The sequence below is a fragment of the Niallia sp. HCP3S3_B10 genome, from assembly GCF_052064465.1.
GTDB classification, from domain to species: Bacteria; Bacillota; Bacilli; order Bacillales; family Cytobacillaceae; genus Niallia; species Niallia hominis.
This window is the reverse complement of the sequence record NZ_JBQHVO010000046.1, coordinates 1-43,544: the sequence shown is the minus strand read 5'-3', so window position 1 is coordinate 43,544 and position 43,544 is coordinate 1. Positions and strand designations below refer to the sequence as shown.

General features: G+C 31.3%; 27 protein-coding genes and 2 pseudogenes. 26 read left to right on the top strand and 3 right to left on the bottom strand.

The genetic code is table 11. From position 1 onward, the window contains the following. Nucleotides 1–836 precede the first annotated feature (836 nt). The 3 genes from ACTNDN_RS17765 to ACTNDN_RS17755 all read left to right on the top strand — a co-directional run bounded on the left by ACTNDN_RS17765 (nt 837) and on the right by ACTNDN_RS17755 (nt 4,396). A complete protein-coding gene (locus ACTNDN_RS17765; protein WP_251629660.1) occupies nt 837–1,106 on the top strand; it encodes a hypothetical protein in 270 nt (89 codons plus the stop codon). 1,026 nt (nt 1,107–2,132) lie between these two features. Further along, nucleotides 2,133–3,470 carry an AAA family ATPase gene (locus ACTNDN_RS17760; RefSeq protein WP_251629662.1) on the top strand — a complete coding sequence of 446 codons (1,338 nt, stop codon included), beginning with the start codon at nt 2,133–2,135 and terminating at the stop codon, nt 3,468–3,470. Then, a complete protein-coding gene (locus tag ACTNDN_RS17755; RefSeq protein WP_251629664.1) occupies nt 3,470–4,396 on the top strand; it encodes a DUF4435 domain-containing protein in 927 nt (308 codons plus the stop codon). The genes ACTNDN_RS17760 and ACTNDN_RS17755 overlap by 1 nt, the downstream gene beginning before the upstream one ends. A 531-nt stretch (nt 4,397–4,927) precedes the next feature. Here the strand turns inward: ACTNDN_RS17755 and ACTNDN_RS17750 are convergent. After that, nucleotides 4,928–6,047: pseudogene (locus ACTNDN_RS17750) on the bottom strand (IS3 family transposase). 1,017 nt (nt 6,048–7,064) lie between these two features. Then, complete coding sequence (locus tag ACTNDN_RS17745) at nt 7,065–7,244, bottom strand: hypothetical protein (RefSeq protein WP_251629668.1); 180 nt, start codon at nt 7,242–7,244, stop codon at nt 7,065–7,067. Nucleotides 7,245–7,517: 273 nt separating this feature from the next. On the opposite strand from ACTNDN_RS17745, the gene ACTNDN_RS17740 reads away from it, so the two are divergent. The 12 genes and pseudogenes from ACTNDN_RS17740 to ACTNDN_RS17685 all read left to right on the top strand — a co-directional run bounded on the left by ACTNDN_RS17740 (nt 7,518) and on the right by ACTNDN_RS17685 (nt 24,282). Beyond that, entirely contained in the window at nt 7,518–7,904 is a 387-nt protein-coding gene (locus tag ACTNDN_RS17740; protein WP_251629669.1) for a hypothetical protein, read from the top strand. 87 nt (nt 7,905–7,991) lie between these two features. Then, a pseudogene (gene terS, locus ACTNDN_RS17735) lies at nt 7,992–8,741 on the top strand (phage terminase small subunit). Then, a complete protein-coding gene (locus ACTNDN_RS17730) occupies nt 8,728–9,015 on the top strand; it encodes a phage terminase large subunit (RefSeq protein WP_251629670.1) in 288 nt (95 codons plus the stop codon). Before terS ends, ACTNDN_RS17730 begins: the two are co-directional and overlap by 14 nt. After that, nucleotides 8,972–9,388 (top strand): phage terminase large subunit, encoded by a 417-nt coding sequence (locus tag ACTNDN_RS17725; RefSeq protein WP_251629671.1) that lies wholly within the window; start codon nt 8,972–8,974, stop codon nt 9,386–9,388. The genes ACTNDN_RS17730 and ACTNDN_RS17725 overlap by 44 nt, the downstream gene beginning before the upstream one ends. Continuing rightward, entirely contained in the window at nt 9,363–9,740 is a 378-nt protein-coding gene (locus tag ACTNDN_RS17720; protein WP_251629672.1) for a terminase large subunit, read from the top strand. Before ACTNDN_RS17725 ends, ACTNDN_RS17720 begins: the two co-directional genes overlap by 26 nt. Further along, nucleotides 9,731–9,925, top strand: coding sequence for a terminase large subunit (locus ACTNDN_RS17715; protein WP_441131644.1), 195 nt, complete (start codon nt 9,731–9,733; stop codon nt 9,923–9,925). The genes ACTNDN_RS17720 and ACTNDN_RS17715 overlap by 10 nt, the downstream gene beginning before the upstream one ends. A 235-nt stretch (nt 9,926–10,160) precedes the next feature. Next, nucleotides 10,161–10,766, top strand: coding sequence for a hypothetical protein (locus ACTNDN_RS17710; protein ID WP_251629673.1), 606 nt, complete (start codon nt 10,161–10,163; stop codon nt 10,764–10,766). A 628-nt stretch (nt 10,767–11,394) separates the two neighbouring features. Beyond that, entirely contained in the window at nt 11,395–13,140 is a 1,746-nt protein-coding gene (locus ACTNDN_RS17705) for a hypothetical protein (protein WP_441131643.1), read from the top strand. Continuing rightward, the gene (locus tag ACTNDN_RS17700; RefSeq protein ID WP_251629675.1) at nt 13,124–14,812 is read left to right on the top strand and encodes a hypothetical protein; all 1,689 of its coding nucleotides are present in this window, start codon (nt 13,124–13,126) and stop codon (nt 14,810–14,812) included. Before ACTNDN_RS17705 ends, ACTNDN_RS17700 begins: the two co-directional genes overlap by 17 nt. Then, the gene (locus ACTNDN_RS17695; protein WP_251629676.1) at nt 14,813–20,011 is read left to right on the top strand and encodes an FtsK/SpoIIIE domain-containing protein; all 5,199 of its coding nucleotides are present in this window, start codon (nt 14,813–14,815) and stop codon (nt 20,009–20,011) included. It abuts the gene before it with no gap. Nucleotides 20,012–20,076: 65 nt separating this feature from the next. Beyond that, nucleotides 20,077–20,940: a DUF4007 family protein gene (locus ACTNDN_RS17690; protein WP_251629677.1), complete on the top strand. Its 864-nt coding sequence runs from the start codon at nt 20,077–20,079 to the stop codon at nt 20,938–20,940. Then, nucleotides 20,941–24,282, top strand: a complete 3,342-nt coding sequence (locus tag ACTNDN_RS17685; protein WP_251629680.1) for a hypothetical protein — start codon at nt 20,941–20,943, stop codon at nt 24,280–24,282. Between the two features lie 30 nt (nt 24,283–24,312). Here ACTNDN_RS17685 and ACTNDN_RS17680 read toward each other — a convergent pair whose 3' ends face one another. Then, nucleotides 24,313–25,191: a phosphoadenosine phosphosulfate reductase domain-containing protein gene (locus ACTNDN_RS17680; protein WP_251629700.1), complete on the bottom strand. Its 879-nt coding sequence runs from the start codon at nt 25,189–25,191 to the stop codon at nt 24,313–24,315. 696 nt (nt 25,192–25,887) lie between these two features. Here ACTNDN_RS17680 and ACTNDN_RS17675 point away from each other — a divergent pair. From ACTNDN_RS17675 to ACTNDN_RS17625, 11 genes are all read left to right on the top strand, one after another. Next, nucleotides 25,888–26,091: a transposase gene (locus ACTNDN_RS17675; protein WP_251629682.1), complete on the top strand. Its 204-nt coding sequence runs from the start codon at nt 25,888–25,890 to the stop codon at nt 26,089–26,091. Between the two features lie 108 nt (nt 26,092–26,199). After that, entirely contained in the window at nt 26,200–26,460 is a 261-nt protein-coding gene (locus tag ACTNDN_RS17670) for an IS3 family transposase (RefSeq protein ID WP_311298483.1), read from the top strand. A 583-nt stretch (nt 26,461–27,043) separates the two neighbouring features. Beyond that, nucleotides 27,044–27,997 (top strand): winged helix-turn-helix domain-containing protein, encoded by a 954-nt coding sequence (locus tag ACTNDN_RS17665; protein ID WP_441131642.1) that lies wholly within the window; start codon nt 27,044–27,046, stop codon nt 27,995–27,997. Between the two features lie 69 nt (nt 27,998–28,066). Further along, on the top strand, nt 28,067–28,852 hold the full coding sequence (locus ACTNDN_RS17660; protein WP_441131641.1) for a hypothetical protein: 786 nt from the start codon (nt 28,067–28,069) through the stop codon (nt 28,850–28,852). A gap of 241 nt (nt 28,853–29,093) precedes the next feature. Next, nucleotides 29,094–29,318: a hypothetical protein gene (locus ACTNDN_RS17655; RefSeq protein ID WP_251629687.1), complete on the top strand. Its 225-nt coding sequence runs from the start codon at nt 29,094–29,096 to the stop codon at nt 29,316–29,318. Between the two features lie 50 nt (nt 29,319–29,368). Next, nucleotides 29,369–31,123, top strand: coding sequence for a hypothetical protein (locus tag ACTNDN_RS17650; RefSeq protein WP_441131640.1), 1,755 nt, complete (start codon nt 29,369–29,371; stop codon nt 31,121–31,123). A 14-nt stretch (nt 31,124–31,137) separates the two neighbouring features. Continuing rightward, nucleotides 31,138–32,646: a hypothetical protein gene (locus tag ACTNDN_RS17645; protein WP_441131639.1), complete on the top strand. Its 1,509-nt coding sequence runs from the start codon at nt 31,138–31,140 to the stop codon at nt 32,644–32,646. A 5-nt stretch (nt 32,647–32,651) separates the two neighbouring features. Next, complete coding sequence (locus tag ACTNDN_RS17640) at nt 32,652–37,925, top strand: ATP-binding protein (RefSeq protein ID WP_251629693.1); 5,274 nt, start codon at nt 32,652–32,654, stop codon at nt 37,923–37,925. 4 nt (nt 37,926–37,929) lie between these two features. Beyond that, nucleotides 37,930–38,760, top strand: a complete 831-nt coding sequence (locus tag ACTNDN_RS17635; protein WP_285846668.1) for a DUF4007 family protein — start codon at nt 37,930–37,932, stop codon at nt 38,758–38,760. Between the two features lie 14 nt (nt 38,761–38,774). Further along, a complete protein-coding gene (locus ACTNDN_RS17630; RefSeq protein ID WP_251629696.1) occupies nt 38,775–43,034 on the top strand; it encodes a hypothetical protein in 4,260 nt (1,419 codons plus the stop codon). A 58-nt stretch (nt 43,035–43,092) separates the two neighbouring features. Then, a complete protein-coding gene (locus tag ACTNDN_RS17625) occupies nt 43,093–43,458 on the top strand; it encodes a hypothetical protein (RefSeq protein WP_396953899.1) in 366 nt (121 codons plus the stop codon). The last annotated feature ends 86 nt before the right edge of the window (nt 43,459–43,544 follow it).

Genomic DNA, 43,544 nt, shown 5'->3' with positions numbered 1-43,544 from the left:
CTACCAGTGTCTTGTATTTCATTTAAAAAACTTAACTAAATAATAACCCAGGCCCCATCTAAAACATAGGTGGGGTCTATTTGACGCTTACGTATCAAAGGGCAATCCAAGCTTTTACCTTTTAGCCAAGCATATAAAGATATAAATAAAAAAGAACAAGATAAAAAAATATATCATTTCAATTGTAATTACAAGGAATCTCTAAGACCAGAGATATTTAGAGCTTTATTAACGAATTCCTGTAATGAGTTCTATACAACATTTTCAGTCGGAAGATATTCCAAAAGGCAATGGAATACTTTAATTGAAAAATTTGTTAATGATACAATAGAAAGTGAACGCTACATAAATGTTCCAAAACACAAGATTAAAGGAATTGCATACAAATGTCTGGAAAGAATTATTGATCATAATGATTATAAACATTCTAAGGCATTTGCCGATTATCAAGAAGTGATGAAAGAGATGTATAGTAGTGATAATACTAGAGTTTCAAATCCTCATATATATAATTGGTTAGAATAAGTCAATAGAAGTCCATAGTTAACCCAAACTAAACAAAAAGATGGTAAACCTAGAAATAAATGTATTTATGAGGATTATCTTTTAAATTATGATGAACTAACAAGTAATATTCGTTTTTATATTAAGCAAAAAACAGAGTGCAATAAAGTGTATTATCGAGATGTATAAATAATAATCGTTGATCGGCTGCTAAAAATGGAAGAAAGATAACCTAATAACACATTGGAGATAGCATAACCGACCAAGATATCGGTTTCTATACTAAACAAAAGCTGTTTTCATGGGGCGTGACCGCAAATCTAGTAGGAACGATGATAAATGGAAATTCTCAAAGAGGAGAGGGAAAAGAAGGATGGGAATTTGCTAATTTTATAGGTCTTGATAACACATATATGGGCGGCAATATTATTACGCGTTCAGAAACTGGAGAAAATACTACTCTTTATCAAAATCCATCTTTAAAATTAGCAACAGAAGAAGAAAAAGTAGCTCACCCAACATGGTATTTTAGAAATACGGGTGCTAATGTAGAAAAAAGTTATGCTGAAGACAATGATAAAACAGGAGACTTTTATATATGACTGTGCATTGTGTTTATCTGCGCATAATATTGCTAGTCCTGACATGTTAACTATAGCACTAAGCGTAAATGACTTTTTTCAAGAGACGCAGGAAATAATATTAGCTAATAGCCGTTTAGGATTAGAACTAATGGTTAAGTAAATTAAAGTAACTTTACCTGACGTTAAAATAGGTGTTAATCCTACTACTGTTTGATGGGTATGTATAATGGCGGAATTGGCAGACTAGCACGACTTAAAATCGTATTCCTTCTGGAGTGTCGGTTCGACCCTGATCACCGGTATTACCTAGTGAATATAAGTTAAGATGAAAAACTCACAAATGTTGTTATATCAGCATTTGTGAGTTTTTTTGTTATGTAAGAAAACGATAGAAAGCGATACGTTTTTAAAAAATAATGCAACAAAAAATGCAAATAGATCCTCATTAAATAATCACCTTTAGTTCTGTGCATAATGTATTATTAGGACGTAAATTTACTCTTTTGGGAACCCATTTTTCGTTGCGACACCATCACGTTTACGAACATCTCCGTGAGATATAAACTTCATTACTTTATCTGAATACAGCCATTGAAATGTACCACCTATGACATAATGCCTGCCACCAAATGACAATAAGTGTACCTAAAAGACAGACTGTTTACCACTGCAATGCTTTTGGTGATAAAAGATATAAAACCATAGTTTTAGAGGTTAAAAAAATTTAATTGATTTTAAATAAAATGAGGTTTTCTGCAAACGGGAAAGATTAACCTTTTGTAACACGTAGTAGACTCTTACTGTGCAGTAAATAATTTCGTTTATGAAAGAATGTACTTCATTTAAGAGGTTATATTTATCGGAGTAGGTATTCAATAAGCGTCCAGTTAATTCGATAAGCTATGTTTGAAAATATAAGATAGAAAGATTGAGGGGCATAAAACTAAGAATAAATAGTGATATATACTTATCTTTAAGTTATAATGTATATATTTGGATTAAGGCATAACATTACAATTTTTGCTAATGTTGAGGGGGATTATCTTGAAATTAAAAGAAATATCTATCAAAAAGTTATTTGGTATATTTGATCATGATATCAAATTAAATGTCGATAGAGGAATAACAATTGTAATTGGTGAGAATGGATTAGGAAAAACAAAAATTTTAGAAGTGGTAGAGGCATTTTTTAAAGGCGAGTTTTATAAACTTTTAAATGTTGAATATAAAAGTCTTATTCTAAAATTTGAAGATAATGTTTCTTGGGAAGTTTTCAAAAATGAGTCTGAAGAAAAAGAAATTGTACTTTCTATTAATCAAAAAGGAAAAGGTACTGAAGAAAAAGAGACGTTTCTAATAGATTTGGATGTATATTCACCAGAACGAATTAGAAGAGAAGCATTAAATATAGTAAGGATGAGTAATAATTTAAGAAGATTTAACTCTGACACATGGCAGCATAAAATAACTGGGGAACTTTATAATTCATTAGAAATTATTGAAAAATTTGGTGTAAACCAGTCAAAGCTTTTTCATAATTTCTTTATTAAAGATTTAGATTTACCTCAGTGGTTTGTTGATAGATTTGAGAAAGTACAGGTCTCTTTAATAGAAACACAACGAGTTTACAATTTTGAAAACCCTGATAGAGCGCCCGTTGAAACTGTTAAAAAATATTCTAAAGAGTTAACAGAACTGATAAAACAAAAATTAACAGAGTCTACAGAGTTATCCTCCAAACTAGATAGAACATACCCTAATAGACTAGTTAACGAATTAAAAAAAGGTAATCGTAATTTATCTGAGGAAGATTTGAATTATGAACTTAATGCTCTAGAAGATAAGCGTAGTTTACTTGATGAAGTTGGGTTAGTGGAAACTGATAAAAATTCGGATCTTCTTTTAATAGATAAACCAGAAGATACTGTGAAAAATGTTCTTATGTTATATGTTAGGGATAGTTTTGATAAGTTAAGCATATTTGATGAAATTGCAGAAAAAATCAGATTGTTATTAAACATTATTAATGAAAGATTTAAACATAAAAAGTTATATGTAAATAAAGATAAGGGATTTGTTTTTAAATCTACCGTGCTAAAAGAAGAAGATATTTATAAAGAAATTCCTTTAGAACAACTTTCTTCTGGAGAAAAAAATGAGTTAATCTTATTTTATAACTTGATATTTAATACTACTCCTAATTCTTTAATTTTAATCGATGAACCGGAAATATCCTTACATATTTCATGGCAAAATAAATTTATTTCAGATTTGAAAGAAATACACAATTTAAATAAACTAGATATTCTTATAGCTACACATTCCCCAGATATTATATCAAATAATTGGGATTTAAAAGTTGAATTACTAGGGGTGGAGTAATGTTTGAGCATATGACACCCGAGAGAACAGCAAATGCAATAATGCAAGATACCACATTTAATGGGACATATTTAATTGTTGAGGGTATGAAAGATTTTAATCTATATAATAAATTCATAAATGTTGGTGATACAGTAGAAATTAAACAAGTTGGGGGTAAGGAAAAAGTTATAGAAGTTATAAAAATTTTAGAGGAACGACAGTTCGAAGAAAAAATAGGAATAGTAGATACGGATTTCTCCAAAATTTCGGAGAGAGACCTGTTAATAGCAAGTGTTTTTTCAACAGATTATCATGATAGCGAAGTAATGATGTTTAAATCACCAGCATTAGAGACGCTATTATATATCTATGTTAAAAAGGATAAGTTAGAAGAGTTTTTGAATGGAAGAGATCTAAGGGCGACTTTGTTAAATATCGCTAAAGAAATAGGTTTATTAAAACTAGCGAATTACCTACATAGTTTTGGATTGGCATTTAAGCCAAAAAATATAGATGGTAATACACTGAAATACAAAAATTTTATAGATGAGAGAACATTACAGTTTAAAGGTAAAGAAGAATTAATTAATACTGTTTATAACTATTCATTAAGTAGATCTAGTCAAGTAGCTGATAAAGAGTTAGTGCATGAGAAGTTTGACGAGTTATCAAACAAAGAATACGATTTTCTGCAACTAGTAAATGGGCATGATTTATCAAATATTATATTCTTATTATTAAAAAAAGCTCTTAGAAGCACTAAAAAGTCATTGTCTGATTATAATACTATTGAAGATTCATTTATTATGTCTTATGAAGCAAGATATTTTATAGAGACCGAGTTATTTCAGAATCTTTATAAATGGTCAAATTTGAATGATGTAAACCTTTTTAAGGAAGATATTAAAGAACTTTATCAAAAAATGAATCTTATTGAGGTTTAATCAATCTTTTCACCAAACCTTATTTTAAACCAACAATTAAGAATATTACTAGTATTACTTTTAATGAAGTTGAAAAAATCGAGATACGGATAGAAGTATAGAAATTTTAAGAAGCTTTAAGGCTCTTCTCAAATAGTAAATAGTGATACAGGGGCTATAAATTACAATTTTTTTGCTGCGAAGTACAACGATACTATTCTATAGATAATGAATCTCCACAATCGGTGTGATTGCGGAAGACAATCTTCTCGTCACAATCATATGATTAAAGAAATAAAAACCAGCCACTTACAAAATACTGTAAGTGGCTGGTTACTATTAATATTACAATAATCCAAAGAATAACTAATAATTTTGTTATCAAGAGAGTTATATTGCCATCTTATCGAATATATAAACTGTTTCTTGTTCATCTATAATAAGTCGTTCATTTAGTAAGTGAGCATATTTTTTCATAGTTGTATCAATATTACTATGTCCTAACCTTTCACTTACATAATGTATTGATACATTTGGTATGTCAACACAAAACTAGACAACTTTTTTAAGGTGTTTCCATTTATATTCGATTGGGCTTAAATAATCCAAGGTTCCATGAATTCGATGTAATTAAACCAATTGACATAGCCTTATAATCCCTTTGATAATTCTTCTAAACTAGTAAAATGTCTTTTTCTGATAAACTCTGTTTTGATGATTTTAAAGGTTGCTTCTGCTACGGCATTATCATATGGGCAGCCTTTCCTGCTTAATGATCGCGTAATATGAAATGTCTCTAGGGCTTCATCTATCAGCTTATGTTTACATTCATTTCCACGATCTGTATGGAAATATGGAATGTTTCGCAAGTCCTTCTTAATGGAGGAAAAGGCACGGTATACAAGTGCTGCATCTTTGTGCGGGCCCGTACTATATCCAATAATTTCTCGATTAAAGAGATCAACAAATACACATACGTATTGTCATTTTTTATCGACCCTTACGTATGTTAAATCACTTACGACTACTGTTAACTCTTCTTTTTGGTGGAATTCCCGATCCAATTCATTTTGCTGATTCGATTCATTACACTTGGCAGAATGCGGTTTAAAGTGGACTACTGTGTAAGCTGAAACTAAACCTTGTTCTCGCATAATCCGGCCAATTCGGCGTCTAGAAACGATGAATCCTTGTTTTTTAAATTCTACCTTTATCTTACGAGTTCCATAGTTTTCTCGGCTTAAGTGAAAGATTTCGATGATTTTTGTTGTCATCTCATCCTCTGACGGTCTTTCCTTTGTCTCATAATAATAAGTGCTTCTTGAAAGTTGTAGGACTTTGCACATTGCTGATATCGAGTACTTGTGCTGATTGTTCTTTACCACATTTACTTTCGTCCTAGTATCAGCGCTGCTTGCTTTAAAATATCATTCTCCATCTGTAGCTGTTTTAGCTCTTTACGTAATTGATTTAGTTCTTTTTATTCAGGAGTTAAATTGTCTTTCTCCTGAAAGGACCCGGACATTTGATGTTGATTAATCCACTTGTCTAGTGAAGAAGGCGTTAACTCATACTCACGAATAATATCTCTTCTTGGTTTTCCGTTCAGATATAGTTGCACCATTTGTTGTTTAAATTCGGCGGTGAAAGTTCGGCGTGTTTTTTTGGTCATGGTAGATTCTCCTCTGATTGTCTTATTCGCATTCTACTTGACCTTAAAATATCTGTCCAACTAAGTATAGACTATCCAACAGTCTTGCTAATTTGCATGGGGTTATTCATACGGAATTGCATAGTGTAGTTCATAAGATTTTACATTCGAATAAAGAATATTTAAAAGTAATTAAATTAATAATAACGGACAAAATTTCTTGCTCATCGTCAGCTTTCCAAATGCTATCAGAAATAAAATCTCCTTTATGTGGAATAATATTTGATTCAAAGCTTTTTCGGATAGTTGACCAACCTTTGTTGAATGTTTTCAAATGAATTAATGAGATAAAGTAATTTCCATAATATCACCGCCTTTTTTGTTTGTTCTAGATAGAGAGATATTAAGAATTGTTTATGATTGCATGCTAAGTGGAGTGACAAGGCAGCAGATAGCGGTTCATTTAGAAATTTCAAGAGATTCTGTGGACAAGCTTCGTTCCGACATAAAGGCGCAAATCGGCACAAATACGACTTTTTCCAAAGTTTTGCACGGAGAAAAAGTGGCAGTGTAAAACGGAAGGCAGGACGGGTAGGCAGTTAACAAGCTGTTTCCTCTATTTTTGTTCGAGAACTTCACCTTTCTCGGTATTATAATTTATTTTTATATTCTGCCAGAGGCCTTTTAAACCTACACCACACGGTAAATAAGATAAGCTGGAGCATAAACGTGGTCGACCCTTTTATCATGTAAGATGCAAATCCTTACCTGCATTTTATAATTTATTTTTATTGAAAATTGCTATCCAAAGCTGTAAAGGTGAAGTATATAGTTATGTATGGCCATGCACCACGAGGGGGGTGTGGTTATCTCAGATGAAGTAAAAAAGACACCGATTCAAATAGGAAGATGTCTTTTTCGTTGCGGTTTAATTTATTTTTATAAAAATCTAAAACCACATTTATAATTTATTTTTATTTAAGGTCTCAACCCCCTCATTGAGGGAGAGAGACCATATTTTGTCGTTTTAATTGGTAATTATTCAAGCAATTTATTCAATGTTTCAAGCATTTCTATAGTATTTGAATCGCCCTTTGTATATAGCAGAATCAATAGTATGATAAACAAAATGATTAAATAGATATCAATAATTAAAATAGGTTTGTCGTTAATCCATATCTTTATTCTTAGTTTTTTAAAAAATAGCTCTTTTAGCATTGTAAACCTCCTAAATAGAGGCCTCTCTCTTTAATAAAAAGTTTAATGGATTCCAGTAAGAAAATCAATGGGGATATCATGGGTAAATCCAGTTGTATCAAGGGTTTATAGACGATTATAATTTACTCTTATAATTCAAAGGAATTTTTATATAATTTATTTTTATGAAAAGTTAATTGCAGGAAAATATCTCCTTTTGTCGAATAGTATATCTAATAAATTTAAGGGGGAATTTACATAGATACTTTTTTACTCAGAGAGAAGCTAATTCAGGTGATTCAAGATAATATTCCTAGTATTAGATTTGATTTTTCTTTGAAAGAAGAACGATTTAAGCAAGAAAGAGTCAATGCATTTATTCCTAATGAACAGAGTAAACGATGGATGATGTTAGATGCTACTAAAAACTTTCTGCATGTAGCAATGGATCATAATAAAGGTGATATTGATGAGCAAGAGTTAAGAGAACTTAATATTCCATATAAGATAGATGGTACAAGAGGGTTAACAAGGATATATTTACATAGTGATAATGCAGTTGAGCTTTATGTGTTTGATGAAAAATTAGTTGATTTTGAGGATAATAAGTTCTTGGAATTCTTACATAAGCATTTTTCTTCCTATGTTAAAAGAGTAAGTACTGCAAGGATAAGAAACTAAATAGATTGAATGATAAGCATCCGAATTGGGATGCTTTTTCTTTTGTCCAAAACAAACATAAATATCGGAGGTGGCAGGTGATGTAGCATGGCTGAAAAATATGTTCAAGCTGAGAAAGGTTATGTCAAGGGCATGGAATATAAGGATATTGCAGAGAAATATGGTGTCTCCATTAATACTGTAAAGTCATGGAAAAAACGATATGGTTGGAATTGAGATAGGGATGCACCCAAAGAAAAAAGTGTGCACACAAAAAAACGAGGTGCACCAAAAGGAAATATTAATGCTAAAGGCAATAGTGGTGGTGCCGCTCTTAAAGGTAATTCCAATGCTGTTACTCATGGACTCTTTGCTAAATTTCTTCCTGATGAAACATTAGAAATAATGGAGCATATAAATGAGTGTTCTCCAAAAGAGTTAATATGGGACCAAATACAGTATGCCACTATTATTCGAGCGCAAAAGATTATGCTGGTGCAGGATAAGCATGAAATGATTAAAGAGTTGAAAAAAACTAAATATGAATATTATCCACGCCCTGAAGAAGAGGGTGGCGGTGTTGAACAGACAGTTATAGAAGAAGAGTTTCAGTTTGCATGGGATCGCCACGCTACTTTCTTAAATGCACAATCAAGAGCAATGGGAGAGTTAAGATCCTTAATAAAACAGTTTGTGACAATTGCAGGTGAAGCGGATGAAAGACGTATGAGATTAGAAATGATGAATCTGCAAATGGATAAGATTCGAGCTGATACTGAAAAAGTTAAGGCCTCTTCTAACAATGGTGATACTGGTATGAGTGTGATGATTGTGAACGATCTTAATGATGATGACTAATCCAATCAAAATAAGTTTGAAAAAAGTTGTTGGTAAGGGATACGGGAAGTACTGGAACTATAAAGGGCGTTACCGAGTAGTTAAAGGCGGTCGTGGTTCAAAAAAATCTACAACAACAGCATTAAATATGATTTATAGGATAATTGAGTATCTGCTATATAATCTATTGGTTGTTCGTAAAGTGTTCAAGGATCATAAGGATTCTACTTACGCTCATATTGAAATGGGCAATGCGACAGCTGGGAGTGGAGCATTTATTTCACTGTACAACTAGTCCATTAGAAATAAGGTATAAACCTACTGGCCAGAAGATACTTTTTCGTGGTTTAGATGACCCGATGAGTATCACCTCTATTACGGTTGAAGTGGGTTATTTGTGTTTTGCTTGGTTTGAAGAAGCCTACCAAATATTAAATGAGGATGACTTTGACAAAGTGGATATGTCTATCCGCGGTGAATTGCCTCCTGGTTACTTCAAGCAGATCAGCATCAGCTTTAATTCCTGGAATGAAAAGCACTGGCTTAAACGGAGATTCTTTGACGTTCAAGTAGATAATACTCTAGCCATGACAACCAATTACATGTGTAATGAGTTTCTTGGTGAGGATGATAGAGTATTATTTGGAGAACAACCCAAGACGTTATAAAATAGAAGGCTTAGGAGAATGGGGAATTGCCGAAGGTGCTATATTCACCAATTGGCATGAAAAACTATTCGATAAAAATGAAATTATTAAGCGATCTGGCATTAAATCTGCTTTTGGTATGGACTTTGGATTTACAGTGGACCCAAGTACATTATCATGTGCTCTCGTCGATGTTAAAGCAAGAGAGATTTATCTATTTGATGAAATGTATGAGAAGGGCTTAATAAATAATGAAATAGCTGAACAGGTTATAAGAATGGGTTATAGCAAGGAAATGATTATTGCTGATGCAGCAGAAAAGAAAAGTATTGAAGAGATTAGGCGTTATGGTGTACGTAAGAGATTAAGCTAGCTGAAAAAGGACCGGACAGTGTAAAAGCAGGTATTCAGTTCCTGCAGCAATTTACCATTTACGTTCACCCAAATTGTACAAACTTTGCTATGGAATTAGCTAATTATGTATGGGATAAAAATAAAGAAGGTAAGTTTATCAATAAACCAATTGATGAATACAACTATTTAATTGATGCGTTATGAAAATTAATCTAATTAATAGAAAAAACGTAATCATGTTATGAGAAATATTAATAATTTTTCAAAAAATATGATGTTAAGGTGTATGAGAGTGAATCAAAATGGGATGGTTGAAATGATTAGAAAATTTAAAATTCAGACTATTATACTATTATACTATTATTTTAGTGTATAATTTTCTTGTGAAATTTTATCCAATTGACTAATGTGTAAATAGTAAGGGGAGGAAGATTAATTAATGCACAATAATACAAAAGAGAATTCACCTTTAAGTATTAATTGGAACCAGGTTAAGAATAGTTTACAAGTTGCTTTGAAATATGAGGAATTGGATTTTTTGTCAAGTAAAGATCATTCAGGACTTTTAATTTCTACATTAAATTTTAAAGTTAATAATAAAGGGTTTATTAAGTTAGCAGAAGACTTGTATATAAAATTCTCCTTTGGTTATGTTCCGGATAGGTTAGTGATTAAGGAGTTACCTCATAATGTATTAAAAATAGGTTTTAGTCCTAAAAATAAATTGGTAAGTTGGACAGTATTTTTAGATTTACCATTTACAAAAATTTTAAGCGGTGATATTTTCATTGAATCAACGTCTACTTTTATAAGCAAAGAGTTAGAAGGGATGTACTATAGCATTATTGTGACAAGTCGTAATCCTCTATCTTCATCAAGCCAAGATAGAAACATAATTCATAAAATTATTGAGAAAGCAAAAAAGAATGATTTTATAGCAGCAGATAAATTTAAATATTTCCATAGTCCAAATATAGATGGACTGAGAAATAAAAATGAGTATTTTGCAGGTACAGGAAGTAATATAACAAGAAAATCGTATTAAAATAAATGCAATATTGGTTTGAAATTTGAAAAGTTAATAGGAATGTACAAATAATGATGTAATTAATTAAATAACACCGTGTTCTCTATTTGTGATAGCGGTAAAAAGGTCAACTTTATAAAGAAAAGAATAACATTATCCAAAAAGATGCTATAGAACAAAAAGCAGGTTGAAAAATAATTTAGAGGAAATGGGACTAGACAGAAAAATTGAATTATTTTCAATATTAAAAAATATTTAGAATAAGTACATAAATCAATAAATTCAGTAACTATTAATTTTTAATATCATTCTAGGTATCTAAAATATAGCAAGTAAAAGAAAAAAATAATATATCAAGTTTTCAGACTGTAGACAAGGTTGGCATAGCTAACCTTGTTTTTTAAAGAAAAGAAATTAGAGAATTTAAAACAATTGGTTTTCTGCCATCTTTGTTAGGTGAAAATAACTATTATTCACGGTTCCACTAGGGAACTTAGAATAATACCTGTTTCAGTCTTTTTTGGAAATAATCACACAAAAGAGCAGGAAAATTACGGGATTATATGGTAAGATAGTAATATAAAAATAGTAAATGTAATTATTTGGTATGTACATCGTGGATATGCCAACTAGAGGTGAAAGTAAAATGGAACAAGTTGAAAAACTAGAAAAAAAGATAAATCCTTTTGTGAACTTCATGCAACAGTATGACTTAACGACTGCAGATTATTCAAAAATTTTTGATGAACATACTACTACTATTCAATACAATATTGATACAAATATAAATCAACAAATTATCAATATATTTCAAGAAGCACCTCGTTCTGTCATCATTACTGGTAATGCAGGTGATGGAAAAACACGTATATGCCGTAATGTATATGAAGCAATTTCTAAAAAAACTTTCCAAGGGTGGCCAGAAAGTGGAATTGACGAGTTTGTTGTTAATAATTATACAATTAGGATTATTAAAGATTTATCAGAATTACAGGATCATATAATCCTTGAAGAGTTAAAAAGATTGCAAGAATCATTACTTAGTTTGACGAAAATTTATTATTTAATTGCTGCTAATGAAGGAAAGCTTACATATTTTTTAACAAAATACCCGGAATTGACAAATCTTAAAGAAGTTATCATTCCACAATTTTCACCAATACATAAGCAGCAGTTTGATCAATTACAAGTGTTTAATTTACTTCATGTTTCTTCATCTGTTTATGCACAACGAATTATAAGTGAATGGAATCAGGAAGAGAATTGGCAAGTGTGTTCAGGATGTAATAAACAAAAACAGTGCATTATTAATCATAATCATCGGGCGCTTTCAACTAAAAAAACAGCTGGTCGCCTGTTAGGTGTGTATCGTTCTTTAGATGGTAAACATGGACATATGACAATGCGAGAATTGCTTATTCATCTAGCTTATACACATACAGGCGGTTTATATTGCAGAGATATTCATAATTCGGATTCAAAAGAACTGCAACAACAAGCAAAAAAAGTATACTATGAAAACTTTTTTGGGCACAACATTGCAAAAGAAGTTTTTGAAGAAATTGCTGGAATTCAAGAAATGAGAGCATTTGACCCAGGGTATTTATCAGATTCTATGATTGATGACTTTATTATGAATGGCGATTTATCTAATCAAGAAACTAGCCTTTCACATCAGGAACTGTTTGGAGAAAGTATTGATACGGAATATGGATATTTTTATGAAGAGTTAAGAAAATACCGTTTGAATTACCGCTCTGATGAAGATGAAGGAAAAAAAATAGCGGAAAAATGGTTGCCTCGTCTTCGTAGAAAGTATTATTTTGAGTATAAAAGTAGCAAGTCGATTGAAAAGTTAGTTCCTTATCGCTATCGCAAAATATTCCTTGATATTTTAAAATCACCGGAAAAAATGTCGTTAGATATAAAAAGAGATTTAGTATCAGGAGTAAACACATACTTTTCTAAGAGGTTGGTTTATTCTCCTTCTCATGCTCTATATGTTACTTCTGAAAATTTATTTGTCCATGATGTTATTAATTCGGGAGATATAAGGTTTGAAGTTTCACCAAGCGATTTAAATTTAGATCGTAAGGCATCTTACTTCACGATGAAAATTAAAGGTGTCACATTAAACATTAACCTCTTAACATTTGAATACTTACTTCGTTTAGCAAATGGAGGAATGTTTAATGTCTTAAAAGAAGACATTGAAATATTGTTAAATAATTTCAGAAATAAGTTAATTTCTTTAAGTCAGACTGAAGGTTCTGTGTTGAAAATTTTAAAATTTGATACGTCTCACGGAGCATTTGTTTTAAAAGAAATACAAATTCAAACTGATGATGAGACAGAACAAGAGGAAGAAGAGGAAGATGAATATGAATGGTGAAGTGAATGAGATGGAAGCCGCAAAAGAAAATATTCAATTTTCTAGTCAAATTTCTGAAAAAATTTGGGGACATCGTTTTAAAGATGGTCAGCGCGGTCCTGAATATACGCTTGAGTTTTTAAATATTATGGCTGGTACTGAATATGAGTTTGGCAACAAATACTATGCTCGAAAAAAAATGGAGGAATTCAGAAAATTTGTTTTTGAAGGATCAAAAGAAGGCGCTAAGACAAAAGATGATTCTTCTAATTATGTCGAATTTGATGAAAAAAGAAAAAAAGATATTATTGATGACTTAGGGATAGATTCTTCAGAACTTGAGGATTTACAGTCGTTTTTTAAAAATTTAACCGTTCAAATGACCACTTCTAGTGGGAAAATGCTAAATCGATCCTGGTATGCGACAATGTTATTTCCATTGCACGAGTCTCTTCTTTACTTCGAATTACGAACAAATAAACAAAGTAAAAAAACGGCTTTTGAACGTAACTTTTTTGCGCGAGGTGGAGAACTATATTATTTAATGATTACATATGGAACAGAAAATGATATAGAATTACGAAAAAAAATTGAATCCAGATTAAAATCAATTATGCGTCAAAATAAAAGTATTACAGGCGTAGTAGATCGTATTTGTGAGAATTTAGGAGACGATTATAAAATTGATTTAAAGCATCCTCAAAATCCAGCAACGCTTATTAAGGATCCCTCTTTAGAAGGAATTATTCCTAACTATAAAACAAGAGAATATCCTAAGCTTCCAGATAATAACTTAGAAATCTATCATCATTTTGCTGTAGAACTCAATGCGCTGTTACAACTAGATATTGATTTATATGAGTTATTCGGGCTTCTTACATCGCTTATTTGTTTTCAATTGCATCGGTATATGCTTTATCAAGCGGAAAAGGAAAGTGAACAACAAAACATTTACTTTATTGATTGTTTAGATGGTCAGGATTCCCATGTAAAGCGTCTAGCTCAAGATTCACATAGTAAGCATGAAACATCTATTCAAAAACGGTTTGACGCTTATACAGAGGTTCGTTTAAGCAAGTTGCTTCCTGAGGAAACGGCAGTAGAAAAACTGCGTGAATGGAAAGAAAAAGCTGGGCAAAGTCAAGCTAAAAAAGAAGAAGATAGATACGAAGAATTTTTAAAGCAAATAGAGTACAAGTCGGTTCATGGAACAAAGAAAAAAGCATTGATTCAAGCGATTCAAAATCCTGATGAACAACAAGCAATAAAAATGCTAAAATTAAAAATTATTGAATTTTCACGTGATGAGTTAGCAAAAAAGCAGCTTCCGATCACAAGAACTCTAGCAAGAGATGGAGGATTTATTACAACAGGACCTGGAGTAAGAGCAAGATATGTGCTGTCTGATCAGTTTTTATGTAGCCTTGTATATGCAACATTAGAACAAGCAGAAAAAATGGATTTTCATGACTTTATGGTTGAGCTATATGAGAGATACAATATTGTTATTGGGACGGAAGAAGCAAAACGTTCTGGTTTGTATGAACGAGAAGGTGTGAATTTGCGATCTTTTGAAAATAATGAAAAAAAATTAAGGCAAAAATTGAAACAAAATGGCTTATTACAGGAATATTCTGATGCAACAGCCCTTATTAGAAACCCGTACATGGCAAAAGAAGGAGGAGTATATTAGATGGATGCAACACAATCAATTAATAAACAGCTCCTTCTAGGTTACTGGATAGCAGAGTATATTAAATCGTATCTAGTAGAAAACAAAACAAAAAACGCAGAAAAAGTTTTATTAAAAATAAATAATATTAGTAATGAATATAGCCCAGCAATTTTGAATGCCATAAACGAATTGCAATCTGAAATTGCTTTATCCTATGATCCGGTTATTAAAACAGTTGCTCCTATTGATGGATTTGAACGGTTTGCATGTCAAAGTCATGAAACAAGTGTGTGGCTTCGTAACTTTATTCGATCTGGACAAGCACTTATCCTGCTAATGAATAAAAAAACACCAGAAGCTCAAAGTTTAAAAGATATTGTTTCCGTGGATGAATCACAACTTTTATCACAGCAAGGCTTTAGAGCTCTTTCTGACATGCTGACGAATAAGGATCTTTTATCCGTGTCTGAAGTCAATGAACTGCTCCAATTTTTATCTGTCTATCAAACTGTAACGGACTCTCAGTTGTCGTTGATGCTAAACTTCTTAGAAAAAGTTATTCTACAAGCAAACCATTTGTTGATGTCAGAAAGAATCGGTCTGTCTTTAGATCAGTTAAGATTGTTTAAAGATGATTTAATTCGCACAGATAACAAAGCGATTTTAAAAAAATCAATTCAAAAAAATTACTTACTTAGTCATTTACGTAAAAGCAATGTTCATTATTTAGATCCTGAGAAAATGTTAATAAGTGTAGATTTGTTTATTCAAAATGAACAAGAAAATGGTTATATAAGTGACGTATGGGATTTGTTTGAAGGGAAAGAGGCACAGCTTTTAGAAAAAGCTTCTGAATTTGTGTACCAGCAAAATAAAGACTTTTTAGAAGTTCCTTATTCTGCTGCTGAAAAAATATTTAATTTTAAATTTCCTACTGGTATCAAGAATCGACTTATAAATGTTCGTGATCGTATGTTAACAAGTTACAGTGAAAAAATTGAACAAGCTAGCACGCGAGAAGAAGTTGAACATTTAGAAAAAGAAAAGCGGAAAAAAGAACAAGAGTTTGATGCGGGTGTAGAAGCAGTTTTAGAAAAAAAAGACCTTGAAGCAGTTCGGAGTTTTCGCGAAGAGTTTGCCGATCATATTGAACGTGAAGGAATCATTAAATCTATTGTCAATGTGGAAAACAAGCTTGAAAATCCTTCCGAGTATGTAGGATTATTAGAAGGTTTATTCTCGGAAATGCTAGTTATGATAGAAAAAGTTGAGGAAGAAGATTTTTATGGGAAACTTTCTTTTCAAATTTCAAAAACATCAAAAGAAGTAGTACCGAAAGCATACTTGGATTTTTTAAATTATCATCTTCAAGCAATTTCGTTATTATCGAATAACATTATAATAGAGAAAATTAATGAAGAAGATTCAGAAGCTACTCAATTACCAGAACTCATATCATTTGATATTAACTTAATGAGGAATGAAGAAAAGCTTGATTCTACTAATTTTAAAATTGAAACTACAGCTTTTCAAATAGAGAACAATAGCTTTTTTGATTTTTATGATGAGATTGCTCATAATGGAAAACTTGGGTATGTGGTAATAGATTCATTGCAAAAAAACACGAAATTTTTTGAACAAGAATTGGAAGAAATAAAAGCAGCAAGTGAGTTAAGTGATCGAAAATTAATTCCTCATATTGAGGCTTTTTCAACTTTTAATAAACAGTATTTAACTATGGTTCAACGTTCTATTGAACAAGGCTGGACAAGACAATTACTTGAAGAGACAGCTTCCTTAATAGAGGAATATTTAAAAAACACGTATTCAGATGTTCAAGCTGTTCGAAAAGTGCATGGTCTTCTTAATAAAATGGGTGTTGTAGAATTCACAGAAAGCACTAACTTATCGAGCGTTAAGAAAATTACAAAACAAATTATTTCGATTTTTAATCCAGTACGTTTTATTGCATATGGATACAAGCTTGTGCATTTTGGCAAGTTAATTGAAAACCTTTCTGATACTTCTCATGGTCTTAATCCTGCCCGGACGATTGAAGACATTCAGCAATACAAAGCATATGAACAAAATAAGCTTTCTCAGTTAGCACCAGCTTATTTGTCTACCGGTGATCAAAATGTATTTTTCTTTGAACAAGAAGAAGCTTATGGACAAGGTATGTATGTCATAGAGGAATTGAAAGAAAGTGATTCAAATCAAGCAGCAAACTTTGCTAATGAAATGTCAAAGATTGCACAAGATTATGTCCGAATTTATCCATATGCTGCAGACAGTTTAGATATTTTATTCCTCTATGTAACAAACTTGGATTATGTTAAAAAAGCAATTGAAATGCTTTTGAAAAAAGGGGACATCAAAAAATTAAATGTCACTCTGCATAGTCCATCAAAAGCAGCTGTTTTATATGATGAGTTAAATCAATGGCTTAGTGCGAAAGAAGAGTATATTACGCCTCTTCCATTATTAGGAGGACTGCCTCAGCTTGAAATTAATGTGATGCCTCATCATTCTGAGAGAAATCTTGAAAAAACACTAACAAAATCAATGGTTGATTTTGATATTGCCATTTTTGTGGATTATTTTGGTCAAAAACATAATTTAAATGTGCCAAAAAGTTTTCATCAGCGTCCGTTAAAAACTTGCCGTTTAGAAGATACAGCTTGGAAATTTGTTGATGAAACAGGTTACCGGTCTTCAGAAGAAGGAACAAGATTAATCAATTATATTTCTGATAGTCAGCCTTTGTTATTGCAGCGCTTTTATGATTTACAATATGTTTTGCAAAGTGGTATTACTGTTAGCGAAAGCAATGTTACTCAAGTATTGAGAGGACATATTCAAATTACTCATACGGAAAAAAATGCTTTATACAATTTAGTTCATGAAAAATTCAATTGGGTTGTTACATATGATAAATATATGGATCCAATGCTTGTTAGCCAAGTGACAAATAAAGCAAATATTATCAGATATCATATTGATCGTAAAGGAAAAGAAGAAGTAAAAGTGCTTGTTTCTTCATCTGAATCAATTAAGCGTTTTATGGATCAAACGGAGAATTATTATTATCATGAACGGTTATCAAATCGATTAAAAGATCTTTTATCAATTAAAGCTATTGATGAAAGTGTCGTTCGGGATGTAATTCATCAGGTAAAGCAATTATCCGGTGGTTCTGTTTTAAGATCGCTAGGACCTGGGAAATTTATTCATGAGCTTTTATCTGTTTACCTAACCGTTTTGCGTGAAAAAAATGTAAAAGATAATGAAGTAGTTCTTTGGTGTATGTGTGATGAACTTGATTGGTTCCGCAGAAACCAGAAACGCCCTGATTTACTTAAGGTATCTATACAATATAATCCAGAAGAAGAAAAATATTTGATTTCTTTTAAGTTAGTTGAACTAAAATTAGTTCACTTCAATTCCTATGAAATAGAAGTAGCTGATGCAGCCCAACAGCTACTAAGCGGCGAAAAAGTGTTGAAAACTTTTTTTGATTTTGAAATGGTGGCCGTTGATAAAGAAATGAGGCTTGGTACGATTATCAAGCTGTTGATAGAAACAAGAGCATACAATAAAAAAGAATTAGCAATATTAGAAAACTTAAAAAATAATTCAAATACAAATGTGCAATTTTTATTTGAAAAAGAGATTAATGCGTATATCTATTCACAAGATGTTCCATTTGAAACTAAGGAACAAATTGAATTGGGTCATTATGTAGATGTATTAGAAAATAATGATATTGTAACTAAAACATTTACACGCTCTTATATATTAGAAGCGTTAAAAGCTGAAAATGAAGAACCGGAGCAATCCAATCGTCAGTTGGTTGAAGAGTCTGTTTCATTTGAGGCATTTCTTGATGAAAAAGATATTATCGTGAAACATGATGAAGAAATAAAAGATAGTGACAAAGATGACGAGATCGAGGATAAAAATCCTACAGAAGACGAAGAGGATTCTAGAAATGACCTTAGAATGCCAGTAAATCCACCAGCTGTTATTATTCCTTCAACTGATGGTGACCAAGAACACTGTTATCCTGAACGGATAGCTTTAAAAAGTGTGAGAACGATTGAAAATGATAGGGAGAAAACAAAAGCCGATGAAGAGCTAGGCAGGCAATATGGACAAATTCTTCGGACGAAATTCAATTTGAATAACATTAAATTAACAGTAGATCGTACGCTTGTTGGTGCTAACGTTATTCGGGTGATTGGTAATATTCCTCCTAACCAAAGTATTACTTCTGTTGAGAAAAAAGCAAAAGACATGGCTTTATGGTTGAAAATTGATTCTGCACCTACTGTATTTAATGATAAGAATGGAATCAATATTGATATTAACCGTCCAGAACCTGAAACTGTTTATTTTGATCGGTTTATGCACCTTGTCAGAGAACAAGTTTCAGAAGAAAAGTTAACAGAAGGATTTATTGTTCCAGTTGGACTTGACCCGTTAAATAATGTTATGACTGTTGATTTCAATGGTACAGAACCACATATGCTTGTGGCTGGATCAACAGGAAGCGGTAAAAGTGTTAGTTTGAATTCAATTGTTTTTGCTTTGATGTGTTTGTATGATTTCTCAGAACTTCAATTTGTTTTTATTGATCCAAAACAAGTAGAATTTATTCCATTTCAAGGTACTAAGCATACACGTCATGTATTAACAAATATTGAAGAAGCAGTTATTTATTTAAATACTCTTGTTGAAGAAATGGAAGCTCGGTATACTTTATTTAGTAAGCAGTACATTCGTAATTTGAAAGAATATAACGATATGACAGAACAACAAGGAAACAGTGAAGAAAAGCTTCCGCGTATTGTAATCGTTTTTGATGAATTTGCTGATTTTATGCTTCAAGATAAAGAGCTGGCGAAAAAAATTGAAACGATGATTTCTAGAATTGGTCAAAAAGGACGTGCAGCTGGGTTGCATATGATTGTTTGCACACAGTCCCCTAAAGCAGAAGTTATTAATACAACAATTAAAAACAATTTACTGGCTCGACTTGCTTTAAAAGTAACAGATGGAGTAGCCTCGAATGTTGTTTTAGATACAAGTGGTGCTGAGAATTTAGCGGGAAAAGGAGACTTCTTGTTAAAGAAAAACAGCGATCCATTGCGAGGAAAAAGTCCGTTTCTTCATCATGAAGCGTTTGTTTCTTTAATGAATTATTTTAAAAATTAGAAAGACCAAACGAATTAGTCTCTTTTGAGATTAATTCGTTTTATCATGAAGGTGGTAGACATAATATGGGATTTGGACAACATCAGAGCTTTTATTTACGCCCTCAGTGGCTTCATAAAGGAATGTTCGAGGTAAAACAAAATCCTCGTTTTTTTTATGAAGATGATCATTTTGAGCGTCTCGGAATTGGGAAAAACATGGCGAAATCTGTTCGCCATTGGATGAATGCTACAAATGTAATGAAGGATATAAAAAGTTCTATAACTGAACAACATTTAACAGATTTTGGATTAATAGTAGAAAATTATGATCCTCACTTGCAAAAAAAATTTACAATAGGACTGTTACATTACTTTTTAACTACTAATGAAAAAATAGCAACAACATGGTATTGGTTTTTCAACTATTTTAAAGAAGATGTTTTCGACCGAAATTCAGTTTTAGAAGCGCTAGAAGCTTGGGTTAAAAATACGCAAGACAAACTAGTGTCTACTAACTCTTTAAAAAGAGATATTGATTGTTTATTTTTAACTTATCTAATGAAAAACTTTGAAAATGCTACACCGGAAGATGTAATAAAAAGCCCATTTGAAGAATTAGGGTTAATTGTTCAAACACTTCGGACTAGTTATACAAAAATGCCATTAGTTGATGCAAAGAACTATCAGTTGTTATTTGCTAGTTTGTTGATCTACACTCAAAAACATGATGTATATGAAATAAGCATTGATGATTTAGTAAATGCACCGGAATTATGGGGAAAAGTTTACAACTTGAATAGAAGTTCGATTGTGGAAACAATTGAAGAAATGCAAAAACAGTTTCCAATTATTTTTACTCGAACTAATCGTTTGGATATTGTACGAATCAAGGAGCAAATTGATCCTATCACCTATATTCAAGCTTTTTATGAAGAAGAGGTGAGATAAGTGACAAAGTTTAAATCAAGTATTAACGTTATGTATGATATAGGACAAGCAGAGCTTTTTGAGCAATTTGTTCCTAACGTAAACCAAATCGATATTTTAGCTTTTATTTTAAAAGGAATTTTGAATGACGAGCAAAAAGCACATTTAATGGTCGGTCCGTATGGAGCCGGAAAATCAATGGTGGGGGCATTAACCGCTTCTTTAATTTCGGCTCGGAAAAACAGTAAAGAAGTAAAGGATTTTCTACAAAATGTAAAAATGGTTAGCCCAGAGTCCTATGAAATGTTAACTGAAGTTTTTAATAAGAAAGAGTTAAAATGGATTCCAGTTGCAATCACTGGAAAGTCTGGTGATTTTGATCAAATTGTTTTAGAAGCAGTTATCAATCAAATAAAAGAGCAGGATGTATCTATATCTCTAAAGGGCGACAGTGAACAAATTTTAAAAATGGTTTCTTTGTGGCAAAGAGAGTATCCAGAAACTTACAAACGCTTAGAAGAATACTGTAATCGTCTTAATATCCTTTTGCCTGAAATGCTTTCTCAAATTAAAACAGGGGACGAGGAATACATTGTTGAATTTAAAAAAATGTATCCGCATCTAACGTCAGGTGCTGTGTTTTTAAGTGAAAGTAATGTGTCTTTTTTAGAGCAATTAGAATACATTTTAAAGCAGCTTAAAGCCAAAAAGATTGGTATATTTCTTGTATATGATGAGTTCGGTCGTTTTTTACAAACGGTTAATCAATCAAACATTTATCAAACAATGCAAGGACTTCAAGATTTAGCCGAAATTTCGAATAGAATACAAAATTTAGGCTTACTTTTTATAACGCATACTGGTTTGAGGCAGTATGCTTCATCTAATAATAACTTATCAAAATCTGAACTCGAGAGAGTAGAAAAACGATTTGTTGACCATCGTTTAGAAAGCGATCCCGCTTTGTTTTACCGGTCAGCCTTTAAAATCTTAGAAAGCGTAAGAACAGCAGAAGGTGGCAATTTATTTTTAGTAGAGGATTTCGATTACCTAAGAAATGAAATATTGAAACACAATTTGTTTCCAGATATGACATCTTCAGAAGTTGATGGAGCAATCATAGAAGGATGCCAGCCAATTCATCCACTAACCATCCGTTTATTGCCTACGTTGTCTAATATCTTAGGACAAAATGAACGAACTTTATACACTTTTTTAGCAGACAATGAAAGGACTTCCGAAATTTCGAGTTGGTACTATGCTGATCAATTATTTGATTATTTTTATCCGGATGAGTCAACCTTTTACTTAATAGAAGAACTTCGATTTTATCGTATGGCAATGAGTTATCGTCTTATAATAGAGGCAAAACGAATTGTGAAACTTGTGACATTAATTAATATTGTGAATCGACCGTTTCCGATTACAAAATCATTCTTACAGTTTGCTTTAGGATTATCTCTAGAAGAAATCGAACGAGCAGTAAACGAGTTAACGAATACTAAATTAATTCGCTTTAATCGATTTGCTAATTCATATGAGCTTTATAGTGGCTCTCTTGTAGAATTTGAAGCTCTTTTAAATGAGTACAAGCAATCAACTATTATTAACGATTTAAGAAGAATTGAGTATATTGATCGTATTTTTTTGAATAAATATTACTTGCCCCTTGCTTATAATAGCGATAAAAGTATGACTCGTTATATTGAAGCAAAGTTTAGCTGGAAAGAACAACTTTCTACTGTACATTCTATCGGTGATGGCTTACTGGTCTACGTACTATATCGCGACAATGAAGAATTTAACCAAGTAGTGCAGACAATAAAAGAAGAGAAAAAAGAAAATATTCTTTTTTGTATTCCATCGCTTGATGTAGAGATACTTCAAGAAAAAATTGACCATTTCATCGTGCTACATGCGTTGTTAGACAATAAGGAACTTTTGCAACAAGATGAAAATTTAAAATCAGAGATAGAAATTAGAATTGAAAATGCACAATATGATATTGAACAGCTTTTACAACCATTGCAAAAATTTGATCAAAAGGCACTTAAATGGATTTTTAATGGCAAAGAATTATCGCCTTTCACTTCAAAAGAGGATTTAGAATCGTTTATAAGTAAATGGATGTATACAAGATTTCCGCATACGCTAGAAGTAAGGAATGAAGGTTTTAACAAAAGTAGTGTAACTAGCATGCAGAAAAAAGCAGCCATTTCGATTTTAAGTGAATTAATCAATCCTGCATTTGATGGAAAATTCTCTATCACAGGTTTTGGTCCAGACTATTTAATTTATGCTACGCTGTTAAAAAATCAAAATTATAACTTTTACGCTCTAGATCACTTAGAAAATAAAGAGTTAGTTTTGATGAGAAAACGGCTAAAAGAGTTTGTTCAGCAACATCCTCGTGGGAAAATAACAGATTTATATAATATTTTGCTTCGTGAACCATTTGGTATGCGTGGTCCACTTGTCCCAATTTTAGTAACAGCTTTATTGAAGGATTATTGGGATCAAATGGCTTTTTATGCAAATGATTTTTATGTCAGTCAAATGAATGCTGAACTAATGTACCAAGTATTAGATCAGGGAGTAGATTTTTATGAATATGAAATTTATCAACTTTCATCACAAACATTAAATACTTTAAAGTTATTAAATGAAGTTTTTTTTGAAGGGCAATTAGCTGTTCAACCTGTTGTTTTATTTGATTCTCTAACGTCCTGGCTTAGAAAATTGCCTCGATTTACACAAATTACAGGTATGCAACCGGAAGATATTCTTCTTTTTAAAGAAGCAATTCGTCATAGTGAAACAGATCCACTAGAAGCTGCGTACCGCATTGAAAAAGTATTAAAAGACAGCGGAAGACAAGAACTCATTGTCATTAAACAAGTTTTAGAAAATCATTTAATAAACGTAAGAAAAGAAATTGAAGAAACAGTACTTGATACTTGGTTTGTTGAAAAATGGAATGAATGGGAAAAGCAGAACACGTCTCTAATAAAAGAAAATCCTGTTCTAGCAGAAACAATTAAGAAAGTAAATAAAGCAGAAGATTGGTTAACTTACTTGATTGAGAAAACTGTTGGCGTTAATTTGAAGGACTGGTCTGATATTACCTACGATTCATTTATTTCTGCTATTAAACAATTAACAGTACTTCATGAAGACGATAAAGTGGTGAAAATTGTAACGGGTGATCAAACAGTTATGAAGATTAAAGAAGTAGAGATGTCTATAAAAGGAAAAACAATTTACAGCAACGTAAGCCGAATTATTCAAAATGGTGGAAGAACAATTTCTCCTGATGAAGTGAAATTTATTATTTATAAACTACTAACTGAATTAGAAAGCTAAAAAGCTCATCCCTTAGTGGATGAGCTTTTTTTACGAATAAGAGCATACACAAGGAATGGTATCGTCTTTTTCGTTTAGATATTTTTCAACACCGTCACGTTCCATTAATTCACGGTATTCTCTTAATGTAAAAGCACGACTGTCTCGTTTCAAAATTGATACATTTTTATCAAATTTTTCGCGGAATCGTTCTTCCATAGCCTCTTGTTCAGCGTATTGGTCCGGCCATACCTTATAAAGTAAAGCGTAATGACCAAGACCACCTCGAACACAGCGTCCCGCGCAGTTAGCATGAGAAAAACCAAGACCATACATGCGAGGAAGAGCAATTTTCCACTCGTCTCGTATTATTTCTTTTGTATCTAAATCTTCTTTATATGTTTCAATCATTGGAAAACGTGTTTCAATTGGCTCAATTGGATTATGTTCATAAAAGTTTTGTAAATTAATTGCACGATGCTGTTCATGAGGACCAATACCAAAATAAAGGATAGGCTCGAAATTATGCTCATCACGAAGTTCCTCAAGATAAATCAATGTTTGTCTTACCTTCAGTTCTTCTGAACATTTTGCCATACGAGAATTCCCCAAAAAACGAACATCATGAAAAACTTCTTCAGGTGTCCGGCCATCAATACGTGTGGTAATCTCCATACCAATATATTCTGCAACTTCTTCCATAAAGCGATAGTTATCAACATCTTCCCAAAGTGTATCAGTAAAAAATAACACACAGTTTTCTTTACCGTACTTTTGAACAATATGATAGGCAACGTATGCAGAAGATGCACCGCCGCTAAACATAGCCACGTGAATTGCTTTCCGACTAGTTTCTGCTGAATTAGTACCAGCTTTTAAAACACCTAAGGCAGAGCGATCAGATGTTTTTTGTGTTTTAACGTTATTCATATTCAACTTTCTTGCACCTCACTGAATGGCTGTTAAACAATTCTTAATTTGTTTTTTAGTATACAATTAATTATAACATTTATATTAGTAGAATTTGAAAAAAATTGTTTTTATTTGTAGAATGATTTAACAAAAAAAGAGATTAATAAATTGAAATAAAGTGGTAGAAAATTAAATTAAAGCCATTACCGAGCATAAAGGGCAGTGAGATAAAGTAATTTAATGTTTTTGTATATTGTTTATATATATATCCAACTTATAAAATCGACATAAAGGATCGGTCTTCGTGAACAATCCCCTATTAAGCAGTAATAATCAGCGCAAGGAAAAGAGGTTGACCATTTTTGTGCTTATGTTGAAAAAATAAAAGGGATTTATATAGAAAAATCTATAGGTATTTCATTAGTAATAACATGGAAGGATTGTTAATCTTGTAAAAAATTAACTTAATATGTCGATAAAAACAATAAAGATAGTATATATACTGATTAAACATGATATAGAAATTTCACCTTAGGATTTGATGCAAAAAATATTGTGATGCTAGACTAAAAAATAGACACAGATTGTTATAATAGAAATACAAACTATAATGAGGTGTGTCTAAATGGCTAGAGGAAATGGAAAATGTTATGATGAAACATTAAAAAAGAAACGGTAAAGTATATCGTAGAAAACAATAAATCAGTAGCACAAGTGGCAAGAGAAACAGGCGTAAATACGAATACTTTGCATGGTTGGATCAAGAAGTTTGGTCAGCAGCTAGAAGTAAAAGCAGCACAAATATTTTCTAATCCTGATGCGGAAATGAGAGCTTTACAAAAACAGTTACGTGATCTAAAAGAGGAAAATGAAATCTTAAAAAAGGCGATGCACTACTTCGCGAAAAGCCCTCGGTAAAGTTTGAATTCATCTATGAAAATCGCTCCCTATACCGAGTGGAGAAGATGTGCATGATTCTGGGAGTCTCGAAAAGCGGCTACTTTAAGTGGCTAAACCGGCCAAAAAGTGATCAACGAAAAAAGCAGGAAAAGTTATCCCCAACTAGAATTTAAGCAACGATATGGTAGTGTTAAAATTGCCAAAACCTTGAATAAACGTGGCATGAAGGTAAGTGAACGAACCGTTTCTCGTATCATGACAAAGAATAATTGGAAGTCTTATACCATCAAAAAATACAAGGCTACTACAAACTCTAGACATAAGCATCCAGTCAGTGAAAATATATTAGACCGACAATTTAAAGTAAGTAAACCCAATCAGTCATAGGTAACGGATATCACGTACAGTGCGCCCATAAGGGATTATTGATGAATCTGGACTTTGCAATGCAGCAGAATAATACCAAAACTTCTGTTATCAACTGGTTTATCCAGAGACAAAAGTCAAAGGAGAAAATAGCATGCCAGTAAAGCCATAAGTTGATCAGCTGACCAAATCACGACTGAATGGCGAGATAAAACAGTGTGAACAAGGATAAAAGCTATACTGCCTGAACGATAATCTGAAGGGGCATAGATGTGCCTGTAACGAAAGTTAGTTGAAATGATATTTCTTCAAAAAAGGAATTAAATTAGCTATAGATTTTCCAACAGAAAGGCTAAAAAAGGAGACTGTCCATACCATTATTAACCCTACTAATCAGATATTATATATTCCAATGAATAAAAGGGCTTCTTTCACAGGCTTATGGTGGCGTTTTCGTAATTCAGAATACTTTGATTATATTCACTTAACATTACGTGAACCTCATTTTGAAAGAATTGATTATGCTAATTAAATTTAAAATGGATGTTTTTGATAAATTTTCTTAGGTGGGTTTCTCTAAGTTCTATAAAAGGGTGTGACTAGGATGAGAATAAATACGATTGAGGAATTACTAGATTGGGAGGATAACTGGCTTGAACGTGATGGATTGGATGAAGGTGTAGAGCGCAATGCTTGGCTAGAAGAAGGTGTGGAACTGTACAAACAGTTTATTCAAATGGATAAGAGGGAACCTCGTTATTCCATAACACTTTCTGAACTTTATTTAGAAGTAGGACGTGACGAAAAAATAAAAAAAGGAAACCAACTTAGGGCCTATGAAACATTGCGATTAGCCACTATTCATGCACCGAATAAACCAGATGCATTTTACCATTTGTCTTTCGTATTAGCTAAGGAAAAAAGAAGATGGGAAGCGGTTTTATTTTATGGCAATGAAGCTTTAGAAAAAGGAATAACCAGCAGCAAACAGATTAAACTACTTTGTAATTTGGCACTTGGTTATGCAAGACTTGGGTATATTTCAAAATCACTAAAATTGTTCGAAGAAGCAAGGAAATTAGATGTACATACGGATCATGACTGGTTTATTGAATTATATTCTGATCGAATCAAAGAAAATCGCAGAGAACCTATTTTATTAAAAGAGATAAATGAAAAAAGAAAGTTTGTTTCAAGAGAAGATTATACGGCTGTTATAGACGATGCGATGGATGGGAAATGTGTGGTATTAGATTTAACAAAGGAAAATAAATTTTTTCGTGCTATAAAAGATGATATTCGTTTGGAGCGAAAAGAAGCAGAAATTCTCGGTTATTTAATGGATCATTCGATGACATCTTGCCCGAAAAAGCGAATTGAAGAATCTGTATGGGATGATCGTAAAGTAAGTGCTTCAGCGGTAAAGAGGTACATAGCAAGTATCCGAAAAAAGGTATCACAAGCAATGGGACGTGAAGATATAGCAGAGTCCGTGTTAGTCACAACAAATGATGGTTACGTATGGAGATCTGACATTCAATCCGTTGTCCTCCGTTAGACTGGTTACGAAATAGTAACTGGTCTTTATTTATACTTAGGGTACAAAGAAAACAGGAGGATGATAAGTATGAACTTAATGAAATTAGAATTAATGAATGGAACAGAGCGTGTAGCAGAGGCATTACAAATGAGAGGATTGTTTATTGTAATGAAAAACGACAATATCGTACTAACCAAAGAAAATACTAAAGAGGATATCGAAATGGTGTGTCAGTTACTAAGCAACTTGAACATTCCAACATTTTGGGTTGATAGTAACAAATTTCAAGTTTTGTTGAACCGTCTACCTATTTCAATGATGAAAAAAATTATGAATGTTCGTGGTCAGGAGTTTCCAGTTAGGATGGAAGGTTACCATTACCGTTGGAGAGCATTTGCACAAAGACGATTTGGCATTAAAGTAAATGCATTAGACTTAGATCCACAAGTTTCAATGATGGTAAAAATGTTAAACTTAGCAGGCGTCACAACATTAGCCGGCTGCAACGGTCATCACCGTTATTCACCAAATTTTCAATTATCCGGTGTATTCCAGGGTGCTTGGTTTAAAGTCATTCAAGATAAATATTTTACTAAATGTGTTCTTCATTACAAATGGAATGTACACTTTGGCAACCAATCTGGCTCAAGTATCATTGCAGAAAAAATACCAAACGAATGCTGGGACATGAATAAAATTTACCAAGATACTGTACAAATGGCAGTTGTCATAGAGAAACACGCAGACGAAATTCGCCAACTAAAGAACCAAACATTCAAAAGAGATGGTGAAATGAAAAAAATAGGGAAACGGTTTGTATTAGAGGAGGACTATGCAGGGCTTATAGATTGGATGAGAGAGCTTGTTAGGTAAAAGAACTGGGTAGCCACTATAAACTTTTATTTCCTTTTAATCTAATGTCTCAATTATAGGGGGCATTTCTTTACTCAGATAAATAGCTTAATGAAATATTTAAAATAAAAGTTTTTTTATAAGTGGAGCGTATTTTTCTATAAAAATGGGCTAATGATTTATTGAAAGACTATGGACTATTAATGTTAAGTTTATCTATGGTAAAATATAACTATCAACTGGAATTTTTATGGAGGAAATAATGAAAATCCAAGAAATTAGCAAAAATCTTGAAGCTATATATCTAGACTATTACGATGGTCTTTATAATGATATTCAATTAAAACAATTGTTGTTAAAACTATATAATAAAACAAATTTACCGCTAGATATATGGTCTGATATGATTTTAGAAGCTCAATGGAAACATGCAGCCGAAGAAGACTTCGAAAGAAAAAGGCAGGAACTCAAAGCCAATGAAGAATAAATTTAATATCTATAAATGTAAGGATAAACGATCAGATTGAGGTGGATTAAATGGACAATGAATACATTTCATATTTAAATTCATTGAATAATGCAAATAGTTCGAATGAAAACGCGTTAGCAGAAGCTCAAGTTACAAATCCGTTCTATGAAAAAATAAGGGTTGAAAGAAATCTAGGGGGCTATTTAGCAAAAAAATTAAAAGAAAAACCTATTTCAATTATTCTGACTGGTCATGCAGGAGACGGAAAAACAAGTTTAGTTTATCAAATTTTAAGACAATTTGAATTAATTAAAGTCAATGAAGACCTTAAAATACATGATGAAATATATTCTGAAGAGTTATCCAAATCTCTTTTTTATGTAAAAGATATGAGTGAACTATCGGAGGATGAACAAAATAAACTTTTAAAGAAATCTCTAAATATGAAAGGAGAGGGGAATTCGTCGATTCTTGTATCTAACACAGGTCCATTACTGAATACTTTTAAGAGAATTTATAATAGTGATAAAGTAGAAATGAAATTATTAGAACTTATGGATAACAATGATGGAACTGAAACAGAAGTTGCAGGAAACGAGATACTTCTTATTAATATGGCCCGTATTGATAATGTCATTTTAGCACCAAAAATATTTAACAATCTACTTGAAGAAGATCTGTGGGAGCCTTGTCAAGAATGTCAAAATAGTACCAAATGCCCTGTCTATAGTAACTATAAAACATTAAGTGGTAATATCGAAAATGTAAATCATGTCATTAGTGCTTTTTATAGATGGATGTTTGAAAATGATAGAAGGCTTACAGTAAGGCAAATTCTTTCCCACCTTTCATTTTCCATTACCGGGAATTTATCTTGTAGTGATATAGATGGAAATGGTTTACCTGATTATACCTTTGAAGACAAATTTCGATATAACTCTTCAAACTTATTTTTTGGTTATATTGGAATAAATAACAACGATGATGCAAATCAAATAAAGGCAATTAGAGAGTTACAAGAATTAAAATTGGACTCAAAAGAATTAGAAAACGATTATTCCTTTTTCGTAAAACATGATTTTTCATTCTTAACAGATGAAGCACGTGAAATTGCTCAACCTATTTGGGAAAAGTATAACAGACATTATACATATAGTTCATTAAACTTACTAACGGAAAAAGATCCATATGAGCTTCGAAAGGCTTTAAGGAGAATGCAAATCCTTTTTGGTAAATATGATGAAGAGTCTATATCTAGCTTATTTAGTAGTCTTTTCTCACCTGTTTTTAGTGATTTCCTACATTTTAGAAATAAAAAAATTGGGATGCGTGAAACTCGAGTATTACGTAATAAAATAACTAAAACACTTTATTTTCTATTTGTTGGATCATTTAATGGCTACAATGTAAGTGATGTTATTTACCTTCCGCTAGTTAGATTAGGAAGCGGATTTCAAAATGTACAATTGCTTCAGGGGAAAATTGAAAAAAGAGAGATTAAATTAAGTCAAGAACCAAAATACTCAAATTTTGATATGGATGAGAATCATTTTACTTTAGAAATAAAATTTGCAAAAATCAATGAAACTTTTTCTATTTCACTTATGTTATTGGATTACTTGGATAAAATTTCGAAAGGTGCTGTGTCTACGAAAATAAATCCTTCTTTAAGTCACGGTATTGATACAATGAAATCTAGAATTTATGAGACATATAGGTATGATGATACAGATATCATTACGACAGAGGTTTTAGTACATACAAATGTTGGCCCGAAGGTTATTTCTATTGAAGTCGATAATAATGAAATGTATGTTGAATAGTTGAGGTGAAGATAATGGAGCAAAGTAGTGTCTTTCCTTCGGGAAACCATAAAAATGTAAAAAAACAAAATATCCAAATACAAACTTATGGACAGAGATTATTTAGAGATCAGACTTTCTATGAGTATTTGTTAGAATTCTTATTGGTATTTATTTCGAACAAAGGTGCAGAGGGTAAAACAAAAGATGAAGGATTTTCCTTTCCGGTTCATCTTAAAGAAGAAAAACTTGTATATTATCCCTTTCCAAGAATGGGATTAAAAAGATTTGTATTTTTAAGTAGAAGTGAACCTGATAAAAGGTTTGATGTTGATATAGATGCACTTGATGATCATAGAGATTATTTAAAAAATAAAATTACTATTTCAGACACTAGTCTAGATAAAGACTTTATTTTAGATATACTTCAGGATCTTCTCTATGGATTTAATGCAATTATAGGGAAACGGTCCTGGTTTGCGCAATCATTATTACCTGTTGCACCAGAGCTGATTTTTAGTGAAGCAATAGGGAGTAAAGAACAACGGGAAAGTTTAGTATATGGAAATGAATTAGACGAAGTTGATTATGGCTTTGAATTTAACAGAAGAAGTTTTATGGCTCGAGGTGGAGAAGTTTATTATTTACATGTTCTACAAGGATTAGTTGAGAATAATGAATCAAAAGAAGAACTGGAGAAACTTTTAAGCGAATTAATTAAAGGTATCCCCCAATTAAGTATAATTTCTAACTTTTTACAAGGCTCTTGGGAAGATTATCACTACCCAAATCACACAGAAGTAAGTCCACCTATTACTAAGACAATGGAGTGGATTCCTGCCAATTACAAGAAACGAGCAGTATATACAGTAAAGGAGCTGGGAAATTTATTAAATTCTCTTATAAATCCGTTAGAAAAGATAGATCTTCTAGGAACATTAATTATATTTCAGATAATGAGAATGATGTGTCTTCAGGCATCAGAAAAGTTAGAAAATGAAGATAATCTGGAGTGGATAATAGATCTAACTAATAATCCAAATGGCCAAATAAGAAAAAGAGCTACTTCATCTTATTTAAGAATAGAAGAAAATGTATTTAGAGCTGTTCATACAGCTGATATTGCTACGTATATAGAAAACGCAAAAAGAAAAAGATCTGAGCCAGATATTTATGAAGATGCATCGAAAGATACCAATCGATTAATAAGAAAACTAGGAAAAGATATCGAATTTATTGTTCCCCCAAAGGGAGCAAATATGAGGTTTAGTTTTAATGAGGACCTTATTAAGTTAATAGTAATTGTCTTGATAGAACCTGGGGAAAGAATGCTTCTAAATACTTTTTTAGAGAAGTGTTATGAACATTATAAAATAATTATTGGACCAAAAGAGGCTAAGATACATTGGAATGAAGAGCCAAATTTAGATTTTTCTCCTTTTGATGAAAACTTAGAAAAATTTCAACAAGCCTTGAAAGACAGTGGATTCTTAAGGGATTTATCAGATGCAACATCAATTGTAGAAAATCCTTTTAAGGGGTGATTTTAATGAACGTTTACATAAACGAAATAAGTAAAATAATAGACAGTAAAATAGAAAGTAATGGATCAAATAGGCATCTCTTTAGATTAGATTATTTTGTTCATCCATCTATTTATCTTAATCTTTGTTCTATTTTCAAAAATAAGGCTGAAAGAAAAGATGTTAAATTTACTGCAAAGCTTTCAGTTGAACAGTTTAAAGAATACGAAGAAAATCCATTATATGATAAATTCATTTCCGATTTTTATGAAAATAACTACGTCGATAAAGAAAATTCAATGACTAAATGGAGAAATGAGTGGACTCAAGGACTATCAGGAATTGTTTTCCTAATGGGAACTGAAAATGTTGAGGATAAAGGTGGACTAAATGATTTCTTCACTATTTCACCAAAAGCTGTTGAAAACAGTTTAGGTGACAATTACTCTAATTGGTTCTCAGATTTAATTGACTTAGATGATAAAGATGAAGTAAATATGATAAATAATTTTCTTAATCTTTTATTTAGAATAGTTCCAAAGGATATTTTTAAGTTAAGTCAAATAGTTGAAGAATTAAAAAGTAAATCAATATTCGAAGCTAAAGATATAGTAAATGTTTTGGCTAAGAGGTTATGGATTGATTGGGGTTTACCATCAATATATTCCATTGATGATAAAGAGTTAACTAAGTTAAAAAAAGGCAGGAAATTTGAATTGCTTTCCAAGGTAACTAAGTTTATCAATAGATCAGAATATAAAGATAGTTTAAGCAAAAGTAAATTTGTTAAGCTAGAGAAAAAGTTTGAAGAATTTGTTCAAAATAACAGTGATTTGATATTAGAAAATGAGGAACAAATAAAAAAGGAGTTCGATTCATTTGAAGACTTTAAAAAAGCGATTTTTGATTATTTTCAAGGTAAAGAAGTAGATATTCTTAGGCCTAAACTTTCAAGAATGGATTTTAATTTTATTAATAAAATTCTTGATATAAAAATAAGTAAAGAAAAGACGAAAAAGGATAAAGTTACATCTATTTACGGAGCACCTCTTCAAGCCTTTTCTAAGATGATTATAAATACATTAATGGAAGAACACAGTAATCTTGAAAAATTTTCAATTGGTCAAGAGCTAGGTTTAGAGTTTTTAGTTAAGAATGTTACTTTTGCTAATACACTTAACAATGATGAAGATAAATATGAAAAATGGTCTAATTTGTGTTTGTTTACCAATGGAATTTTAGAATATCTAAATGAGGAAATAGAAGATAAATTGTTCATTAAATACTCTGAAGATGTTGAGTTCTTTGATATAAATAGATTTGCTGATACAGATATAAATGTTGCATCATCGAATCAAAAACTTTCAAATATAATTTTTGAAATACGTATCGGTGAAGATATAAAGTATGAATACAAGTGGATATTTAATACAAATGACTATTGGTTTCAAACATTTATACACCTTAAAGAAATCAATACTAAGCTAGGACAAGATTCACCTTTACTTCCTATATTCTATATTAAAGGTCTCGGTGGCTTACTTGAATGTACAGACAAAGAATCATTTCATTTTCAACTAAACGGAATGAATATTAGCTTGATAAATGTACTAATTACTTTACCTGAAGATATAAGGAACGGGATCATATACTCTAAAATGATTCACCTAGTTAAGCCGTTTGAAAGTTTTATAAATTCACTATTTGAAAATGGCTTATATAATTTGATTAATCCGGCTAAAAATGACCATGCGTTTAAATTTATTAATGTCTATAAAAAGATTGCAAAAGAAATATCAAAATCTATTAACGATCTAAATTCTGTTGAAAAAGATCATTTAAACTTAATTTCAAATTTATTTTATATAGTATCTAATAAGGATATAGCTTTATCTTCTTTAAGGCTTGAAGGGGCTATAATACCACCTTATCACCCTGCATTATTAGAGAAAATAATTGAGCAGCAATCTTTTCAAAGACGTGGATTAGGGATAGTAATAAATGAAGTATTTGATAATGAAAATGTATCAACTTCAACAATTTATAAAAAAATAGTGGAAGTTGAAAAACAGTCAACAATTATTTCTGCTGTCGATACTATTATTTCAGATAAAGATGATTCACGTATTCCAAAAAAGGTTTTCGGATATTTTGCATTACATGGTGAAATAACATCAGACATCGCGTTAAATACCCAATCTATGTTGGATGAGGATTTAGTTTTTGATGAAGATTTTGATACGAAAGAAATGATTTCTGATACAGCTCTATCGAAGTTAATAACTGAACAAATAAATGAGTACGTTAAAACATATCCAGCGCATACCGATTCAATAAAAATTACATTTTTAAATTTTACAAACCTACAGCCAGTAATTGCAGGACTACATAACTTTGTAAACGAATTAGCCGGTATTAATCACAAAATACATTTGAGGCTTCAAATAATTGCAAAAAGTGGCTATAACCAAGGAAGGAACTATGTAAACTTCTGGCTGGATAACTTTTTTACTGAACATGATCCAGTTTATATCGAAACATATTTTAATGATATTAATCTTGATGAAATTCTAATTGACGAGATTGAGACTCAACTCTTTGAAAGTGATATTACATTTTTAGATAATATTCTAAAGACTAGCGGTATTATTTATGAAAGAACAGGTGAAAAATCTATAGAACCTTCTGAAACAAGGTTTCCTATGGTGTTTCATCCAATTCCTGTTTTAAAAAAGAATTTAACAAAAAACATCTCTATAAGCCAAAAGCAGTTCGAAGCATCATACTATCATACACAATTATTACATTGGATAGAAAGACCTTATAGTGTTAAAGATACCTATAGAATCGAGAAAGGGTTAGTACTTCCGGAAAAAATAAATGAAATAATTGAATTGCTTCACTTAAAGTCTAGATGGCTTGTTACACTAGATTCTGGGTTAGATAAAGCTTTTATAAATGAAAAAAATGTAATTAGCTTCTCAACAGGTGAAGGTACCTTCGGTGAGTTAAATATGACCATTTCATCTAGACCGGAAGTAAGATTGGATTTGAAGGAAAAATTAACACGAAGACTTAAAGCACTTTTTCCATCTTGGACATATGAACAGTGCAATTTATCTGCAAAGTATTGTATTGAGAAATCAAATGTACTTGACGGATTAAAAATATTGAAAGCTCTAAATCCTTATGATTATGAAATCCATAGCTTTTTATCAAGCTTATTGTCATATGAAAGTTTAGATATGAGTATAAGTAACGAAAATGAAATAATTAAAAATTATATTTCGTTAGATACTTACAAACATTGGTTTTATGGAGAACCTAACAGGCCTGATTTCCTGAAAATAGAAATTAATAAACATTCTCAAGAAGAAATGGTAATTATAGATGCAACATTGATTGAGTGTAAAATGGCTAAATACAACGATGCTCATATTAATAAAGGAATCCAGCAGTTAAGTAATGGGATAGTCCATTTAATGGATAAATTTAATCCTTCTTCTAAAGAATATAACAGAAGGTATTGGTTTTCACAGCTTTATCGGATGCTAGCTTTCTCAAGAATGAATATTTCTGAAAGTGAAAAAGAAAATACAAATTTAAATTTAAATTTAAATCAACACTTATTAAAAATCTTAGATGGTAAATTCAAAATTAACTGGAGTACCAATTTAATTACTTACTGGTTAGATTATAACAGTAATGTTATAGAGGAAAGAAATTTCAATCTTGAAGGTACTGGTGTTAATTGTCAACATTTATCTTTTGGACAATTATATGTACAATCTCAACTATTACCTCCAAATTTAAGAACCGAGATTTCTTTTGAGAATCCTTCAAGCCTAGAGTTATCATTAGTTGCTGATGATAAAGAGGGCAACGATGTTGTCATGAAAGAAAATATAGATAAATTAAAAGAGATTAATTTAGATGATTTAAATGGAAATACATCTGTAATAACAGTAAAAAAAGAGTTTAGAAAAGACCATACTTTAACAAAAAAAACAGATAAACCATATAACACAGGAGTAGTAGGAAAACATAAAGAAAAAGCTATCCCAGTTGAGAATGAAAATTCTACTGATGATTCAAAAGGAATAAATAATGAAACTGATAGAGTAAAAGATAATGGAGAAATAAAAGTAGAAAGAAGAAATGAATCAATAACTAGTTTAGAAAACATCAGAATTCTTTTAGGTGAAGAACAAAGGACAAAACGTAAAATTTATTGGGAATACGGTCATCCTCAACTAGAAAATAGACATATATTAATTTCTGGGAAATCAGGTGTAGGAAAAACGTATTTTATGCAATGTATGCTACTTGAGTTAGCGCAAAATAACATTTCTAGTATTATTTTTGATTATACAGATGGCTTTAAGAAATCTAAGCTAGAACCTGAGTTTAAAAAAAGTTTAGGAGACAGAATTGAACAATTTCATATTCAATTAAAACAGTTTCCAATAAATCCATTCAAGAAAAATCAGAAGGAAATAGATGAAGATTTGTTTAAGGAGGAAGATAATACAGACGTTGCAGAAAGAATGAAAAGTGTTTTTTCTGCAGTTTACAAAGGAATGGGTGATCAACAAGCAAACGCAATTTATAGAGCAACAATGAGAGGTTTGGAAAAATATGGAGACGAAATGAGTCTCAAATACCTGAAAGATGAGTTAGAAGCTGATGGTTCAACAAATGCAAAAACAGTTTTAGCAAAAATAGAACCTTTAATTGATAGGAATCCTTTTGATGCTGAATCAGAGTATAATTGGGAAAAGCATAGGGAGAAAGAGGGTATTGTTTTCATTGTTCAATTATCTGGTTTTACTCGCGAAGTACAATTAATAGTTACTGAATTCATTTTATGGGATTTATGGAATTTTAACTTATCACATGGAGATAAGTCTAAACCTTTCCCTGTAATACTAGATGAGGCTCAAAATCTCGATCACAGTGAAAACTCTCCAAGTGCAAAAATTCTGACTGAAGGAAGAAAATTTGGTTGGTCAGGTTGGTATGCAACCCAGTTTATGCAAGGGCAATTAAATAAAGATGAAATTCAAAGGCTACAAAATGCAAGCCAGAAGGTGTATTTTTCTCCTCCAGAAACAGAAATAAATGATATAGCTTCTTTCCTAAGTACCGATACGCAAAAGAAAAAGGAATGGGCAAAACGTTTATCAAACCTTCCTAAAGGTCAATGTATTGTTTCTGGACCTGAATTAAGACAAAGTGGTAATCTCGAAAGGATATCACCTATGGTAGTAAATGTAACTCCTCTAAGTGAAAGGATATGATAACATGAGTTTACCTTTAAATTTTCATCAGACTTTTGCTCCAGAAAAAGAAGCGATTGCACAACTAGTGCAATTCGCTTCTATTCATAATAATAATAATAATTATTTTACTAAAGAAGAAATTTCTCAAAATACTTCAATACCGACTGGTAAAAGATCAGGGAAAGTAGTTCCACATATAAATTATGCAGAAGCAATGGGCCTAATAGCTGTTGAAAAAGATGGTTCTAAATATAGGATTAAACTAACTCCACTTGGGAAAATAGTTTGTGAGGAAGACCCTTATTTAATTGAAGAATTATCTAATGTTTTGTGTCATTATAACTTATCTCGCCTTAACTCAAGGGCTAAAATGTGGTCATTTATTTTCAACCAAGTAGTTAAAAATCAGGGTATGGAAATCACTAATAATTCTCTTAAATCAGCATTAAATAAATTTTTTAAAGTAAAAGATGTTAATATAACTCCTTTTCGTACATGTTATACAGAAGATAGATGTTTTGGAGATTTGAATTTATTGGAAATTGTTGAAGGGAAATACATATTTAAGTCCCATCATGTAGACAGATCCTATAAATATCTTTATGGATATCTTTTACTAAGTAACTGGGAAATTGTATTACCTAATCAAACTGAGGTTACTTATGATACGCTAGTTAATGAATTAGGTTTCGGTAACCCTTTTATATGGGATGATACAAGCTTAGATGAATCATTAGAAATTCTTCAAGAAGAAAGGTTAATAATAATAAACCTTCAGTTAACTCCAGTGACATACATCCGACAAGTTTCATCAAAATCTTTGTTATCAAAAATATATAGTCTTCTAATATAAGGAGTGGTTTTTTTATGCAACTACAATTAAAAGATATAATTCGCTTTAAAAAAGAATTATATTTTAATGGTGCAGTACAGGTTGATTGGTTTTATAATTATGAAAAGCAAGAAGAAGTATCTAAAAGCTTTGTCTTTCATGGCCCTGAATATTTTGGGGTTGGGGAAGATGACATTACATTTAAAAGTCATAGATTAGTTGATACAGCATCATTTACAAATATTCTTGCAAATAAACTTTATGGCGATAGTACAGATTCAAATTTTTTTATGACTATTGCTCCTTACGGGACTGGTAAATCCCATCTAGCAGTGACTATTGCAAGTTTATTTAGTAGAGAAGATAAGCTTCAAAAGATTATTCTAAATAATATAACAAAAGTAGACAAAAATGTAGCTTCTGAATTAAATTCACATTCATTAAAACCAAATATAGTGTTAGTCCTTAATGGTATGAAAGATTTTAACTTAAATTACGAAGTATTGAATGCTACACAAAAAGTATTAAAACTCCATAATGTTAATGATGATTTTCTAAAGACTTTAACAAAATCATATGATATTGCAAAGAATTTTGTTAATAATACATTTGATAATTATGACGATTTATATAATAAGTATGCAAATGAATTATTTAATGATAAAAAATACGAGGACTTAAAAACTTATTTGATTGAAAATATTATTCAAGATGCTGATGCATTTGAAGTAATTAATACCGTATATTATCATATTAATGGAATTTACATTCGATGGGATGAAGGAGTTTCTGCGGGGGATGTTTTAACAAAGATTGCAGAAACTCTTTGTGGAGATCGAGGGAAATTTAATAAAGTAATAGTATTATTTGATGAATTTGGTAGATACATTGAATTTGCTTCTTCTTATCCTACAAGAGCAGGAGACTCTGCTTTACAACAAATTTATGAATCAATACAAGATAGCGGGGATAAAATTGTATTTGTAGGTTTTATTCAATCGGACTTAAAATCTTATTTAACTCGTGTAGATAGAACTGCAAATATAAATCGATATATTGGTCGATATGAAGCAAGTGAGAAAATTCACCTTTCTTCAAACCTTGAAACTATTTTTGCTAATTTAATTGAGAGAAAAGATTCAAGCAACTTTAAAAATTTAGTTGCAGATAAATTCGAAAAGCAAAATAAGGAATGGAAACAATTTCATGAAGATTTTATTGAGTGGCAACCACAGGCTACAACATCAAGTGTTTGGGGATCGTATATCCATTTTAAAAAGGTTGTATTAGAAGGTATATTTCCATTACATCCATTGACTTCCTGGATGCTTTCAAATTTATCTTCATGGCTCCAACAAAGGTCTTCATTAACATTCTTAGAGAGACAAATTGAGCAATATGGAAATACGTTCATAAACGAGTTTGGAGATTTACCTCTTATACCAGCGACTAGAATTATAAGGTCAGAATTTTTCAAGGAATTATTAGCTGCCGAACAAGAGGGTAGAAAACAAAGTGAATATTGTATTCTATACAATCAAATTCTCACTAAATATGGTGATAAGTTTGATGAAAGACATAAAGAAGTACTTGCTGCCAATTTAATAGTTAGAATTGGCAGGTTGAAAACTAAATCTATTGAAGAAACAAAACAAGCTTTAAAATATAGTACTTATCTCAGTGAAGCTGAAATTGATAAAGTGGTTAGCGAACTTGAACATGAATTTGGTGTGCTCAGTTATGACGATTCCGCAAATGTTTTTGATTTCATAGCGGATGCAACAGGTATAAATGATTTTAAACGATTGTTATCTTCGAAGCGGAGAAAATTAGATATTAATATTGGCCTTGTATTGGATAGTATATCTAATGATATTCTTCCATTAGATACAATGGAAACATCATTTGGGAGAAAAAATCAAATTAGTACACGTGAGTGGCAATTTGAACAACAAATTGTTCATATAAATGATGTTAACAAATCATTTCTCTTAAACTTAAAAAACGATTTTGAATACTCAACTGCTCCGGATAAACCTAAAGGAAAGTTGGTGTGGTTATATATACCTTCTTTAGTTGAGAGTGAAAAATTATCTTCTATTTCATCATTATTAGAGAGATTTGAATTTGATAAGATGCCTATTGGCTTTTTTGCTTTAGATGATCAAGAAAACAAATTTTCAGAAGCACTAACTGACTACCAAATTTCAAACTTATTTACAGAACAAGAAAAAGTTAAATACAGTAAGTTTATTCCTGATTTTAAATATAAAGCCAAGGGAATTGTTAAAGATAGGTTTAATGAACTAGTTTCAAAACGAATAATATTAACAAAAACAGGGTTAGAAAAAGCAAGTAAAAGACCAAAACTCTATTTTGATGCTTTATTTGATGAATTATATCATGCTGTTATCCCATTTCCTTTTACTGAGTTCTCAAATAAATCATTAGGTAAAGCTAAAAAGAACTTATCAAGAATAGGAAGACTTATATTATCCGGTGCAGCATTTCAATTAATACATTCAGAAACAACAGAAATAAAAAATAGAATCGAAACAGTACTTTTTGAAGGACGAATGGGTTCATGGGGGATATTCAATAATGATTACCAGTTTGTTTCACCGACGAATCTTAAAGTAAGAAAAATTTATGAAGATATTGACAAACTGATAGAAGAGAATGATAGACTCGCTATTGATAAAGTGTTTGAGAAGTACCAAAAACCTCCTTATGGAATAAATGATTTTGCCTTGGCATTATTAATTGCTACTTACCTTACACAAAGAAAAATAGAGATTAGAGTGGATATTGAGGGACAAAGACTTCGTTTAGAAGAATGGGGAAATAAAGTTTTTCAAGATAAAAAAGTAGATTTCTCTTCTTTGTTTGAAACTACAATTACAAAAGTTGACCCAGATAAATTGGCTGGACGTTATATAAATCTATATAACAAGGTTGAACGAAATAACGACATTGATAAATGTCCTCAATTATCAAATGAATTTGAACAGCTAAAACTTGAAGAAGATATACCAGAGGAACTTGAAGATAAGGTAATAAACCTTGAACTTATGTTAAGAGAGGGTTTAAAGTTATACGATAAAAACACACGTGTTTTTGGCGAGTTAAGGTCAAAATTATCAGTTGGTAGTAAAGAATTAGATTTTAAAAAAATCTTTGAAGTTTTAGATGGTTGCAGTGAAATTGATGGTTCAGTTCAAGATTCAACCAGGTATGTATACAACTCAGCCCATGTTGAAGAAGCAAATAATATGACAGAAAGATGTTATCATATTATTGAAAAAGAATTTGAAGGCTGGCTAAGCAGTTTAAAATGTATCAGTTATGCACAGGTATCCGGTTTTGAAAAATGGGTTAATCATTTAATTGCTTCATTTACAAGATATGGATATAAAGAAGAAGGTCGTAAATTAAGAACAAAGCTACAAGATATTCTAGATAATTTAAATATTGTAAGACAATTAGAAAATATTAATGAAACTGTCGAAAACTTTTTGAAAAATAATAAACCAAATAATTCATCTGGTTATGATGAATTGGTAAATATGAAAAATTCAGGTCAAGAAATTCTTGAACTTCTTAATAATGACAGAGCAGACAAGAAGTATATGGTTGAATTTTTTGACAAAGTTGAATCACGTATTAATTTAATTGAAAAGATGCTCGAAAATTTGGCTCAGGAAATATCAGATATTTACGACTCGATGTTTGAGCTAACAAATGTAGGAGAATGTAGAGAATTCCTTTCAAAAGCCAAAAACATTTTAAGTAAATCTATTAATGATGTTGATCGAGAAGGCATTGAAGAAGCTGCAAATGATATTCAAAACTTTTTAAATGAAGTTACTAATCTAAATAATTATAAAGATAACAGAAAAAACCTTTATACTGAAATTGAGATTTTAAAAGATAAGTGGTCAAATTTTGAATCTGATATTGACTTTTCACCAATACTAGAAACTTTAAAGGATAATTATATTTATAAAATTGACCAAATAGAAGAGAAATGGGTTAATAATAATATAAAAATTCATTCTAAAATAGATAATTGGGACGCATCAGATTGTTCTACTTGGTTAGAACAAACAAGAATTATACCAACCTTTTTGAGTGAGTCAACTAAAGAGGATCTTAAAAATGTGAAACAACTGGTCAACCAAAGACTTAATGAGTTGTCAGTTGATGCTGTAATAAGCTTATTTGAAAACCTTTCTGATGAACAAAAATTATATTGTTATGAGAAATTAACAGCTAAAGTTATAGTACAAAATTAAGTAGGGGTTCCAAATCATCTAAAAATTCCTTAAAAATTCCTGGGGTCAGACCCTCCGTATGGACAAATGTCCAGGGGGAGGGTCTGACCCCTATATTCCAATTAAGGAAAGCCAAGCGACAGGAATGAAAATAGACACCGTTATCGGGGATACAGCTTACTCGGAGAAGGATAATATTCGCTATACGAAAGGAAATAATCTGGAACTTGTTTCTAAATTACACCCTCATATTACACATGGGAAACGAACAAAAGAAGAAGAATTTGCATTTAATAAAGATGCAGGTATTTATGTGTGTAAGGCAGGCCATATGGCTATCCAAAAAAATATGAGGAGAGAAAGAATCAAGATAAAAATCCTAGAATCAAGTGCCTTTTTGATATTGAAAAATGTAAAGTTTGTCCTTTCCGCGAAGGGTGTGTAACTGCTAAACTAAAATCAACAGTTTCCGCCAGATAGAATTGAACACTTTTTTATCAAAATAACCACCAGTTAGTCTATTATGATTTT

Bases quoted from the DNA above. Each gene is read 5' to 3' on its own strand.
- ACTNDN_RS17765 (WP_251629660.1), top strand. From the start codon at position 837: ATGATAAATGGAAATTCTCAAAGAGGAGAGGGAAAAGAAGGATGGGAA.
- ACTNDN_RS17755 (WP_251629664.1), top strand. From the start codon at position 3,470: ATGTTTGAGCATATGACACCCGAGAGAACAGCAAATGCAATAATGCAA.
- ACTNDN_RS17745 (WP_251629668.1), bottom strand. From the start codon at position 7,244: ATGCTAAAAGAGCTATTTTTTAAAAAACTAAGAATAAAGATATGGATT.
- ACTNDN_RS17730 (WP_251629670.1), top strand. From the start codon at position 8,728: ATGATGATGACTAATCCAATCAAAATAAGTTTGAAAAAAGTTGTTGGT.
- ACTNDN_RS17725 (WP_251629671.1), top strand. From the start codon at position 8,972: ATGCGACAGCTGGGAGTGGAGCATTTATTTCACTGTACAACTAGTCCA.
- ACTNDN_RS17710 (WP_251629673.1), top strand. From the start codon at position 10,161: ATGCACAATAATACAAAAGAGAATTCACCTTTAAGTATTAATTGGAAC.
- ACTNDN_RS17705 (WP_441131643.1), top strand. From the start codon at position 11,395: ATGGAACAAGTTGAAAAACTAGAAAAAAAGATAAATCCTTTTGTGAAC.
- ACTNDN_RS17700 (WP_251629675.1), top strand. From the start codon at position 13,124: ATGAATATGAATGGTGAAGTGAATGAGATGGAAGCCGCAAAAGAAAAT.
- ACTNDN_RS17695 (WP_251629676.1), top strand. From the start codon at position 14,813: ATGGATGCAACACAATCAATTAATAAACAGCTCCTTCTAGGTTACTGG.
- ACTNDN_RS17690 (WP_251629677.1), top strand. From the start codon at position 20,077: ATGGGATTTGGACAACATCAGAGCTTTTATTTACGCCCTCAGTGGCTT.
- ACTNDN_RS17680 (WP_251629700.1), bottom strand. From the start codon at position 25,191: ATGAATAACGTTAAAACACAAAAAACATCTGATCGCTCTGCCTTAGGT.
- ACTNDN_RS17665 (WP_441131642.1), top strand. From the start codon at position 27,044: ATGAGAATAAATACGATTGAGGAATTACTAGATTGGGAGGATAACTGG.
- ACTNDN_RS17660 (WP_441131641.1), top strand. From the start codon at position 28,067: ATGAACTTAATGAAATTAGAATTAATGAATGGAACAGAGCGTGTAGCA.
- ACTNDN_RS17655 (WP_251629687.1), top strand. From the start codon at position 29,094: ATGAAAATCCAAGAAATTAGCAAAAATCTTGAAGCTATATATCTAGAC.
- ACTNDN_RS17650 (WP_441131640.1), top strand. From the start codon at position 29,369: ATGGACAATGAATACATTTCATATTTAAATTCATTGAATAATGCAAAT.
- ACTNDN_RS17645 (WP_441131639.1), top strand. From the start codon at position 31,138: ATGGAGCAAAGTAGTGTCTTTCCTTCGGGAAACCATAAAAATGTAAAA.
- ACTNDN_RS17640 (WP_251629693.1), top strand. From the start codon at position 32,652: ATGAACGTTTACATAAACGAAATAAGTAAAATAATAGACAGTAAAATA.
- ACTNDN_RS17635 (WP_285846668.1), top strand. From the start codon at position 37,930: ATGAGTTTACCTTTAAATTTTCATCAGACTTTTGCTCCAGAAAAAGAA.
- ACTNDN_RS17630 (WP_251629696.1), top strand. From the start codon at position 38,775: ATGCAACTACAATTAAAAGATATAATTCGCTTTAAAAAAGAATTATAT.
- ACTNDN_RS17625 (WP_396953899.1), top strand. From the start codon at position 43,093: ATGGACAAATGTCCAGGGGGAGGGTCTGACCCCTATATTCCAATTAAG.